We start from the raw sequence: 56,930 nt of genomic DNA on the forward strand, positions 1-56,930 counted from the left end.
AGACGCTCGGCTGGGAAACCCCAGCCGAGCGCCTGGCTAAACTCCTCGCGGCCTAGACAACCGACCACGTGTTGCAACGACCACTAGAAACCGCCCACTGCTCGGGAGGCCGGGCCCTTCACCGCTGCGCGGCTCAGGCGAGCGAGGCCATCCAGGCCTCGACGTCCTCGGAGCTGCGGGGCAGGCCGGCCGAGAGGTTCTCGTTGCCGTCGGCGGTGACCAGGATGTCGTCCTCGATCCGGACGCCGATGCCGCGGTACTCCTCCGGCACGGTCAGGTCGTCCTGCTGGAAGTACAGGCCCGGCTCGACGGTCAGCACCATGCCCGGGACCAGCAGCGCGTCGACGTGCTCCTCGCGGCGCGAGTGGGCGCAGTCGTGGACGTCCAGGCCGAGCATGTGGCCGGTGCCGTGCAGGGTCCAGCGGCGCTGGAGGCCGAGCTCCAGGACCTTCTCGACGTCGTACACCGAGGCGTCCAGCAGACCCCAGGCGAGCAGCCGCTCGGCGAGGACGCGCTGCGAGGCCTCGTGGAAGTCGCGGAAGCGGGCGCCGGGCTTCACCGCGGCGATGCCGGCCTCCTGGGCGTCGTACACGGCGTCGTAGATCCGGCGCTGCAGCTCGGTGAAGCGGCCGTTGATCGGCAGGCTGCGGGTGACGTCGGCGGTGTAGAGGGTGCTGGTCTCCACGCCCGCGTCCAGCAGCAGCAGCTCGCCGGGGCGCACGTCGCCGTCGTTGCGCACCCAGTGCAGGGTGGTGGCGTGCGGGCCGGCCGCGGCGATGGTGCCGTAGCCGACGTCGTTGCCCTCGACCCGGGCGCGGCGCCAGAAGGTGCCCTCGATCCAGCGCTCCGAGGTGGCGACGGCCTGGCCCAGCTCGCGGACCACGTCGGTGAAGCCCTTGACGGTGGCGTCGCAGGCGGCGCGCAGCTCGCCGATCTCCCACTCGTCCTTGACCAGCCGCAGGCCGCTCAGGAACTCCTTGAACTCGGCGTCCTTGTCGGCGTCCAGGGCGTCGGCCAGCGCGGCCTCCAGGCCGGCGTCGTAGCCGCGGACGATCCGGGTCGGCACGGCGGAGTCCGCGGCCTTCGCGGCCAGCTCCTCGGCGGCCTGGCGCACGTCCCGGGCGGGCAGGCCGAGCAGCTGCTCCTGCTCGCTCAGGCTGTGCCGGCGGCCGACCCACAGCTCGCCGTGGCCGTCCAGCCAGAACTCGCCGTTCTCGCGGTTCGAGCGGGGCAGCAGGTAGAGCGCGAACTCGTGGCCGGTCGCTCCGGTCGGCTCGCCGACCAGCACCGCGTCCTCGGTCTGGTCGCCGGTGAGGTGGACGTACTCGCTGGAGGCGCGGAACGCGTAGTCGGTGTCGTTGGAGCGCACCCGCAGGTTGCCCGCCGGGACGACCAGGCGCTCGCCGGGGTAGGCGGCGGACAGCGCGGCGCGGCGCTCGGCCGCGTACGGGGCCTGGGCGACCGGGACGAGGCCGTGCAGCTCGGTGTCGGCCCAGCCGGACTTCATCGAGGCGGCGAGCTCGTCTGAGATCTCGCCGTAGAGACCGTTCTTGCGGCCCTTGAACTGCTCGGGCTCCTCGCCGCCCTCGGCCTCGGGGTTCTCGGCCACCGCGGGGGTACGGTCCTCGGTCACGTGCAACGCCTCCTTGGGGGTGGTACCGCCGCCCGTCGGGGGAGGTGTCGGATCGCGACACGCGCGGGCGGCCGTGCGTCCATGGTACGGACGTCCGGCCGCCCGTCCTCGCCCAGCCTTCGGCCGGGGGGACCCCAGGGCCCGAGCTGTTCCTCTCCTACTCGAAGCGGGCCGCCAGCAGCATCAGGTCGTCGGTGGCCGTGCCCGGGGTCTCCCGGTCCGGGCAGACCGCCAGCAGGTGGGCGCAGAGCCGGTCCGGGTCGATCCGCACGTCGCGCGGGGCGTCGGCGGCGGCCCGGCGCAGGTTGGCCTGCCCGGCGTGCAGGGTCGGCCCGCAGCGGCGGGCCAGGCCCTCGGTGTAGAGCAGCAGGGTGTCGCCGCGCTCGGCGGTGAACTCCACCCCGGGCGCCTCCCAGCAGGTCAGCATGCCGAGCGGGGCGGAGAGCGAGGTCTCGACGAACTCGGCGCCGTGCCGGCCGACCAGGACCGGCGGGCAGTGCCCGGCGCCGGCCAGGGTGATCCGGCGCTCCTCGGGCTCGACCCAGGCGTAGACGGCGGTCGCGGTGCGGGTCGGCTCGGTGGTCTTGAGCAGCAGTTCCAGATCCCCCAGGACGGAGACCGGGTCCTCGCCCTCCAGCACCGCGTACGCCCGCAGCGCGGCCCGGACCCGGCCCATCGCGGCGGCCGCGCCGGGGGCGGAGCCGGGGCCGGCCCCGGGGCCGTCGCCGGAGACGGATCCGACGGTGAGGCCGATGGTGCCGTCGGGCAGCGGGATCGCGTCGTACCAGTCGCTGCCGCAGGAGAGCTCCAGCCCGGCGGGGACCAGCCGGGCGGCCAGCCGCAGCCCGGCGGCCCGGGGGAGCCGGTCCGGCAGCAGTCCGCGGCGCAGCGCCTCGGTGGTGCGCGAGATCCGGTCCGACTCCAGTTGCTTGGCGAGCAGCGGGGCGGCGATCTCGCAGTAGTGGCGGGCCAGTTCCCGCTGGCAGCCGGTCGGTTCGGCGGGCTCGTCGTAGAACCAGAGGGCGGCGGCGAGCGGGCCGTCCTCGCCGGTGGCGAGCGGCAGGCCGTAGGCGCCGCCGAGGCCGAGGTGGACGGCGAGTTCGCGCAGCCGGGCGCCGATGGCCGGGTCCTCGGCGAGGTCGCGGGAGTGCAGGTGGGCGGGCCGGTCGAGTTCGCGCAGCAGCCGGGCCAGCAGGCTCTGCTCGGTCGGGACGGTCTCCAGGGCGCCGAGGCTGGCGCGGTCGAGGTTGAAGCCGACCGGCTGTCCCGGCCCGCCGCCGGGCCGCCTGGTGACCAGCACGCCGCGCCGGGCGCCGAGCAGGGCGGCGCCGGAGGCGAGGACGGTGTCCAGGGTGGCGGTCAGGCCGCGGGCACGGGCCAGCCGCTCGGTGTGCTCGTGCAGGCTGGTGAAATCGGACAGGCGTCCGGCCAAACGGTCCTGCACCACGGCGGACGGGGCCGTGCGGTCGTCCGCCGTGCCGTCCGGGGCGTCGACGGGGCCGGGCAGGTCCGGCAGGTCGAGGACGGTGAGCCCGCCTGCGCAGCCGGGTTCGCCCGGCTCGGCGGTCGTCGTCGACGGGACGGCCGCCGACGGGTGGGACTCGTTCATGCCGCCACTCCTGACGCGGTGCTACGTGCCATGCGAAACCCCCAGCTAAGGCCAATGTGGAGCGAGCACGGCCAAAGGGCGTGTTTCGCCTCGATTCGCTACTACTCGTCATTGATCGACAGCAATGCCACCACTTCTACACAGGCCATTCGGGGCATGTCCAGATCCAGGACGACGCGGTGGCCCGTTCCACATCCAGCGCGACCCGGTCGGGGGGCGCGCGGGGTCCGTACGCGCGCCGTGGAGCCCGCAGGCATGGAGCGGGCCGCGAGCGGGCAGAACCGGGAGGACGGACCCGGGCGGCCGTCCGGATCGTATGTCCGTGCCGCCCGTGAGCCGGGCCGGCCGGAACTCTCTCACTCGTACGGTGGAACCAAGCGCGCCCGGGCGGCGTCCCTCCGGTCGCGTACGGGATTCTCGTTCCAAGGGCTGTGCCGGTGCGCGGCCCTTCATGTCGTGCTCCACACGCTCCACGTCGCAGCCGCGTCGTCCGCCCCGCCGCCCGCCCCGCCCCGCGCCGCCCGGGGCCCGCCCCGGCGGCCCGCACGGAGGAACCCGACGGACGCCGGTGGAGCGGAGCGAACCGAGCGGTCAGGGAAAGGAACGAGCGCCATGCGTGAGAACCCGAAGAGCCGGTCGGAGGAGCGTTCCGCCCGGTTGGCCGCGGCCCTGGCGGCCGCCGTCGACCACCGCTGGCCCGTGGTGCCGGGCACCGTGCTGTGCGACGGCCGCTGCTCCTGCGGCGACCCGGACTGCACCGTTCCCGGCGCCCACCCGCACGACCCCTCGCTGCTGGCCGCCACCACGGACGCCCGGATGGTGCGCTGGTGGTGGGAGCGGCGGTGCCCGGACGCGCCGGTGCTGGCCGCCACCGGCCGCACCGTCTCGGCGGTCAGCCTGCCCGCGGAGGCCGGAGCCCGGGCGCTGGTCTACCTGAGCGCGCTGCGCCTGCCGCTCGGACCGGTGCTGGCGATGCCGGGCCGCTACGCGCTGCTGGTGGCTCCGTACTCGCTGGACGCGCTTGGCGACATGCTCGCCCAACTCCCTTGGGTGCCGGGGTCGTTGCGCTACCACGGACCGGGCGGCTTCCTGCCGCTGCCGCCCGGCGGCGCGGCGGTGGGGGTCCCCGCGGCCGGAGGCTGGGGGCGGGTGCGCTGGGTGCTGGCGCCGCGGCCGGGCGCGGGCGGCGGGGTCCGGCTGCCGCAGGTCGGGCCGCTGCTGGGGGAGTTGGTGGAGGCGACGGTCCGACTGGACCGCGGACGCTCGGCCCACTGAGGGCGGGGCTCCGCGCGGGCGCTCCATCGGGGTGATCCGTGGGGGCGCTCCGATGGGGCGCTCCGGAAAAACAAAAGATCCGACCGCTGGCGACGGGGGATGCACCAGCGGCCGGACTCTTTAGACAGTAACAAGGATCCGCGCCCGCGCCAATTTCCAAGACGCCCTCCACGCCCGGAAATTGCGCGTTCACCACGACAATGTGACGCGTATCACGCGGATCCCGCGCGCTTTAGTTCAGGGTGACCTGACGGTTCACCAGGTTCGCGCGGGCGCGCCGCTCCTCGGCGGTCAGCGGGGTCCCGTCGGCGAGCACGGAGGCGAGCCGCGCGGCGAACTCGGCGGCCGGCTTCTCGCAGTCGGCGGCGGTCATCTCGAGCGGGAGGTCCCACACCGGGACGGTCAGGCCGTGCGCGCGGAAGGAGCCGACCAGGCGGGTGTCCGGGCCGAGCGAGGCCTCGTCGGCCGCGTTCAGCCGGGCCAGCGCGTCCAGCAGCTGCTCCTCGGGCACGGTCATCACCCAGCGCAGGTGGTTCTTGTCCGGGGTGCCGCACCAGTAGGCGGAGTCCACGCCGGCGAGCTTCTCGGTCGGGATGGCCGAGGCGTTGGCGCGCTCCAGGGAGGCGGCGACCTCGCCGGTGGCGGCCTCGGCGTCCTCCAGCCAGAACTCGAAGCCGGTGTGCACGGTGGGCGTGAACGCGGCGGTGGTGTCCAGCAGGTCCTGCAGGCGGCGCCCGCCCGGGACGGTCCGGCGGGCCGGCACCGGGCTGCCCGGCTCGGTGGCCAGGGCCAGCTCCAGGGCGTCCGCGAGATCGCGGCTGAGGTCGCCGGAGGCGGACTGGGTCTGCAGACCGAGCAGGATCGAGCCGTCCTGGCGGCGCAGGGCCGGCCAGGCCAGCGGCAGCACGGTGGCGAGGGTCACCGACGGGACGTCACCGGTCGCGCCCTCGGCCACCCCGGCGGCCAGCGTCAGCGGCACCGTGGCGGCGGGCACCAGCTCGCGCAGCGCCACCCAGTCGGCCTCGCCGGGCAGGCCCTCGAACGGGCGGTGCACCAGCTCCTGGACCGCGTGCGAGGCCTCGCGGCCGTGGCACGCCTTGTACCGGCGGCCCGAGCCGCAGGGGCAGTCCTCGCGGGCCCCGACCACGGGGATCTCGCCCGTGACGGCGGTGGTGGACTGGCGCTGCGGCGCCTTCTTGGCGGCCTTCTTGCCCATGCTGCGGCTCTCCCGGGAACGGTGGTCCTGTGTCCCGGGAAGCCTAACGACACATCCCCCGAGCCCGGCTCATGCGCTACGGGCATCGCCTCCGGTGCGCCGGGCGTGCCGGGCCCGGGCGGGCAGCGCCGCCCAGACCGTGACCTCGCCCGGGGCGTCGCGCACGCCCCAGTCGCTCGCCAGCTGGTCGACGATGCTCAGGCCGCGGCCGCCGCGCGAGGTCAGCGAGGGACTCGCGGGCAGCGGCCGGGTGGCCGCCCCGCCGTCCGTGACCTCCAGGGTGAGCACCCCGTCGGTGTGCATCTGCCAGCGGACCAGCACCCCGCCGTCCGGCTCGTCCGAGCCCTCGGCGGACTCCCGGCCGCCCGGCGCGGCGTGCGGCCCGGACGGGACACCGACCAGGACCTGCCCGAGCACCTCGGCCCGGGAGCCGCGCCCCAGCGCCGGCAGCGGGCCGAGCGGACGGGCGTACCGACAGGCGTTGCTCAACAGCTCGGAAAGGATCAGAACAGCATCATCGATGACCGGTTCCGGTATCTGCCGGTCACCCAGATCTCGACGCAGTCGGCGCCGTGCGACCCCGACACTCGCTGGGCCGTGCGGCACTGCCATGGTCGATGAAGTCGGCACTTCACGCGCCACCATCAACGCCACCCCCGGACCTCCTTCAGCGTATGCCGAGGGAGAGATGCCCCTTGGTAATGCGTCGGAAACGAGCACCGGACGATCCCGCCCGCCCATTTCGAGCGCGGCGACCGACGGTCGACATCAGGTCATTCCGTGCTCACCCTCTGTCGCCCGGATGCGAGAATTCCGGCAATTTCGCGCAAGGAAGGTTTGACTGCTGACCAGAAGTGATCGGATCTGACGGTATGGCCCCGGCCGGTCCTCGGTGCGTCGGCGGATCACCAGGCGGTCACCGGCGCGATCACCGGGGCGGTCACCGGCGCGATCACCGGGGGACCGCCCGGCGATCGGCCGGCGATGATCCGGCCGTCAGTGGCCGAGCTGCGCCAGCACCTCCGCGGGCCGGTTGGTGATGATCGCGGACACCCCGAGCTCCAGGCAGAGCTCGACGTCGGCCGGCTCGTCCACCGTCCACACGTGCACCTCGTGCCCCAGCTCCCGCAGCCGGGTCACCAGCTGCGGGCGGGCCCGCACCAGTTCGATGCCCGGGCCGGCGATCCGCGCCCCGCCCGGTAGCGGCGAGCCCGCGCGCAGCCGGCCGAGCAGCGGCAGGGTCCGCTCGAACAGGAAGACCCGCCGGTACTGCGGCGCGGCGGCGACCACCCGGTCCAGCGCGACCGAGGAGAAGCTCATGATCCGGGCGGACGGGCGGCCGCCGTCCCGGGTCGCGCCGATCTTGAACCGCTCCAGCGTCCGCAGCAGCTCGGCCTCCACCCGGCCGCGGAAGCGCACCGGGTGCTTGGTCTCGATCGCCAGGTCCACCGGGCGGCCGCACTCCACCACCAGCTCCAGCAGCCGCTCCAGCCGCAGCACGCCGCGCAGCTCGGGGTCGGTGCTGGGGCGGCCGGTCTTCCAGGCGCCGAAGTCGTACGCCTCCAGCTCGGCGAGGGTCATGGCCGAGACGGTGCCCCGGCCGTTCGAGACCCGGCCGATCCGGCGGTCGTGCACGCAGACCAGCGCGCCGTCGGCGGTGACCCGGACGTCGCACTCCAGCGCGTCCGCGCCCTCGTCGAGCGCGCGCCGGTAGGCCGCGAGGGTGTGCTCGGGCAGGGCGTGGGAGGAACCGCGGTGGGCGATCACCTGGACGGTCGGCACGGTGCGCGCCGCCGTCGAGGACAGGTCTGGGCTGGTCACAGGCCCAACGATAGGTGGCGGAAGTGAAGCGCGGACAAAGACGGCCCCAACCGGTGGGGCCGTCTTCGCCGTGCTCAGGCGTGCTCAGTCGCGCTCGGGCGTGTTCTGCCGTGTTCCGCCGCGCCGGTTCGGTCAGGTCAGGTCCGGTCAGGGCCGGGCGGCGCGGCGGCCGATCGGGGTGAGCGCCCAGGTGACCAGGGCCGGCACCAGGAAGGCGAACAGCGAGGCCGAGGTCCACTCCCGCGGGGTGAAGTGCAGCGCCTCCTGGGCGGAGGTCCAGAAGTCCGTCCACCAGTCGGCCACCTTGGTCGGCGCGATGAACTGGTAGACGGCGAAGCCCAGCGCCCACGGCAGCAGCATCAGCCAGCGGGACGGCGCGTCGGCGGAGAGGTTCCAGCCGCGCCGGCCGGCGCCGAGGAAGTAGTCCACGACGAGCACCGCCAGCAGCGGCACGAACACCGAGCCGATCAGGCCGAGGAAGCCGTAGTAGGTGTCGGTGAACTCGTCGATCTGCAGCGCCAGCACGGTGATCAGCACGCCGATCGCGCCGGAGAGCACCCGGCGGTCCACCTTCGGCAGCAGGTTCTGCACCGACATCGCGGTCGAGTACACGTTGGCGAAGGACTGGTCCGTCTCGCGCAGCACCAGCACCAGCAGGAACAGCCAGCCGGCCCAGACCCCGAGGAAGGAGTCGAAGATCCGGTTCGGGTCGCCGCCCGACTGCAGCAGCGCCATCAGGCCGAGCACGTAGCACCAGACCTGGGCGATCGTGTAGCCGGAGAAGCTGCCCCAGAACGCCGAGCGCGGGGTGCGCGAGTGCCGGGTGTAGTCGGCGGCCAGCGGCACGAAGGAGACCGACACCGCGATCATCGCGTCGGTGGCGCCCAGGAAGCCGTGCCAGTTCCCCGCGCCCGGGTCCGGTACGCCCTGGCGGCCCAGCTGGACGGTGAGGTACACCATCGCCACCGCGACCGCCCCGGCCACGAAGCGGCGCAGCACCGCGATCGAGCCCAGCGGCCAGATGGTCAGCACGGTGGTCAGCGCGCCGGCGAGCAGGACGAACAGCCAGCGGTAGCCGGTGGTGTGGGCGACGGTCTGGGCGCCCGCCGAGATGGTCAGCAGCTCGAACACGCCCCAGCCGATGCACTGCACGATGTTCAGCACCGTCGGCAGGTACGACAGCCGGGTGCCGAACAGCCCGCGCAGGTTCGCCATCGCGGGGGCGCCGGTGCGGGCGCCGATCAGCGAGGCCAGGCCGAGCATCGCCGTGCCGACGACCGTACCGACGGTGATCGCGGTCACCGCGGCGGCCAGCGACAGCTCGCTGCCGGGGGCGCCGAGCACGGTGGCGGCCGTGGAGAAGCCGATCAGGCTGACGCCCAGGTTCATCCAGAGCGCGAAGTGGTCCCGGAAGCGCAGCGTGCGCGGCGGCTCGGTGTCGAGCACCAGGGGCGCCTCGACGTGATCGGCCCGCTGGGGGCGGTCCAGGACGGCCGTGGGCGTGGACCCGGAGAAACCCTTGGACTCGGGCGCACCCGAAGAAGAGGATGGCGAAGCAGGCGGCATGGCCGATACTCCCTACGCCGGCATTACCCGGACAGGTTCCGGCGGTCAGCGCCCCCTCGAACGTCCGTCACTCGCGTGGCGTACGGTCGACATGCGCACTCTCAGCCTGGTGGGTCCAAGCTCCCGCGTGTCAGTTGTGAGCGACAGGCTAACCGGCGCGGGGGCCGACACCCAAGGCCGAGGGCGTACGGTCCGCATCGCGGGACGCCCGGCGGGGGGAGGGGAGCCTCGGCCGTCGGTGCCGGCGTCGGTGCCGGCTAAGGATTCTTATGAGTTCTTCAGAGGGGTCCTTACGGCAATCGAATCGGCAGTGCGAAAAACTATGGTCCTTGGTTCTGCCAGCTATGGAGGTCGTCCGTGAGCACCGAGCGCGAGGTTGGGCCCGCCGGGCCGCAGGGGGAGCAGCCCGCCGGCCAGGGGGCGGCCGAGACCGCTCCCGAAGGCCCCGCTCAGGGCGGGCACCAGCCGACCATGGCCTTCCGGCGGGTGCCGGGGCCGGAGGCGGGTGCCGCCGATACCGCTGCCGTCGAGGCGGCGCCGCCCGTGGACGCCGTTCCGGCCGAGGGCGTCCCGGCCGAGGGGGTCCCGGCCGAGGGTGGGCACAAGCCCACCGTCGCCTTCACCAAGGTGCCGGCGCCGGAGTCCCCCGCCGCGCCCGTCGCGGAGGAGCCGGCCGTCGACCCGGCCACCGGCTACATCGACGCGCCGCCGCCGGTCCTGCCGCCCGCCCCGCCGTCCCCGGTCGCCGCCGCGCCCGCCGCCCCGGCCCTGCCGCCGGCCGGCAACCCGTACGCCACCCCGACCCACGGCGTCCCCGCCGCCGGCGCGCACGAGGGCTTCGGCGCCGCTCCGGCCGCCGCCCCCGCCGCGCACGGCCACCACCCCTTCGGGGCCGGCCAGCCGCTCGGCGGCTGGGGCCCCACCCACGACTCCACCTCCGGCGGCGCCGGCTACCCCGGAGGCCCGGCCGGCCCGCTCGGCTACCCTGCGGACTACCCCGGTGGTCCCGGCGGCCACGGCGGCCCGCGCAAGAAGCGCGGCGGCCTGGTCGCCCTGATCGCGGCCGTCGCGGTGGTCGCCGGCCTGGCCGGCGGCGCGCTCGGCGTGTCCGTCGCCGACCACGTCGACAGCAGCAACGCCGCGAACGACCACCGCAGCACCACCGTCCAGGCCAGCGACACCCAGAAGAACGAGCCCGCCCCCGGCTCGATCGCCGCCATCGCGCAGAAGGCGCTGCCCAGCGTCGTCACCATCAAGGCGCAGGGCAACGGCGAGTCGGGCACCGGCACCGGCTTCGTCTTCGACACCGAGGGCCACATCCTCACCAACAACCACGTGGTCGCGCCGACCCTCAGCGGCGGCAAACTGACCGTCAAGTTCGCCGACGGCACCTCCTACAGCGCCTCGGTGCTGGGCCACGCCGAGGGCTACGACGTCGCCGTGGTCAAGATCGACAACCCGCCCAAGAGCAAGCTGGCCCCGCTACCGCTGGCCGACTCCGACAAGGTCAACGTCGGCGACGCCACCGTCGCGATCGGCGCGCCGTACGGCCTGGAGTCCACCGTCACCAGCGGCATCATCAGCGCCAAGGACCGCCCGGTGGCCTCCGGCGACGACACCGGCTCGCAGGCCTCGTACATGAACGCCCTCCAGACCGACGCCTCGATCAACCCCGGCAACTCCGGCGGCCCGCTGCTGGACTCCGGCGGCGCGGTGATCGGCATCAACTCGGCGATCCAGTCCAACGCCTCCGCCAACGGCCGGGCCGGCAGCATCGGCCTGGGCTTCGCCATCCCGATCAACCAGGCCAAGTGGGTCGCGGACACCCTGATCAAGACCGGCAAGCCGGTCTACGCCAAGCTCGACGTGCTGCGCAACGACGACTACAAGGGCGACGGCGCGCAGATCCAGACCAAGGACATCCAGGGGCAGCCCGCCGTCACCCCCGGCGGCGCGGCCGACAAGGCCGGCCTCAAGCCGGGCGACGTCATCACCAAGCTCGGCGGCGTCCCGATCGACAACGGCCCCGCCCTGGTCAGCCGGATCTGGACGCACAAGCCCGGCGAGACCGTCGACGTCGAGTACACCCGCAACGGCCAGACCCTCAACACCAAGGTCACCCTCGGCCAGCGCGAGGGCGACCAGTAACCCACGGCCCGCGCGGAAACGTGTGCACCGAACCCCTCCGGACCCGTTAGGCTGACCTCCGCCTGGAGAGCTGCCCGAGCGGCCTAAGGGAACAGTCTTGAAAACTGTCGTGCGGTGACCCCGTACCGTGGGTTCGAATCCCACGCTCTCCGCCAATAGGAGAACCACCTGCTCAGGGCGGGTGCCGACATCGTTCGGCACCCGCCCTTCGCGTTCCCCGGGGGGTGGTGGGCGAACGGGGTTGACCCTGACACGGTGGCAGGGGATGGAGTGGTCGCACCATGTTGAACATCGGAGACTTCGCCAGCCACGGCCGGGTGTCGGTACGGATGCTGCGCCACTACGACGCGATCGGACTGCTGCGGCCCGCCCGGGTGGACCCGGTCAGCGGGTACCGCTTCTACGAGGCGTCCCAACTCGCCCGGCTCAACCGGGTGATCGCGCTCAAGGGGCTCGGCTTCACGCTGCAGCAGGTACGGGCCGTCCTGGACGAGCGGGTGGACCCGGCCGAACTGCGCGGGATGCTGCGGTTGCGGCGGGCCCAGCTCGCCGAGGCGATCGCGGCCGACGAGCTGCGGCTGGCCCGGGTGGAGGCGAGGCTCCGGACGATCGAGAGCGAGGGGACCATGTCCGCACACGAGGTCGTGGTGAAGTCGGTGCCGTCCGTCCGGGTGGCCCAACTGAGCGGTGTGGCGGCGAGTTACGAGCCGGAGGACATCGGACCGGTGATCGGGCCGCTGTTCGGCGAGCTGTGCGGGCGGCTGGCCGAGGCCGGGATCGAGGCGACCGGTCCTTCCGTCGCCCGCTACCAGGACGCACCGGAGGGCAACGGCGCGGTGCTGGTCCTGGTGGGCATCCCGGTCGGTTCGTCGGTGCGGCCGGGCACGCACGACTTCGAGGTGCTCGACCTGCCGCCGATCGAGGAGGCGGCGACCATCGTGCACCGCGGCTCGATGGACGAGGTGCTGGGCAGCAGCCAGGAACTCGCCCGCTTCATCGAGCAGAACGGCTACCGCTCGGCCGGCTACGCCCGGGAGCTGTACCTGGAGTGCCCGGAGGACCAGGCGGGGTGGGTCACCGAGCTCCAGGAGCCGGTGGTCCGCCGGTAGTTCGTCGGTCGTGCGCTGGTGGCGGCGCCCCCGGCGTGCTTGCCCTCGACCTGGTCGAGGGGCCTAGCGTCGCCCGGCATGACCACCACCACCGGCGCACCGGCCCCGGTCGCGCTGCCCCGCCCGTACCTGTTCTGGCTGGCCGGGGTCCAGGCCGGACTGCTGGGCGACGCCGCGCTGTACTTCGCCCTCGGCTGGGCCGCCTCCGCGCACGGCGGCGGCGCGGCCGGGCTGGTCCTGACCGCGATCACGGTGCCGCGCACCGCGCTGGTCCTGCTGGGCGGCGCGGTCGCCGACCGGTTCGGCGCCCGCCGGGTGATGCTCGTCGGGGACACGGTGATGCTGGTCGCGACCGGCGCGCTGGCGCTGGTGGCGGCCGACCGGGGCACGCCGCTGTGGCTGCTGGTCGCGGCGGCGGCCGTGATCGGGACGGTCGACGCCTTCCACCTCCCGGCGAGCGGCTCGATGCCGCGCCGCCTGGTGCCCGCCGACCGGCTGCCCCGGGCGCTCGCCCTGCGGCAGGCCGGCGGGCAGAGCGCCGTCCTGCTCGGGGCACCGCTGGGCGGCCTGCTGGTCGCGGCCGGCGGGCTGTCCGGTGCGGCGCTGGTGGACGCGGCGAGCTTCGGGGTCGTGCTGCTGGTCCTGCTGCGGGTGCGCCCCGGGGAGGAGGGGCCGTCCGGCCCGCGGGAGGGACTGCTGCGCGAGGCGGCGTCCGGAGTCCGGCTCGCCCTGGCCGATCCGCTGCTGCGGGCCGCGCTGCTGCTCACCGGCGCGGCGGCCGGGGCGCTGCTGCCGGTGGTGTCGCTGCTCGGCCCGCTGCTCGCCCGTGCCCACGGCTGGGCGGCCGGGACGGCGGGACTGGTGAGCGCCGGGCAGGCGGCCGGGGTGCTCGCGGTGGCCGCCCTGGTCGCCCGGCGGGGCGGGCTGCCCCGGGCCGGTGTGGGGGCGGCGGCCGGGCTCTGTACGGCCTCGATGGGGACCGCGCTGCTGGCGCTGGCCGGGGAACCGGCGGTGGCGGTGGCCGGCAGTGCGGTGGCGGGCCTCGGCTCGGGGCTCTTCGCCTGCCACCTCGGACCGCTGGTGCTGACCGGCGCGCCGCACAGCCACCTCTCGCGGGTCCAGGCGCTGCTGACGCTCGTGCAGAGCCTGGCCCTGGTGCTCGCGAACGCCCTGCTGGGGCCGCTCGCGGACGCGGCGGGCGCCACCCTGCCCACCCTGCTCTGTGCCCTCGCCACCGCCACCGCGGGCCTCACCGCCCTGGCCACCCCGGCCCTCCGCCGGGCCTGAGCCACCCGACCGCCCGCCCGCAGTCCGGCGCCCTTCCACCTCCCCGCTCGTCTCCGGGCCCACTTGCCCGCCCCTTCCATCTCCCCGCCCGCTGTCCGGCTCCCTTCCGTCTCGCCGCTCGTCTCCCCGCCCGTCTCAGGGCCCACTTGCCCGGCCCCCGCCGTCCGGGCAGAGTGCGGAGGTGGAGGCGGCCGGACGGCGAGTGGAGGCGGCGATGAGTGATCTGACGGACCGACTGGCGCAGGCCCTCCCGGACGGGGCCGTCGTGGTGGACCCGGACGTGACCGCCGCCTACCGCCACGACATGGCGGGCTTCTGCGCGGCCGGGCAGCCCGCGGTGGTGGTGTTCCCGGAGACGGTCGAGCAGGTGCAGCACGTCATGCGCACCGCGACCGAGCTGCGCGTCCCCGTGGTGCCCCAGGGCGCCCGGACCGGGCTGTCGGGGGCGGCGAACGCGGTGGACGGCTGCGTCGTGCTGTCGCTGGTGAAGCTGAACCGGATCCTGGAGATCGACCCGGTGAACCGGATCGCGGTGGTCGAGCCCGGCGTGGTGAACGCCGAACTATCCGGAGCAGTAGAGGAGTTGGGCCTCTCGTATCCGCCGGACCCGTCCAGCTGGGAGTCCTGCACGATCGGCGGCAACATCGGTACCGGTGCGGGCGGGCTCTGCTGCGTGAAGTACGGCGTCACCAGCGAGTACGTGCTCGGGCTGGACGTGGTGCTGGCGGACGGGCGGCTGCTGTCCACCGGTCGCCGGACCGCGAAGGGCGTGGCCGGGTACGACCTGACCAGGCTGTTCGTCGGTTCGGAGGGGACGCTCGGGGTGGTGGTCCGGGCGGTGCTGGCGCTGCGGCCGGCGCCGGCTCCCCAGCTGGCGCTGGCGGCGGAGTTCCCGAGCGCGCAGACGGCCGGGGCGGCGGTCTGCGAGGTGATGGCGCGCGGTCTGACCCCGTCGCTGATGGAGCTGATGGACGCGGTCTCGGTGCGGGCCGTCAACGAGTTGGGGCGGATGGGCCTGCCGGAGTCCACCCAGGCGCTGCTGCTGGTGGCCTTCGACGGGCCGGACCGGGTGGCGGAGCTGGCCCGGGTCGCGCGGCTGTGCCGGGAGGCCGGGGCGACCGAGGTGGTGCCGGCCGAGGACCAGGCGGAGTCCGACCTGCTGCTGGCCGCCCGGCGGATGGCGCTGCCCGCGCTGGACCGGCTGGGCACCACGATGATCGACGACGTGGCCGTGCCGCGCTCCCGGCTGGCGGAGCTGCTGGACGGCGTCGCGGTGATCGCCGAGCGGCACGGACTGACCATCGGCGTGGTCAGTCACGCCGGGGACGGCAACACCCACCCGATCGTCATCTTCGACGCCTCGGACGAGGATCAGGCGGCCCGCGCCCAGCGCTCCTTCGACGAGATCATGGCGCTCGGGCTGGAGCTGGGCGGCACTATCACGGGGGAGCACGGGGTGGGGCTGCTGAAGCGGGACTGGCTGGCGCGTGAGCTGGGCCCGGTGGCGCTGGACCTGCAGCGGCAACTGAAGTCGGTCTTCGATCCGCTGGGAATCCTGAACCCCGGCAAGATGATCTGATTTCCATCGGTACATCTCATCTGGGCGAGCCCTCTGCGCCCACCTTCCCGCTGCCGAAGTGCGACTTTCCGACGGCCTGCGAATTGTCGGAAAAGTCGACACGGGAGGGTGACCGAACTTTTCAGGGGCGCGTTCATGGTTCGCATGCGCCGGGGTGGTGCGCTCGGCGGGCCGCGTGACGGCCTTGCGCCGCCCTCCCGGGCGTCTCGGTCGACGGCCGTCCGGGCGAAATTCCCAGCTCGGGCGGGGTGTGTCGCCGCCTGGACCGCTTTCCGGGCCGTTATGCGCGGTCGCACTGATATCACGCGAACGGGCGAAATCCGCCCCATGAGCTAGCGCTTTGTCGATTTGTTGCGGAAGTCTGTCTTCCGGCGCCGCAGTTCGCAGGTGTTCGTCTCGCTGACGAACCTTGCACACCTTGATCGACCACTGCCCGATGAACGGATTCCCGGAGGCACCCATGGCACGCGTCCACACCCGTCGAAAAACCGGGCTGCTCCTGGCCGGGCCACTCGCGGCCGGCCTGCTGCCGGCCGGTGCCGGTGCCTCGAACCAGGACGACACCGTCGCCGTGAAGGACAACGCGGGCACCGTGCAGGGCGGTCAGGGCAACCAGGACGTCACCGTCGTCGTCGCCCCGACCTTCAACTGACCGACCGCACGGCCGAGTGACGGCACCGGGCACCACGGAAGGCGGGGGCGCCTGACGTGGGCGTACGCGGGTGAGCTGAGCAGCCGCGAACGGGCCAGGACCGGATCGGAACGGCCGGAACGGACACCGAGAGCCAGCGCTTCACTGACACCGAGGAGCCGACGCTTCACACCAGAGGGAACAGCGCATTCGACCGGCCCGCGGAAAGGGTCACCGCGAAACCGGTCTCGTGGGCGGTGCCGCCATCGGCACCGCCCACGAGCGTGTCCGGCGCCGGTGCGTCCGCCCCCGGATCGCCCCGCCCGGGCACCCGTGAAGGGCCCCGGAACACCCCGCTGACCGGCCCAGATCCATTCATCGAGGGCCCGCGCCCGGAGCCGTCGGTCTACGGCGGTACGGTTGCGCTCCGACAGCGCACCCACGTGCCCGGCCCGGAAGGCCCGGCCCGGCCGGGGTGGCGACCGCGGCAATCGGAAGGAAGGGCGCGCGATGGCGGCGGAGGAGGAGGGCCTGACCGGCCCGGACGGGGCCAGGCCCGCGGCGGAGCCCGGGGCAGACCCCGCGGAGGCGCGCCCGGAGCCGTCGGCCGAGCCGGTCCACGAGCACCGGTCCGCCCCCAGGTCCGTCCCCGAACTGCTGCTCGGCCGCCCGCCGATGGCCCGCCCGCTGCCGTCCTTCGACCACGAGGCCGCCCCCGCCGAGCCGGGCCCGCTGTTCGTGGACTGGCTCGAAACCGCGCTGCACGCCGGTGTGCTGGACCCGCAGGCCTTCACCCTCTCGACCGTCGACGCCGACGGCATGCCGGACGCCCGGGTGCTGGTGCTGCGCGACGTCGACGCGGCCGGCACCGGCTGGAACTTCTCCGCGGACGCCGACAGCGTCAAGGGCCGCCAGCTCGCCGCCCACCCGGCCGCCGCGCTGACCGTCTACTGGCCGCAGCTGGGCCGCCAGGTCCGGGTGCGCGGCACCGTCGAGCGGGCCGCCGACCTGGTCGCCGCCGCCGAGTTCGCCACCCGCTCGCCCGCTGCCCGGGTCGTCTCGCTGGTCGGGCGGCAGAGCGAGCCGCTGGGCTCTCTCGACGAGTACGACGAGGCGGTGGCGGTCGCCCGTCGCCGACTGGAGGCGCACCCGGACGCGGTGGCACCCGGCCACGCGGTCTACACCCTGTGGGCGCACGAGGTGGAGTTCTGGCAGGGCGACAGCCAGCGCCGCCACGTCCGGCTGCGCTACACCCGCATCGGCCCGGTCAGCTCCGCGGAGTGGTCGCGCACCCTGCTCTGGCCGTAGTCCGCGCACGGCCCTGCGCGGACTACGGCCTCCGCAGGCACCCGCGGGGCTACCGCCGCCCGGTCAGCGTCGCGCCCACGCTGGCCGCGACCACGCAGCCGATCCCGGCCAGCTGCGGCGCGCCCAGCAGCTGGCCCAGCACCACCAGCCCGACCAGTGCGCTGACCGCCGGCTCCAGGCTGACCAGCACGCTGAACACCCGCTGCGGCATCCGTCGCAGCGCGGTCATCTCCAGCGCGTACGGGATCACCGGCAGCAGCAGCGACACCCCGGCCACGGCGGCGAGCAGCGCCGGAGCCGAGGCCCCGGGGGCCGTCAGCCCGTGCCAGGCCTGGCCGAGCCCGAACGGCGCCAGCGTGAGCGCGCCGACCGTCATCGACACCGCGAGGCCCTGGAACCCCTGGAAGGTCGCGCCGACCTTGTCGGTGAACAGGATGTACAGGGAGTAGCAGGCGGCCGCCCCGAAGGCGTACAGCAGGCCGACCGGGTCGAGCGACCCGCCGCCGTCACCCTCGCCGAGCAGGGTCAGCAGCACCACGCCCGCGGCCGCGAGCAGCGCCCAGAGCAGGTGGCTGGCGCGCCGGGCGAAGACCAGGGCGACCGCGAGCGGGCCGAGGAACTCGATGGTCGCGGCGGTGCCCATCGGCAGCCGGTCGATGGCCCCGGCGAACAGGAAGGTCATCCCGGCCGAGGCCATGCCGAGCAGCGCGGCCGCGGCGAGGTCGCGCGGGCGCTTGTCGCGCAGCTTCGGCCGGGTCACGGCGAGCAGGATGACGGCGGCGAAGCCGAGCCGCAGGAAGGTCGTGCCGCTGACCCCGAGCGGGCCGAACAGCGGCTTGGACAGCGCGATGCCGGTCTGCACCAGGAACATCGCGGCCAGACAGAGAAGCGGCGCCGGGATCCGCTCCGGGCGCCGCAGGACCTTGCCGAACCGGCCGGGGGATCGGCCGGTGTGGGTTCCGGGTGGCGCCGCGGGTCCGGACGCCCCACCTCGTCGCCAGCTTCCCCGCTCGCCGGCAGGCTCGCCCTTGGGGGCGGGCGGCATGGCAAGGGCCTCGGCGACGGCGGCGACCGACGACGAGGCGGTGGGGGTTTCGCTGGTATGGGAGGTGGGCATACTTGTGAGTTTGCCGTAAGGAGTGATGAACGGGCAAGCTCGTTACAAAAATCGGGACGGATCCGGACGGGTGCGTCCGAAAGGGTGGACTCCCGAGGGTGCCGCGGCGTGGTTGCCGCAGCCGTCCGACGGACCGTCAGTAACAAGGCGGGGTGCGCCATCTCCGCCCCGCCGCCCTCCTCGCCGCCGCCCTCGTGCTCCTGCTGGCCACCGACGGGACGGGCGTGAACGCCGAAGCCGCCGCCCGGACCGCCGCCGCTCCCCGCGGCCGGGCCGTCACACTGGCCGACCGGTCCGGCCCGCCCCGGATCCGCGACACCTGGAGCGGCCCCGCCTTCGACGCCTGCACCGCACCACCGCTCGACACCCTGAAGGCCTGGCGCGACGCCTCCCCCTACGGGGCGCTCGGCATCTACACCAGCGGCTCCCAGCGCGGCTGCACCCAGCCCCGGCTCACCGCCGAGTGGGTGCGCCAGGCGCGGACGATGGGCTGGCGGTTCCTGCCGGTGCACGTCGGGCTGCAGGCGCCGTGCGCAGACCCGGGCCACAAGCCCAAGCGGATCGACCCGGTGAACGCCGTCGAGCAGGGCCAGGAGGAGGCGGGCGAGGCCGTTCTGGCGCTGCGCGCGCTCGGGCTCGCCCCGGGCAGCCCGGTCTACCTGGACATCGAGGCCTACCCGCCGCGCGACCCGGTCTGCGGCCAGGCGGTGGTCGACTTCACCCTCGGCTGGACCGCCGGCCTGCACGCCGCCGGCTACGGATCCGGCTTCTACTCCAGCCTCGACTCCGGCATCGCGGACCTCGCCGCCGCCGCCCGGGCCGGCAGCTCCCCGCTGCCCGACGCGCTCTGGTACGCCCGGTGGGACGGCAAGGCCGACACCGACGGCTCCGGCGGCATCGCCCCCGACCTCTGGAGCTCCCACCAGCGCGTCCACCAGTACAACGGCAACGTCGAGGAGACCTTCGGCGGCGCCACCCTCACCGTCGACCGCAACCACGTGGACGGCCCGACCGCCCTCTGAGACCCGCGGATAGGGTGGCCCCCGATCGAGCACGGGGGAACGGCATGACGAACGGCCAGGGGTACGGCGGCACCGGCGGACACGGCGCGCCGCCGCCGCAGTACCCGTACGGGCAGGCGTCGTACCGGCAGAACCCGTACGTGCAGAGCCCGTCCCCGCAGAACCCGCCCCCGCAGAACCCGCCCCCGCAGAACCCGTACGCGCAGCCGGTGCCGCCGTCGCAGCCGTACCCGCCCCAGCAGCCGCACGGGTCCGCCCCGCCGAGGCCCGCGAGCGGGCTTCCCGGCGGCTTCCCCGGCCCCGCGCCGCGCCGCGGCCGCGCGGCGGTGCTGACCCAGTTCCTCCTCCAGTGGATCTACGCACCGCTCTGGATCCTCGGCCTGGTGCTCCTCTTCGTCCTCCTGATCTTCGCCGACAACGTCGGCGGCGGGTCCGGCCCCAGCTCCGACGGCTGGCTGAAGGTCAACCGCAGCTTCCTCCCGCCGCGCCGGCTGCGGGCCGAGCTCACCGGCCGCCCGGAGGACTGGGAGCGCTACGTCGCCCCGATCCTGGCGCGCCGGATCGCCGCCGCAGAGGCGGCGTACGCGGCCGGCGACGGCGAGGTGCAGGCGGACCTCGGCCGGGTCGTGCGGGTCGGGCTCGCGCTGCGGCTCTACCGCGGCCTCGGCGCGGCCGGCGTGGTGCGGCTCGCCGAGCGGCACGGCTGGCACGGCGTGGCGGCCGGGACCGACGCCGGGCACGTCCGGCTCGCCCGCCACTTCCCCGCCCCGGCCGTCCCGAACGCCCCCACCCCGCAGGACCCGCCCGCCGCCCCCGGCACCCCGTGGGGCCCGCAGCCGGTCCGCTTCGCGCCGCTGCTGCCGTTCGTCCTCCTGCTCCAGATCGTCTACGTCCCGGTGTACGGCCTGCTCACCTGCTGGGTGAGCCGCCCCGAGCCCGACTACTGGGACCGCTGGGGCGCCCGCTGGACCGTCGGCCCGCGCGCCTTCCGCGCCGAGTTCACCAACAGCCCTGCCGCCTGGGACCGCCACATCCGCCGCATCCTCGACCGCGACACCAAGCGCATCAGCACCGCCGCCCGCACCCCCGACGGCCCCCGAGTGGACCGCGTCCACCTCAAGCGCGCCACCTACCGCGGCGCCGGCGCCCACCGGGCCCTGTGCCTCGCCGCCGAACAGGGCTGGACCCTCGACCCCGCCTACGCCCCCGACCCCGCCAACTCCCTCCGCCTCACCCGCCCCACCCTCCCCTGACCCACCCGAGAGGGGCCGGGGCGGAACCGGGACGAATCCGTGATCCGTGCAACGGGGTCGGGATACTGACAGCGGGGGGTGGGGGCGGCACAATCGGGCACGTCCGCGCGCATTACCGCCCGGTAGGTGCCGCAGGCGCTGCCGCCAGTGCCGCCAGGTCAAGGAGGACCCGTGTTCAGCACGATGCAGGACGTTCCGCTCACCGTCGCCCGGATCCTGGAGCACGGGGCCACCATCCACGGCCGCTCGACCGTGACCACCTGGGACGGCACCGGGCCGGTCGTCCGCAGCTACGCCGAGGTGGGCGCCCGCGCCGCGCAGCTCGCCTGGGCGCTGCGCGACGAGCTGGGGGTGACCGCCGACGACCGGGTCGCCACCCTGATGTGGAACAACGCCGAGCACCTGGAGGCGTACCTCGCCGTCCCCGCGATGGGGTCCGTGCTGCACACGCTGAACCTGCGACTGCCCTCCCAGCAGCTGTCGTTCATCGTCAACCACGCCGCCGACCGCGTGATCGTCGTCAACGGCACCGTGCTGCCGCTGCTCGCCGCCGTCCTCCAGGACCTCGCACCGACCCTCAAGCACATCGTGGTGAGCGGCCCCGGCGACCGCTCGGTGCTGGCCGGCTTCGCGGGCGGCGTGCACGACTACGAGGAGCTGATCGCCGGCCGCCCCACCGAGTACCCGTGGCAGCACGACATCGACGAGCGGCAGGCCGCGGTGCTCTGCTACACCTCCGGCACCACCGGGGACCCGAAGGGCGTGCTCTACAGCCACCGCTCGGTCTACCTGCACTGCCTCCAGGTCAACACCGGTGACAACTTCGCCTTCACCCCGCGCGACACCGCGCTGCCGGTGGTGCCGATGTTCCACGTCCAGGCCTGGGGCATCCCGCACGCGGCCTTCATGTCCGGCGCCAACCTGCTCATGCCGGATCGTTTCCTCCAGCCCAAGCCGATGGCCGAGATGATCGCCGCCGTCCGCCCGACCGTCAGCGCCGCCGTCCCCACCATCTGGGCCGGCCTGCTGGACGAGCTCGACGCGGGCGACTACGACACCTCCAGCCTGCGCATGGTGGTCATCGGCGGCAGCGCCTGCCCGCCCTCCCTGATGAAGGCCTACGAGGAGCGGCACGGCATCCGGGTGCTGCACGCCTGGGGCATGACCGAGACCTCCCCGCTCGGCTGCTTCGCCCAGCCGCCGGGCGGCCTCACCCCCGAGGAGGAGTGGCCGTACCGGGTCACCCAGGGCATCTTCCCGGCCTCCGTCGAGGCCCGGCTGATCGGTCCGGGAGGCGAGCGGATGCCGCACGACGGCGTCTCGGCGGGAGAGTTGGAGGTGCGCGGCCCGTGGATCGCCGGGGCGTACTACGGCGGCGCCGGCCAGGACCCGGTCCGCCCGGAGGACAAGTTCTCCGAGGACGGCTGGCTGCGCACCGGCGACGTCGGCACCATCACCGCCGACGGCTACCTGACCCTCACCGACCGGGCCAAGGACGTCATCAAGTCCGGCGGCGAGTGGATCTCGTCCGTCGAGTTGGAGAACGCCCTGATGGCCCACCCCGACGTGGCCGAGGCCGCCGTGGTCGCCGTCCCGGACGAGAAGTGGGGCGAGCGCCCGCTGGCCACCGTGGTGCTGCGCCCGGGCGCGACCGTCGGGCTGAAGGAGCTGCGGGCCTTCCTGGGCGAGCGGATCGCCTCCTGGCAGCTGCCGGAGCGCTGGTCGATCGTGGAGTCGGTGCCGAAGACCTCGGTCGGCAAGTTCGACAAGAAGGTGATCCGGGCCGGCTACGCGGCCGAGGAGCTGGACGTCACGGTGCTCGGCAAGGAGTGACCGGCGAGGAGTGACCGCCCGGTGACGATCGGCGCGGAGCTCCCGGTGGAAGGGCCGGCCGCCCCCGTACCGAACGGGGGCGGCCGGCCCTTCCCCGTGCCGAGGAGTCGAGTCAGCCCGCGGCGGCGACGCCCGCCTCGCCCATCGCGCCGATCCGCCCGAGCAGGTCGACGATCCGGGACTGGACGTCCTCGCTGGTCGAGCGCTCGGCGAGGAACAGCACCGTCTCGCCGGTGCGCAGCCGGGGCAGTTCGCGCGGGTCGAGGTCCACCGAGGTGTAGACCACCAGCGGGGTGCGGTGCAGCCGGTCGTTGGCGCGCAGCCAGTCCAGCAGGCCGACCCGGCGGCGGCGGATCTGCAGCAGGTCCATCACCACCAGGTTGGGCTGCACGCTGCTGGCCCGGGCGACCGCGTCGTTCTCGTCCACCGCGTGTTCGACGTGCATGCCGCGCCGCTCCAGGCTGCCGATCATGGCGGCGGCGATGTCCGGGTCGCCCTCGACCAGCAGCACCCGCGGGGCGTGGTGCTCGCCGTCGCGCGGCGCGAGGGCGCGCAGCAGGACGGCCGGGTCGGCCCCGTACGCGGCGTCCCGGGTGGCCTGGCCGAGGCCGGCGGTGACCAGCACCGGGACCCTGCGGTTGAGCGCCGCGGTGCGCAGCGACTGGAGCGCGGTGCGGGTGATCGGGCCGGTCAGCGGGTCGACGAAGAGGGCGGCGGGGAAGCCGGCGACCTGGGCGTCCACCTCCTCGCGGGAGCTGACGATCACCGGCAGGTAGCCGCGGGCCTGGAGGGCCTGCTTGGTGGCCGGGTCGGGCTCGGGCCAGACCAGCAGCCGACGGGTGTTGGCCAGCTCGCCGGTCGGGGCCGACGGCTGTCCGGCGGCGGGCCGTTCGTCGGCGGCCGGGAGTTCGGCCATCGGGCGCGGCGCGGTCCGGGCGGCGTCGGCGGGGACGGGCGGCTGCGGCGCGTTGGCGGGCAGCGGCGCGGGGCCGAGCTGGCGCGGCGGGGCGAGCTCGCCCAGGCCGGTGCCGACCGGGCGCGGTCCGGACGGCTCCTCGGCGGCGGCGGGCAGCGCGGCGCGGGCCGGCGCCAGCGCGGTGCCGGGGGAGGACTGTGGCTGGGCGACCGGACCGGCCGGACCGGAGGCGTTCACCAGCGCGTCCGGTCCCGGCCCCGGCGGGACGGCCAGCCGGCGGCGGCGCCCGGTCGGGGCGGCGGCCGCCGGTTCGGGCAGCACGGGCGCGGGGCCGGTCGGCAGGGCGTGCTCCAGGCCGGGGTAGACCGGGGTCTCGGGTACTCCGGGCAGGGCGAAGCCGCCGGGGGCCTCGTCGGCCGAGGGCAGTGCGCGCCGGCGCCGGTGCTTGGTCTCGCCCTGGGAGAGCTCCTGGGCGGCCTCGTCGGTCGGGGTGCCGCCGGGCGGGGTGCCATCGGGGGCGGCGGGCGTGGGCGCCGGGCCGAGCGCGAGCGGCTCGCGTCCGCCGGGGCGGTTCGGCTGCGCCCGGTGGCCCTCGACGGGTACGGCGTAGGCGGGGCCGGAGCGGCCGTCGTCCTTGCCCCACGGGTCACTCTGGGCGCCGTCCGGGCCGGCCAGGCCCTGGCGGCCGTACGCGGGGTCGTTGCCGGTGCCGTTCCACTGCTCGGGCACGGCTCGCTCGACCCGGGCGGGGGCGTTCGGCCACTGGTCGGCCGGAACGTCGGGGGTGCCGGGGGCCGGGGCCTCGGCGGCCGGTCGGCCACGGCGGCCGCGCCGCTCGGCGGGGGCCTCCTCGGCAGGGGCCCGCTCCGCGTCGGGAGCCGCGGGTGCCGCGGGTGCCGCGGGGGCTCCCGCAGCCTCGGGGTCGGGCCGCTCGCCGGCCGGCGCGGCCTCGGCGGTGTCGGCGGCCTCGCCGCTGCTGGGCAGCTGCGGGATGCCCGGAAGCTCGGGCAGGACGGCGCTGTCGCTCTCCTTGGGCCGGTCGGAGCGGCCTTCGGCGGCGGCGCGCTCGGCGGCGGCCTTGGCGGCGGCCGGGTCCAGCGGCAGCTCGACGACGTACGTGGTGCCGGCCTTTCCGGGCAGCTCGTGCGGCTGGAGCACACCGCCGTGGCGCTCGACCACCGCCCGGGCTATCGGCAGGTGGACGGGGCTGCCGCCGACGCCGGGGCCGCGGATCTCGACCCGGGCGACCTCGCCGCGCTGGGCGGCGGCCAGGACGACGGTCGGCGGCTCGGGGGCGGGCGACAGCGCGGGCGCGGCGCCGTTCAGCCCGGGCACGGCCAGACCGGGGGAGGGGGCGTCGGGGGTGGCCAGCGCCAGCCCGACGCCGCTGACGTCGGCAACCAGGTGGGCCAGCGCCTGCGCCAGCCGCCGCTCGTCGGCGATCACCTCGACCGCGGCGGCGTGCACCGAGAACCGGACCCGGCCGGGGCCGACCAGCTCGCCGGCCTCCTCGACGGCCCGGCGGACCACCTTGTCCAGGCCCACCGGCACCCGGGGCGCGGCCTTCCGCCCGCCCTTGCCGTCCATGGCGTCCTTGCCCGCCTTGGACTCCTTGCCGTCCTTGGCCTCGGCGGCGCCGCTCTCGCTGGCCTCGCAGCGCTGGTGGTCGAGGACCCCGTCGATCAGCTTCCCGAACCGGCGGCACTCGGCGGCCAGCCGGCGCAGCGTCCAGTTGGCCTCCGGCCAGAGCTGGCCGGCCGGGTCGGCGGCGAGCGCGTCGAGCCGCTGGTTCAGCGCGTTCAGCGCGCCGCCCAGCTCGCTCTCCAGGACGGCGGTGAGGTGCTCGTTGCGGGCGACCAGGGCGAGTTCGCGGCTGCGGTCGGTGAAGGTCATCACCGCGCCGACCAGCTGGTCGCCGTCCCGGACCGGGGCGGTGGTGAGGTCGACGGTGACCGGCCGACCGTCCTTGCGCCACAGCACGGTGCCGCGCACCCGGTGCTTGCGCCCGGAGGTCAGGGTGTCCAGCAGCGCCGACTCCTCCAGCGCCAGCGGGGTGCCGTCGGCCCGGGAGTGCTGGATCAGCGGGTGCAGCTCGCGCCCGCCCAGCTCGCTCGCCCGGTACTCCAGGATGTGCGCCGCGGCCGGGTTGACCAGCACGCAGCGGCCTTCGAGGTCCACTCCGAGCACGCCCTCGGCGGCGGCGCGCAGGATCATCTCGGTCTGCTTGTGCTGGCGGCGCAGCTCGGCCTCGACGCCGAGCCGGCCGGAGAGGTCGCGGACCAGCAGCAGGAGCAGGTCGGAGGAGGAGGGCGAGTTCTCGCGGTACGAGTCGTACGGGGAGCGCGCGTAGCCGCGGCCTTCGCCGTCGTCGGCGAAGTCGTTGCCGGAGACCTCGACCGGGAAGGTGGTGCCGTCGGTGCGGTGGGCGGTCATCCGGACCGGGCGGTCGAGGGCCTCTCCGTCGCGGGTGGCCGGGCGCATCGAGCCGGGGATCCGGCTGGGGTCGAACTCGGGCAGCAGACCCAGCACGCCCATGCCGACCAGCGAGGTGCCCGGTGCCTGCAACGCCTGGACCGCCGCGCTGTTGGCATCCACGACGGTGCCGTTGCTGTTCACCAGCAGCAGCGCGTCGGGCAGGGCGTCGAGTATGGCGGCGAGGCGAGCAGCGCCTCGGATCGGCCTGCTGCTCACGTGGACAGGTCTCCTCGGCTCGGGGCAGCTCCTCCGGAGACGGCAGTATCTCATTCTTCTTTGCGGTGGGGACGACCCGCCTAGTAACGTTGGCAGCGGTTGGTGCCAAGGCCCACGGTTGTGGCATCATCACTGACACACGGAACGGTTCCGCTCGCGCGGGGACGCTCCTTGTGGGGAGGCTTCGCCTAGTCCGGTCTATGGCGCCGCACTGCTAATGCGGTTTCGGGGTTATTCCTGATCGAGGGTTCAAATCCCTCAGCCTCCGCCAGCCGGGAGCCCCCGTCGACGATCTCGTCGGCGGGGGCTCTTCGCGTTCCCGGGTACGGACCGGGGGTGGCCCGGAGCGGTTTCGGAACCCGTTCGGAACCCGTTCAGGGCGGTTCGGAGCAGCCCGGAGCGGTTCGGTAGCGCGGCGGTGGCGGGGCCCCGGACGAGCCCGGATCAACCGATTTCGTCCTACGCCGCAGGTCATGTAATGTTGTCCCCGCAACGCCCCGGAGGCAGAGTTCACCAGGGCGAGCGCTCATAGCTCAACGGATAGAGCACTTGACTACGGATCAAGAGGTTGCAGGTTCGAATCCTGCTGAGCGCACCAAACTCCGCAAGATCGGGTTCGCCCGTTCCTTGCGCTCATAGCTCAACGGATAGAGCACTTGACTACGGATCAAGAGGTTGCAGGTTCGAATCCTGCTGAGCGCACCATCGAGAAACCCCCGGCCATCGGCCGGGGGTTTCTCGCGTTCCCCGGGGTTCCCCGCGGGTGATTCGAACGGGGCCGTCGGGTGGATGGTCCCGTTCCGGGGGCCGGCACTCGCCGGATGGGTCCGGTGCTCCCGTTCCCGCGTCCGTTCGGGTGGCGTCGATTGCCGCCTAATGGATGAAATGCAGCTGTTTCGGGTACATCCCGTCCTGCCGCCCGGATGACCGCCGAACGGGTGGGACACGGTCAAAAGCCCAGGTGTCTCGATATGACCGGCTCAGGATCGTGATTCCTTTTTGTCGGATCTTGTGCAGACTGCCCGCCGCCCAGGCAGCCGACCGCGAAGGAGAGCCGGATGAGCCGACAGTTTCCCCGTACGGCTGTCGCCCTGGCCGTCCTCGCGAGCGGGCCGCTGACCGCGTGGAACGCCCCGCTCGCGGCGGCCCTGCGGCACCCCGACGCCTGGCCCTCCGCCGAGGCCCCGGACGTTCCCGCGCTCACCGTCCCCACGATCACCGTCCCCGCGGACACCGACGACCCGGGCCTGCGGCTCACCGGCACCGGCGAGGCCGGCGGCATCGTCTCGGTCGTCGACCAGGACTCGGGCGACGACCTCTGCATCACCGGGGTGCCGGCGGACGGCCGGTGGTCCTGTCTGCCGGTCGAGGACCTGGCGGACGGGCCGCACCTGCTCACCCCGTTCGCGGTCGATGTGGCGGGGGGCCGGACGCCCGGGCCGCCGGGCGAGCTGGTCGTCGCCACCGGCCTGCCGGAGCGGCCGGTGCTCACCTCGCCGGCTCCGGGGGAGTTCGTGCGGGTGCGGGGTGCCACCGGGGGAGCGACGCCAACGTCGAGTCCTTCCGTCGCGGTGGCGTCGAGCCCTGCGGCGTCGCGCCCGGCCGAGCCGAGCCCGGGCGCCACGGGTTCGGCGGTGGCCACGTCGAGTCCGTCCGTCGCGGCGGTGCCGGCGGTGGCGCCGTCCAGGGCCACCTCGCCGACCGTGTCCACCCGGCCCGCCGTCCCCGCCCCTTCGGCCACCGCGACCGTCTCCCCGACCCCGACCCCGGCCCGGGCTCCGGCCATCGGCCTCGGCGCCTCGCCGGTACCGGCCGCCGTGGTGGAGCCCGGCGAGCCCGCCGCCCGGCCGTCGGCGGCGCCGGTGGTGGCCGCGCAGGGCTGGTCCGGGCGGCCCGGGGCGGACGGCTGGCGCGGTGGACTCGCCGGAGTCCTGCTGGTGCTCACCGGCCTCGGGCTGATCACCCGTCGGGTGTTCGCCCATAGGAACGGTGCTCCTCGGCGCTGACCCGCGCCGAACTGTCCCGACCATCCACTCATGTGCCTGCGCGTCAGGTCGGCTTTGGATGATTCGTCAGTAAATGTCGACACACCTCGGTTCAAATGTCGCATTTGATGACGTATGAACTTAGCCTGACCCTGGCACTGCCCGTCAGATCCGGGCCGCCCGTTGCGCGACACACAGACCCAGAGGATCCGTGCATGGACGTCACCCGCGATTCTTCGCAGCGACCCGACAACCTGCCCAAGGCGCTCCCGCCGGCACTGCCGGAACGTTCCGGCTCCGGCTCCAGTCCGCTGGCCAGCGCCACGACCGTCCGGACCGTCAAGCCGGGCGGCCCGGTCGACAGCGGTCCGGCGACCACCCCGCTGGCCGTCGTCCCGCACCCGTCGCCGGCCGGCGGCGCGACGGCGGTGCGCGACCCGCTGGAGTCGGCCGCCCCGGAGACCGTCGAACTCCCGGACCCCACGGCGGCCGGGGCCCCGGCCGCCACCACCTCCCGGCGCCCGCCGCGCGCCGACCAGGCGCTGCGGGAGCAGCCCGCCACCGCGCTGCCCGGTTGGGTCGCCCTGCTGGCGGTGCTGATCGGCGTGGTCGGCGTGCTGCTCGTACTGCTGCGCACCGGTGTCATCCCGTACTGGGACGCGCTGCCCGACCTGCGGGGCAGTGCCGTGCGGGAGAGCGGCCTGGTGGAGGTGGACGCGAAGTGGATCGCCGCGGCGGCCGCGGCCGGCCTGCTGGCGGTGGCCGCGCTCTCCGGGCTGCTGGTCAACGCGGGCGGCGAGACCCGGGTGCTCACCCGTTGGGGCCGCTACCGGGGCACCGTCCGCCGGACCGGCCTGGTCTGGGTCAACCCGCTGCTGCGCCGTCGGCGGGCGGACGTGCGGCTGCGGCACTGGCGCAGCGAGCCGGTCAGGGTCGTCGACCGCACCGGCACGCCGATCGTGGTCCGGCTGCTGATCGTCTGGCGGGTCAAGGACACCGCACGGGCGCTGCTGGCGATCGAGGACCACGAGAGCTACCTGCGCGAGCAGGTCCAGGCGGTACTCACCCGTACCGCGTCCACCCTGCCCTGCGACAGCAACGCCGCGCCCGGACCGGCGCTGCGCGACGGGCAGTGGTTCGCCGACGAGATGACCAGGGCGCTGGCCGCCGAAGTCGCCCCGGCCGGCCTGGAGGTCTACTCGGTGCAGCCGCTGGCCCTGGACTACGCGCCGGAGGTGGCCGAGTCGATGCGCCGCCGCCGGCTGGCCGACCTGGACGCCGGTCTGCGCACCGTGCTGGTGGACGACGCGGTGGAGGCGGCGGCGCTCGCCGTCCGCCGTCTGGAGCGGGCGACGGCGCACGAACTGGACGAGGCCGCCCGCAGCGCGCTGATGGAACAGCTGCTGGTCGCCTTCGTCGCCCCGGCCGGAGTGGCCGCCTCGGTACCGCCCCCGGCCGCCCGCGCCGGGCGGAAGGAAGGACGACCCGCATGAGGATAGCCACCGGCGCGTACGCCGAACCCGCCGAGGCCGTGGGCCCGCTCGGCCCCGACGGTGATCCCGGTCTGATCGGCTTCGAGGAGCGCCTCGGCCGCATCCCAGCGATCGAGGGCTGCGGCTGCGCGAACTGCGTCGTCCGGCCGCGCACCGCCCGCTCCGCGGCGGCGGCCGGCGGCAGCCGAATACACCGGGCCGTGCGGAGCACCTGTCTGGCCACCACCGTGCTGGCGGGCGCCGGCGTCGTCGGCCTGACGGCCGGCGCCGGATCCGCGCACGCCGCGGCCGGGAAGCAGGGCTGGGACGGGTCGAAGTACTGGTTCAAGAACGGCCGTGGCGAGTGGCGCTGGACCAGCCACTACGACGTCTACGCGAGCCGCACCGGTCAGTCCGGCGGCTCGGCCGGCGCCACCGCCCAGGCCGTCTCCAACGGCTCGGCCTCCTCCGCCGGGATGCGCCAGGGCTGGGACGGGTCGAAGTACTGGTTCAAGAACGGCCGTGGCGAGTGGCGCTGGACCAGCCACTACGACGTCTACGCGAGCCACGCCGGTCAGTCCGGCGGCTCGGCCGGCGCCACCGCCCAGCCCGCGCCCCCCGCGAGCCGTCCGTCGACGAACCCCGCGCCGGCCTCCGGGAGCATGGAGGCGGCCATCGACTACGCGCTCGCCCAGCTGGGCAAGCCGTACGTCTGGGGCGGCAACGGCCCGTCCGGCTACGACTGTTCGGGACTGGTCCAGCAGGCCTACCGGCGCGCCGGGATCAGCCTGCCGCGGGTGGCCGACGACCAGTACGCGGCGACCACGCCGATCAGCGCCGGGCAGCTGCGCCGCGGCGACCTGGTGTTCTGGTCCGACAGCGGCCGGGCCTCGGGGATCCACCACGTGGGCATCTACCTGGGCGGCGGCAAGTTCGTGGAGGCCCCGCGGCCGGGTACGACCGTCCGGGTCTCGACACTCAACTCGGGCTACTACCCGACCCACTTCGGGCGGCCGTAGCCGCGAGAACGGTGACGGGCCCCCGGCAGCGCGATGCCGCCGGGGGCCCGTCCCGTGTGCTCAGGGCAGCTGGGGCGCCGAGCAGCCGTGGCGCTGGGCGGACCGGGCGGCGAAGATCCGCAGGGCGTCCTTCTCCAGGGCCGGGTCGGGCGCGGCGATGTGGTTCCCGTCGAACACGGTGGCCACCGTGAAGAGGGCGGTGGCGCCGCCGGGGCAGGTGGCGGTGGCCCAGGCCACGTCGTCCTTGGCACCCGCCGGGCCGGTGACCGGGTAGTCCGCGACCGCGGGGAGGACGTCCGCGAACGGCGGGTAGTACGCCCCCAGGCGGAAGCGCGGGGCGTCCTGGCCGGCGTACAGGAAGCAGTCCTCGATCGGGGCGTCCGGGTCCGCCGCGGACTCGTTGGTGGTGCCGGACAGGCCGGCGCAGGTGCCGGTGGCCGCGCCGTCCGCGACCTTGACGTACCGGGTGTCCGCCGGGACCTCGGTGATCTCCGGTCCGGAGGGCGCGGTGCAGCCCCAGACCCGGGCGGCGCCGTCCGCGGCGCGGGCGGCGAAGCGGGCGAACCGGGCCCGCCGGGCCGGGTCGTCGAGGACGTGCTTGCCGTCGGCCGGGACGGCCCCGACGGTGACCAGCAGGCCAGGGGAGTTCGGGGCGGGGCAGTCCAGGGCGACCACGGCGGTCGCGCCGATCCGGCCCTGGAGGTCCAGGACGCCCCTGCGGCCGTGGCCGAGCGGCATCACCATGGTGGTGGAGAGGTTCGGACGGTCCCGGCCGAGCCTGTGCAGCGCCCCGTCGGCCCGCTGCTGGCTCCGGTCGATCCGGACGTCCAGGAAGCCGTTGCCGGGATTCCCGGCGTTGTCCACGGAGCAGGCGGCCAGGCCCTCGGGCACCTTGGCGTCCTTGCCGCGCGCCCGGTCCACCCCGAGCAGGTCCTCGACCTCGGTGGTGTCCACGCTGCCGTGGCAGAGCCCGGCCAGCGAGCGGCCGTCCTGCCAGCGGTCGTACCCGCCGCCCAGGTAGAACACGGCGCCGGTGACGAGGACCAGCCCGACGGCGGCGGCGACCGGAAGCCGCCACCGCCGACGGGCCCCGCGCGGTTCCGCGGGCTCGGCCGTCACTTGTTCTCGCCCCCGCGGCCGAGGGCGGCGGCGGCGTCGCTGCGGCCGGTGTTGTAGATCGTCCGCATCTGCTGCTCGTCCCAGTCGACGGCCGGGGCGTCCGGGTTGAGTCCGGCCCGCTGCTGCTGCCACTTCTCGACCATGGCGCTGATCCCCTCGTGTCCGCTGCGGCCGTCGGCGCCGGTGAGGGTGTTCGCCTCGATCCGGCCGGCCGCGGCCGCGTTGATCTCGGCGGTGGCGTTCATCTGCCACCCCATGATCCCGTCACCGAGCAGGCTCTGGGCCATCGCCCCGACCCCGGGGACCGGGACGAGCTTCAGCGGGGTGCCGATGCCCTGGTACAGGCCCTTGGCCTGCCAGGCCTTGACCTTGGTGTCGTCGTCGCGCTCGTCGAGGATGGCGTCGGCCTGGACGGCGTCGTACACGCCGAGGGCGACCGAGGAGTTGGCCATCACGCCCTTCCACTCCTTCTCGCCCACGTTGGGCGGGAGTTCGGCGAGCTGCTGGGCGACGTGCACCATCTCGGCCTGCTGGACGACGTGGTGGGACTCGGGGTCGTCGGCGATGCCGCGCAGGACCCGGACCAGGGAGCCCTTGTCGGTCGCCATCCTGGTCTCCCCGGTGACAGGGTCGACCCAGACGCCGCTGGCGTCCTCGCCGGAGTGGTCCTTGGCGGCGCGGTTGGTGCCGGAGAGGATGTCGTGGGTGTCGGCGGTGTAGTCGGCCAGCGCGTTGGCGATCGGGCGCTGCATGCCGGCCGGGAGCTTCTCGTGGCCGATGCCGCCGTCCAGCATGTTGACGGTGTCGCGCATGACCCGGGCCTGGGCCTCGCTGTGATGCCTGACGGTGTCCTCCTGGCCCGCCCGGTCGCCGGTGGCGGCGGCCTCGATGGCCAGGCCGAGCGAGTGCTGGCCCTGGACGTACTTGCCGTCGCGGATCTCGTCCGGCCAACCGCGCTCGTCCAGCAGGTACTTGAGGTGGTCGTTGGTCCGGGGGTCGCCCGGGTCCAGGAAGCGGGTGGAGGCCTGGGGGTTGTGACTGAGCGACTCCATGAAGCCGGCCACGGCGTCGCCGCCACGGCCCTCGCCGAGGTGGTCCCACTTCGGCTGGGTGGAGTCGGGCGCCCAGACCACCTGCGGATCCACCTTGGCGTCGCGCTCGTACTTGAGCAGGCTCTCGCCGTAGGAGTTGAGGAAGTCGGAGTCGTACTCGCCGGAGCGCATCAGGCTGCTCATCAGCTGGTAGCCCAGTGGCATCGGGCCACCGCCCTCGCGCTTCACGAGCTGGGGACCGAGCTTGATCATCTCGTTCTCCCAGTCCTGCATGGGCTTGGAGTGGCTCTGGGTGGCGGTGCCCAGGGTCGCGCCCAGCGAGGCCTGGAGCCGCTTCACGGCCTCGTTGCGCTCCTTGCTGTACCTGCCGAACTTCGCCGGGTCGTTGACGTCGCGCCAGAAGTCCAGGGTGCCGCGAGGGCCGAGCGTGGTGGCGAACTGCTCGGCGAACGCCGGGTCGCTCTTGCGCTTCTCCAGCAGGGAGTTGAGCCTGGTCAGCTCCTCGACCGAGAGGTCGCCGCCCTTTCCGGCCAGGGCGAGCGCGTCGGCGAGGTCCTTGCGGGCCTCGGTGGCCTCCTGGAGGCTGTGGTAGCCGTTGGCGTTGAACGAGTGGTCGTTCGCGCCGTTCGGGTCCGCGCGCAGCGCCCAGGCGGCGGCCTGGTCCGCGTCGGCGGCCTGCTGGAGCGCCGCTTCGAGGCTGTGGACCAGGTTCTCCACCGCGCGCTTGCGCTGGGGAAGGAACACCGTCTGGTAGTCCGGGTCCTCCTGGGCGCTCTTGTCGTTGAGCAGCGGGTGGACGTCGGTGACCTTTCCGGTGCCGTCCACCTTCAGGTGGTCGGCGGGGCCGTCCTCGTCGGCGATCTTCTTGAGCAGGTTCTGGGCGGCGGTGAACTGCTGGGCGGCGTCGGCGAGCAGCCCGCTGATGTCGGCGGACTCCTTTCCGGCGGCGTCGAGCTGTTCGGCGGCCTTCTTGATCTGCGCGCGGGCCTGGGTGGCGGCCTCGCCCTCCCAGCCGGCGGCCAGCTTGTCGGCGACCTCGCTGGTCAGCCGGTCCTTCAGGCCGACGTAGCGGGCCTGGAGGGTCTTCCACTCCTCGGCGGCCGCGTGCAGCGGCTCGATCCTGGCGTTGCGGACGATCTCGTAGCTCAGCACGGTGGTGGCCCCCTCAGTTCCCGCCGGACAGGTTCTGCTTGTTGGCGTTCTCGGTCGCCGTGTACTGGTCGGCGGTCTTCCGCAGCCGCTCGGCGATGTCGTAGAGGAGGTTGCCGAGGGTGGAGACCTGGCTGTCCCAGCGGATGGAGCGGTTGCGCAGCTCCGGGCCGGTCTGCCAACTGGTCAGCGCGGCATAGGCGGTGGTGGTCTTCTCCGCGGCGGTGTCGTCGACGGTGTGGAAGTTGCCCCTGATCTCGTCGACGGTGCCGGCCCGCGCCTTCAGGTCTGCGGGGCTGACGGTCACCTTGCCGCCGCCCCCGCCGCCACCGGCGGAGTTGAGCCGCAGACCCGCGTACTTCTTCCGGTCCTCGTCGTCGAACAGGCCGTCCCAGGCAGGATTGTCAGCCAAAGCGTTCCCCCGTGCTGGCGTCTCGGTCATGAAGTCTTGGTCCGTGCATGGTCGTTCATTGACCATGACTTTTCGGCCCCGTCGATGGTTCCCGAGCCGACGGACGTGATCCGGAACGTCGCGGGCCGCGAACCGCGCCCGGAGCGGGGCGAGTTCGCGGCCTACGAGGGGGGAGCTTCCGGACCGGCGCGGCTCAGGCGGAGGCGGCGTCCAGCAGGGCGGTCTGCTCCGGGGTGAGCTTCAGGGTGGCGCCGGCCAGCAGCGCCGGGAGCTGCTCGACGGTGCGGGCGCTGGCGATCGGGGCGGCGACCGTCGGTCGGGCGGCGAGCCAGGCCAGGGCGACGGAGGCGGGCTCCACCTCCTGCTCGGCGGCGACGGTGTCCAGCGCCTCCAGCACCTTGGGGCCGCGCGGCTCGGCCAGGTAGCGGGCGGCGCCCTCGGCGCGGGCGCTGTCCACGCCACCGACGCCCGGGCGGTACTTGCCGGTCAGGAAGCCGGAGGCCAGCGCGTAGTACGGGACGGTGGCCAGGCCGTGCTCGGCGACGACGTCGGCCAGCGGGCCCTCGAAGGTGTCGCGCGAGACCAGGTTGTAGTGCGGCTGGACGGCGACGTACTTCGCCAGGCCCTCGCGGTCGGCGAAGGCCAGCGCCTCGGCGAGCCGCTCGGCGGAGACGTTGGAGGCGGCGACCGCCCGGACCTTGCCCTCGCGGACCAGCTCGTCCAGCGCGGTGACGAACTCCTCGACCGGGGTGTCGTCGTCCCGGTGGGTGTAGTAGAGGTCGATCCGCTCGACGCCCAGGCGGCGCAGCGAGTCCTCGGCCGCGGCCTTGACGTTGGCGGCGCCCAGGCCGTAGCGCTCGGCGAGCATGCCGACCTTGGTGGCGATCACGACGTCCTCGCGGTTGCCGCGGCTGCGCAGCCAGTTGCCGAGGACGGTCTCGGACTCGCCGCCGGTGTTGCCCGGCGCCCAGGAGGAGTAGACGTCGGCGGTGTCGACGAAGTTGCCGCCGGCCGCCGCGTAGGCGTCCAGGACGGCGAAGGACTGCTGTTCGTCGGCCGTCCAGCCGAAGACGTTGCCGCCGAGGGAGAGCGGGAAGACGGACAGGTCGGAGGTGCCGAGGCTCACCCGGCTGTGGTTTCCGGTCATGATCCCAGTCAACCGGATCGCGGCGGGGTGTGTTCCGTGAACCGTACGGTTTCACGGGCCCGTCGTACCGCTGTCGCACGTGGGGGTGGTGTGTCCCGCGCGACGGGGGTCCGGGGTGTGCCTGAGGTGGGCCGATTCGTTAGAGTCCCTGCCATGGCTGACAACGACTACGACCCCGCCGGCAGCACCCAGATGTTCCGGGCGTTCGTCGACGAGAGCCCGGCCCCGCAGGCTCCGGGCAACGTTTCCACCTACGGCAGCAGCAAGAGCGGCAGCCGCACCGGCGTGATCGCGCTGATCGCCGTCGTCGCGCTGGTCGTCCTGGGCGGCGTCATCTGGCTGGCGGTCAAGTGACCCTCGCGCGGGTGGCCCTCGTCCGGGTCACCCGCGCGACGGGAGCGGGAATCCTCAGCAGGGCTTGCGCCAGGCGTTCAGCTCGAGCTTCTTGCGCATCGAACTGAAGCCCAGCGACTTGGCCTTGGCGCAGAACTGGTCCGTGTCGAGCTTGTACTCGACGTGGAAGACCGCCTTGCCCGCCTTGACGAACGGGGCGACCCGGTCGCACTCGTCGAACTGCGCGCACTCCTCGTTGACCGCGAAGTCGAAGTCCCCGAGCAGCGCCGGGATCTGGTCGAGGTCGTTCTTGAGCCCGATGGCCAGGCCGCGTTCGTGGGCGAGCTGCGCCAGCATCCGGTTGTACCTGAGCTGGTCGTCGGAGGTCAGCGGGAAGCCGCTGTTCTGGTTGTAGGCCTCGATGGTGTCCGGTTCGACGGCATCGAAGCCCTTGCTCCGGCACATGTCGAAGCGGGCGGCCATCAGCGGCTTCAGCTGGTCGAGCTTGCGGATGTCGAACCACTTCTCGCCCTTCCAGCCGGTGTCCGAGCCCTGCAGGGACTTGGCGAAGGCGGCGGAGTCGGGGCGGAAGTCCTCCCAGGAGCCGGCGTTGATGTAGCAGATCACCTTGCGGCCCTTGGCGTGCAGGGCGGCCACCACCGAGGCGTCGTTCTCGAAGCCGTCGATGTCGTAGACCGGTACGTCCACGGACTGGTCCACGCCGCCGCCGAGTTGCCACTGCCAGGCCAGGCCGGGGGTGGGCTGCCAGCGGGCGCCGGCCGGCGGCGGTGCCGGGCTGCCGGGCGGGGTGGCGGGCGGCGGGGTTCCGCCGGGCGTGCCCGGGGCCGGGACGGTGGTGCCGGGAGCGGTGGGTACGGGGGCGGGGTTTTCCGGCGCGGCGGTGGTCGCGTCGGGGGTGCCGGGGGTGTTCGGCGCGGTGGCCGCGGGGGAGTTGCTCGGGGTGCCGTCGGCCGAGTCCTGGTCGTCCTCCGATCCCGAGCTGCTGCACGAGCTGACCAGCAGGGCGGTGGCGGTGGCGAGGGCCAGGGCGGCCGGAAGCAGCCGGTTGCGACGGTTCACGGTAGTCGGACTCCGGATCGGGTCAGGTCAGTTCAGCGGCGTTCAGGCCGTACGGCAGGGTGCGCCAGGGGTTGTCCCCGGCTCCCGGTACGGCGCAGCCGACGCCGGCTCGCCGGGCGGCGATCAGGGCGGCGGCGTCCCGGGCGTGTTCGGCGGGGACGTCGTAGACCAGGTGGCAGAAGCGGGAGGCCGCGTGCCGGCCGGTCCACAGCGGCAGCGTCATGCCGCGGTAGGCGTCCCAGTCGCCCTCGAAGGTGACCAGCAGGTCGGCGAGGCCGACCTCGGCGTAGCCCGGGTCCGGGTGCTCGCCGTGGCCGAACACCACGGTGCCGCAGCCGGCCGCGCGGGCGGCCGTGGCCAGCCGCCGGTAGTGCGCCAGCGCGCCCGGGTGGGTGCTGACCTGGTCGAGGTAGACGCCGGTGATGCCGTGGCGCTGGCGGTGCGTCAGGATGTCGGCCACCACGGCGGCGTGCGGTCGGCGTCCGTAGTCGGTGTCGGTGTATCCCACCAACGGCAGGCCTGCGGCGCGGAGTTCGTCGGCCGCCTCGGCGAAGACGTGATCCGGGACCGCGCCCGGGCCGTCGGCGAGGTTGAGCACGACGGCGGCGACCCGGGCGGGGTCGGCGGCGGCGACCGCCCGCCAGGCCGCCGGGTCCACCGCGGGGTGGACGTACAGCGGCACCAGCAGGCGGCCGTCGGGGGTCTGCCCGGCGGTCATGCGACCACCGGGTCGGGCGTGGGCCCGGCGGTGCCGAGCCACAGGTCCCGCAGGGTGTCGGGGAGCTCCGTCTCCGGCTGCCAGCCGAGTTCCCGGGCGGCGGCCGACACGTCGGCCTGCTGCCAGGAGACCCCGGCCGAGCGTTCCGAGCCGGCCCCGCTCTCGTCGATCCGGCCGGTGAAGCCGGCTGCGGCGACCAGCCCGTCGGCGATCGCCCGGACCTGCCGGGCGTGCCCGGAGGCCAGGTTGAGCACCCGGGGGAGCGGGCGGTCGGCGGTGACGGCCAGGCCGACCGCCTTCGCCACGTCCCGGGCGTCGACGAAGTCCCGGTACGCGGAGAGGTCGCCGACCGTGATCACGCCGTCGGCGCCCTCGGGCGCCACCCGGCGCAGCTCGGCGGCCAGCCGGCCGGGCAGCGAGCCCGCCGGGGCCCCGGGGCCGACCGGGTTGAACACCCGCAGCACCACGGCGTCCAGCGCCGAGCCGGCCACCGCGAGGGAGCCGGCCAGCTTGGTCGCGCCGTACACGCCGACCGGGCGGGCGTCGGCGTCCTCGGCGAGGGACTCGCCCCGCGCGCAGACGCCGTACTCGCCGGCCGAACCGATGTGCACCAGGCGGGCCTTCGGGGCGCCGAGGGACAGCGCCTCGCAGAGCACCGCCGGGCCGCGGGCGTTCACCTCGGCGAGCTTGACCGCGCTGCCCGCCACCGCGCCGGCGAAGTTGACCACCGCGTCGGGGGCCAGCGCGGACAGTTCCTCGCCGAACGGGCCGGCCTGGGCGGTGGCCAGGTCCAGCCGGAGGTCGTGGGTGGGCCGCCGGCCCGCGGTCAGCACGGTGGCACCGGGCAGTGACCGCAGGACGGCGGTGGCGTGACGGCCGAGGAAGCCGTCGCCGCCGAGGAGCAGGATTCTCACGCGGCCCGTCCGTCGCTCTCCACGCCCGCGGCGGCGGGCTCGGCGGTCGCGTCGTCCGGAGCGGTGCGGGCGGCCGGGATCGGCAGTTCCGCGACGCCGCCCGGGGTGGGGCCGGTCGACTCGAAGGGCATCAGGACCGGGCGGATGGTGGAGAACTCGGCGTTGGCCCGGTCGTAGTCGTCGGGTCGGCCGATGTCCAGCCAGTAGCCGCCGAACTCGTAGGCCGCGGGCGGGGTTCCGGCGGCCAGCAGGTCCAGCACCAGCTCGTCGAAGCCCAGCGGCAGGCCGGGGGTGTAGTCGGCGAGTGCCGAGCGGGAGACGCCGTACACGCCCATCGAGACCCGGTAGTCGATGCTGGGCTTCTCCTGGAAGCCGGTGATGGTGCCCTCGGAGGTGGTCAGCACCCCGAAGTCGATCTTGACCTGACGGGCGTAGGTGGCGATGGTCAGCGGGGCGCCGGACGCCTCGTGGTGCTTGAGCACCCCGGCGAAGTCCAGGTCGGTCAGAATGTCGCCGTTCATCACCAGGAAGTGCTCGGGCAGGCGCTCCAGCATGGTGAGCAGCGGGCCCATGGTGCCGAGCGGGCTGTCCTCGACGGCGTAGCCGACCCGCAGGCCCCACTGGGAGCCGTTGCCGACGTAGGCGCGGATGATGTGGCCGAGGTGGCCGATGGCCAGGGTGACGCTCTGGAAGCCCGCGGCGGCGAGCTGTCGCATCACGATCTCCAGGATCGCGTGCTGGTCGCCGATCGGAACGAGCGGCTTGGGAAGCGCGGTGGTGTACGGGCGGAGACGGACGCCCTTACCGCCGGCCAGGATCACTGCGTGCATGGTGTTTCCCCCACGGAAAGGATGTGCAGGACACGAACCTTGGTTGCCAGGACGAGCAAGATCGGTTGCGGCGGGTCAGACGTTGTAGATGTCGGTCTTGTAGCGGGCCAGGTTGGCCGGGTCGCGGAAGAACTCGATGGTCTGCTCCAGGCCCTGCTCCAGGCTGAACTCCGGGGCCCAGCCGGTGGCCCCGCGCAGCCGGGTCGCGTCCGCGACCAGGCGCATGACCTCGGAGTTGGTCGGACGGATGCGCTGCTCGTCCTCCTTCACCACCAGGTCCACGCCCATCAGCTTGCCGATCAGGGTGACCAGGTCGCCGACCGAGATCTCGCCGCCGGTGCCGGCGTTGAAGGTCCGGCCGACCACCGTCTCGGCGGGGGCGGTGCCCACCGTGCGGAAGGCGTTGGCGGTGTCCTTGACGAACAGGAAGTCGCGGGTCGGGCGCAGGTCGCCGAGGGTGATCTCGGTCTGGCCGGCCGCGACCTGGGCGATCACGGTCGGGATGACGGCGCGCATCGACTGGCGCGGGCCGAAGGTGTTGAACGGGCGCAGGGTGACGACCGGGGTCTCGAAGCTGGCGTGGTAGCTGTCCGCCAGCCGGTCCCCGCCCGCCTTGGAGGCGGCGTACGGGGACTGGGTGTTGATCGGGTGGTCCTCGGTGATCGGCACGGTCTGCGCGGTGCCGTAGGTCTCGCTGGTGGAGGTGTGCACCAGGCGGGGGATCTCCAGGTGGCGCACCGCCTCCAGCACGTTCAGGGTGCCGGTGACGTTGGTGTCCACGTACGAGTGGGGGGCTCGGTAGGAGTACGGGATCGCGATCAGGGCGGCCAGGTGGTAGACCGCCTCGGTGCCCTTGACCAGGCCGTTGACCGAGCCCGGGTCCCGGACGTCGCCGAGGATGATCTCGACCGACTCCAGCACCTCCGCGGACAGGGTCTCCAGCCAGCCGAAGGACGAGAACGAGTTGTACTGGACCATCGCGCGGACGTGGTGCCCGTCGGCGACCAGGGTCTCGACGAGGTGGGAGCCGATGAAGCCCTCGGCTCCGGTTACCGCGACGCTGCTCATGCGGATTTCGCTTTCTCGATCTGCCGGGGCGGCCGGGTGACGGCCCGCCGCCGTCGACGGGTGGGTGTCTCGGGTGGAACGGGTACGGCGGTGCACGCGAAGGAAGGCGTGCGGGATATTCGATGTGTTCAGCGGTGCTGGGTGGTGCGGCCGAGCGCGGGCCCGGCGAGTGCGGTGAGGACGACGGCGGCCGCCCCGCAGCCGATCAGCTGCAGGACGATCGGGTCCACACCTGCCAGCAGCCCGGCGCTCTCGGCGACCGCGGCGGCCAGACAGACGAGGGCGGTGCTCCAGCTGAACCCGAAGGCGTTCAGCAGCAGCGCCAGCCAGAGCGAGCCGCCGAGGAGCAGCATCGCGCCGAGCTGCGGTACGCCGAGCGCGGGGGCGCCGGGCCACAGCACGGTCGCGGCTGCGTCCAGCGCGGCCACGGTGGTGAGGTAGATGAACAGACAGCCGAGCAGGATCGCACCGGTGCGGCGGGAGAACTGGCCGCTGGTGTGGCTGGTGCGCAGCGCGGCCACCGCCAGCGCCCGGTAGCGGAAGAGCAGCCACTCGGCGAGGCCCAGGCTGAGCGTCAGCGCGATCATGGCCGGGCCGGTCGGGGTGGTCGACGTCCCCTGCGTGGCGTGGCCGCCGGTCTGTACGGCCTGGTGGATGGTCCCGCCGAGGCCGGCGATCAGCGTGAGCGCGCCGCAGGCCAGGCCGAACAGCAGGTGCGGGAGCTCCTGGCGGACCGACAGCTTCAGCTCGACGGACTCGCGTTCGCCGCCGCGGATGCAGACCATCAGCTCCCGGACGGCCAGCCCGACCGCCAGTGCCACCGAGGCGAGCAGCACCACCGTACGGACCAGCTGCGGGACGTCCACCGCCAGCACCACGCCCGCGCCGACCGAGGCCGGGGCCAGTGCCAGCAGCAGGAACTTCTCCCGCCCGAGCACCAGCAGCACGGTGGCCGCGGCCAGGTAGCAGGACTGCCCGGCGGCGAAGCACAGCGCGCCGAGCGGCCCGCCGACCACGTACGCGGCGGCCGAGGCGACCAGCGCGCCGGCCGGGGCGCCGAAGGCCAGGCAGACCGCGGCGTCGCGGCGGCGCAGCCGGCTCAGCCAGCGGTAGGAGCGGTGCGCCAGTGCCTGGTTGAAGCCCCAGCTGACCAGCGTGGCGACGGACAGCGCGAGCATGCCCGAGGGCAGGCCGAAGCGCATCCGGGCGGTCGCGAACAGGTTGGCGCCGAGCAGGTAGCCGAGTCCCGGCAGCGCGAACACCAGGCCGCGCACCACGCAGCGCCAGGGGTCGGCCCGCCAGGGGTTGGCGAACTCGGAGCTCGGGCCGGGGTAGCGGCGCTCGACCTTCTCGAACAGCTCCTCGGCGACGGTGAAGGCGTCGGGGCGGCCGTACAGCAGGGCGGCCTGCTCGTCCGAGAGACCGTCGGACTCCAGGAAGGCCGCGATCTCGTAGGGGTGGACGGCGTCGGCGCAGACCTCGCGCAGGCGCTCGGCGAGTTCGTCCAGCGGGTCCGCGGGCAGGTAGAGCGAGTCTTCCGGCTCCGGCTCCGGCGGGACGGGGCGGCGGCGCTTGAGCGGCAGCGCGCGCAGCTGCATGGTGTGCTCGGGACCGCCCTCGCCGGGGATCAGACGCAGTGGACCACTCATGCGCCCACCTCACTGTGCTCGGCGGCCGCTTCGCGGGACACGCGCCGCTCGATGGTTCCCTCTCCCGCGGCCTTCGGCCGGGGGTACCTCCAACGCTCGTTCACGCCCCGACCTCGCTCGGCTCGGGGCGGGCGGCGGCCAGCTGCCGGTCCCAGTCGGGGCTGGGGGCCTGGTCGGTGACGGCGACCATGCCGCCCGGCATCCAGCGGGCGGTGCCCAGGAGTTCGGTGTAGATGCCGCGGAAGCCGTCGATGTTCTGGCGGAGGGTGAACTGCTCGATCACCCGGAGCCGGGCGCCCTCGCCGAGCCGGGCGCGCCGTTCGGGGTCGCGCAGCAGCTCGATCGCGGCGGCCGCCATCGGCTCGGGTTCGCGCGGGGGGACGACCAGTCCGGTGTCGCCGACGGCCTCGCGCACACCGCCGACGTCGGTCGAGACGGTCGCGCGGCCGCAGGACATAGCCTCGATCAGGGTGAACGGGAAGCCCTCGCTGATGCTGGAGAGCATGACCACGTTGCCCGCCGCGTACGCGTCGGTGATGTCGGCGACGCGGCCCTCGAAGGCCACCGAGTCGGCTATGCCGAGCTCGGCGGCCAGGGCTATGCAGCCGTCCCGGTACGCCTCGCCGCCCTTGGGAGTGCCGCCGAAGAGCCGCAGCCGCGCCTCGGGGATCTCGCGCCGGACGATGGCGAAGGCCCGGATCAGCGTCTCCAGGTCCTTGATCGGGTCCACCCGGCCGGCCCAGCTGAGGGTCGGCGTCTCGGGTTCGGGGCCGGCCGGCGGGAAGGCCGCAGGGTCCACCCCGTTGTAGACGGTGCGGATGTGCGAGGACGGCGTGCCGCCGCGCTCCTCCCAGCGCCGGTTGTACCGGTTGCCGGGGGTGACCAGCGCGGCCTGCCGGTAGCTCTCCTCGGCGAGCATCCGGTAGAAGCCGAGCAGCAGTGCCTTGACCGGCCAGCGGTACGGGCCGGTGCGGTAGCCGAGGTAGCGCTCGCGCAGGTAGATGCCGTGCTCGGTGAGCAGAAACGGTACGCCGTACTGCTGAGCGGCGATCAGCCCGGGCAGGGTGGCGAGCCCGCCGCTGGCCGCGTGCGCGACGCCGTCCTTGGGCGGCTCGACCGAGAGCGGCCGCAGGGCGTGCTCCAGCAGGTCGGTGGCGTTCAGGGCGTCGTGCAGGGTGGGCCGGGAGACGGCGGTCGGCAGGTAGTCGCGGGTCCAGACGTGCTGGAGGGTGCGCAGGGCGCGCTCGCTGCGCAGCGCCGGGCTGAGCAGCCCGTGCCTGGCGAGGTCGGCGAAGCCGTACAGCTCGGTGCCGAAGTGGGTGGTGTAGACCGGATCGAGGATGGAGTGCAGGAAGCGCTCGTACGCGTTGAGGAAGCGCCGCATCTCCTTGCCGCGCGGCGGTCGGCCTTCCGAGGCCGGCCCCCACAGCGGTGCGGTGGTGACCGACCGCACGTTGGCGGGCAGTTCCCAGGCCAGCGGCTCGTGACCGGTTCCGGTGACGGCGATGACGTCGAACTCGACGTCCGGCATGCCCTGAACGAGCTGGTCGCACCAGACGCTCACGCCGCCGTGCTGGTGCGGATACGTCCCCTCGGTGAGCAGGGTGACGCGCATTCCTGTCCCCCCTCCTGTTCTTGCGTCGGTTCCGGCCTGGATGACCGGAACGGGAGCCGTGGCGGGGCCGGGCCGGGCGACCGGCCCGACCCCGCCGACGGCGGGTGGTACCGGTTACCGGTTGTCGGAGCGTCCGGTGGTGCTGCTCGGCGTGGCCGTCCCCCCAGACGCCTTGCCGTTCTTCGTCGCAGCGGTGTCGCCGTGGTGGCCGTTGCCGCCCTGACCGATGGTGCCGGCGACGACGTCCTTGCCGGGCACCGGGGTTCCGCTACCCGGGACCAGGGACGCGGCGGGCTTGCGCGTGGTGTCGCTCGGGCCCACCGGGACCGGGGTGGCGACGCCCTGCGGCACGACCTTCTTGTCCGCCGGCACCGGGGCCGGGACGGACTTGGCCGCGACGCTCGGGGCGACGGCCGCCGGGGCGGCCGGGGCGGACGGCAGCTGCAGGGTGACGCTGCTCTGCAGCGCGCCCGGGGACACCCAACCCGAGAGGGTACCGGCGTAGGACGAACCGAACCCGCCCGTTCCGATGGCCAGCTTCTGAGCGGTTCCGGTCGGCATGGTGGCCTGGACCTGAACGCCGGACGGCGCGTTCACGGTGACGGTGTTGCCGACCCGGTAGGCGGTGACCTGGCCGGCGGCGAGCGCGTTGTTCCAGGCCGCGCGGCGCTGGAACTCCTGGCCGATCTCGCGCTGGCTCAGGTTCACGATCGGGGCGTTGTCCGCGTGCAGCGAGCGGTAGGTGCCGAGGACCTTCTCCAGCACCGGGTACAGGATGCGGTCCTCGGACAGGTTCGACTGGTGCACGAAGTGCGGCCGCGGGTCGTTGTTCAGCACGTGGCCGAGGTCGATCCGGGCCTCCAGCGGCACGATGTACGACTGGTAGCCGGTGTTGACGTCCAGCGGCTGCGACAGGCAGGTCGAGTTGGCGTTGTTCTCGCAGACGCCGCTGCCGCCGTTGGCCTTGCTGGTGTAGATCCAGTTGTACTCGTCGGCCTCCTCCTTCGCCGTGCCGGCGTTGTAGAAGACGTTCATCGGGTACCGCGGCACGGTCAGCGTGGAGGTGCCGACGGCGCGCTGGCCGCTCTCGCGGGAGGCGTCGCTGGCGGTGAACTTGATGCCGTTGGAGGCCAGCGCCGGCGCCAGGTTCGGGTTGTCGCTGGTCTCCTGCGGGGCGGTCAGCAGACCGGAGTGCTCACCGGTGACCAGGGTCTGCGGGTCGACCTGGAGGCTGCGCGCGGCGGCCCAGTCGAAGTTGTTCCGGATCTGGGTGGAGATGGTGTTCTGGTCGACCCAGACCGTCCCGCCCGCGGCGTTCTTGCTGCAGACCCACGGCACCACGGTGACGTTCTGGACGCAGCCCAGGTACGGGTGGGTGTAGGTGTGGTTGACCCACCGGTAGCTGCTCTGGTCGGCGATCATCTGGTCCGCCGTGGGGTCCACGGTGGTCTCGTGGTCGGCCTTCCAGTCCTCGCTGCCGCCACCGTTGAACACCATGTCCAGGGTGAAGTTGTTGGCGGCCTGCCACTGCTTCAGGTGGTTGGCGTCGTCGACGGTCATCCGGATCGGGTTGGCGGTGTCCGGGGTGCCGGGCGGGCAGGTGACGTCGCCGGGGGTGCACTTGAGCGCGGTGTCCCAGCGGTCGTCGGCCAGGAAGACGTCGTCCACGTGGGTGGCGAAGTAGTTGCGGTCGTAGCCGAGGTGGACGCCCTGGGTCAGCCAGTCGACCATGCCGCGGGCCAGCAGGCGGTACTGCTGCTGGTACTGGTTGTAGACGAACGTCACGACCAGTTCCTTGCGGCCGTCGTGGGTGTACTCGCCGACCAGAGAACCGCGGGCGGTCGTGCTGGGTATCGGCGCGTCGACCAGCGGGACGAACGAGGAGCCGGCCGGCAGGCCGGCGAGCGGGGTGGCCAGGTACCCGTAGCTCTCGCTGACGTTCGGGTCGTTGTCCTCGAACGGGACGCTGCCCTTGAGGTACCCGAACGGGCCCGAAGTTCCGGCGGCGGTGGTGGCGCCCTGGAATCCGTCCAGAGTACCCACGAATCCCGGATTCTGAGCGTAGTTCAGACCCACGGCCGGGTTGGCCCACGTGTACGCGTCGATCTGGCGGACGTTGAATGCGGCTTCGTAGCTCGCGATCGCCGTCATCTCGGCGGCACTGTTGGGGAAGGGGTTTTCGTTGGGCAGCACGATGCCCTGGAACTTCCCCCGGGGCAGGCCGTTCACCGTGTCACTCAGGAAAGCGGAGGTGATGACGGGTCGGTTGGGGTCGTTGAGGCTGACGACCTTGTAGGGCGTCCCCTGGCTCTTCAGCTCGGCGGCGATGGCCGCGACGGACGGGCCGCCGTCGTCGACGACCAGGACGGTGAGGTCGATCCTGGGCGGCGTGGTCTCGCCGTGGGCCAGGGTGCTCTGCAGGCCGCTGGCCAGCAGGACTGCCGCCGCGCACGCGGCGACTCTTCGGGTCGCTCGACCCATGGTGATCCTCCCCTTGGGGCAGGCGCGGCGCTGCTCGCCGCTCGCCTGCCCGTGTAGCTGTTCGCGGGCAGCAGGCTGCCCGGGGCCCATCCTGGTCGAGGGACAGCGGTGCGAGGGGCCAATTGGGCGAGAGTGCAGCGAACCTGTTACCAACGTTCATGGCGAAGCCATGAAGGCGCTGATTGTGACCGGAACCGTACCGGCGGCGCAAATAATGAATTGAGAATGAAAAATCGGAAGCTGAGTGCTACAGGTGGTTACCGACGGTGTGGCCCGGTGGGGCGGACGGGACACCTGCACTGTTGCCCTTGCCCATCACACTCTTGCACATCCCGCTGCCCCGTTGGGCAGGTTCATGCAATATCGGGCACCGCTGTGCCATGTGACAGTCCGAATATGCAATGGAAGTGCTCGCGCGGTTGATCAGCATACCGAGCCGCGGGGATTCCGGACCGTACGGAATGCGTCACCGGAGCCGGGCGGAACGCCGCTGGTCGGACGCGGACCCCGGTGCCGCGCGGTGCGCCGGACACCCGGGATCCGGGCCGCTGATGGGCGGCTGACGGGCGGATTTCCCGTCGCGGGACGGCGCTGCGCGGCGATGGCCTGAACCGTGCCACCGCGCAGGATCGGCCCGGCACACGGCTCGGGGCCGGGCCGAAGAACGGCCCGGCCCCGGTGCGGCGGGCTCAGCCCTCGTTGATCAGACCCTCGCGCAGCTGGGTGAGCGTCCGGGTGAGCAGCCGGGAGACGTGCATCTGGGAGATCCCGATCTCCTCGCCGATCTGCGACTGGGTCAGGTTGCCGAAGAACCGCAGCATGATGATCCGGCGCTCACGCGGCGGCAGCTTGGCCAGCAGCGGCTTGAGCGACTCCCGGTACTCGACGCCCTCCAGCGCGAGGTCCTCGTAGCCCAGCCGGTCGGCCAGCGGCCCGTCGCTGTCCTCCTCGCCGGTGCTGGAGTCGAGCGAGCTGGCGGTGTACGCGTTGCCGACCGCGAGGCCCTCGACCACGTCCTCCTCGCTGACCCCCAGGCAGGTGGCCAGCTCGGCGACGGTGGGGGAGCGGTCCAGCCGCTGGGAGAGCTCGTCGCCGGCCTTGGTGAGCGCCAGCCGCAGCTCCTGGAGCCGCCGCGGAACGCGGACCGACCAACTGGTGTCCCGGAAGAAGCGCTTGATCTCGCCGACCACGGTGGGCATCGCGAAGGTGGGGAACTCCACCCCGCGCTCCGGGTCGAACCGGTCGATCGCCTTGATCAGGCCGATCGTGCCGACCTGGACGATGTCCTCCATCGGCTCGTTGCGGCTGCGGAAGCGCGCCGAGGCGTACCGGACCAGCGGCAGGTTGAGCTCGATCAGGGTGTCGCGGACGTAGGCGTGTTCCGTGCTGCCGGGGTCCAGCGAGGCCAGCCGCAGGAACAGCGAGCGGGAGAGCGTCCGGGTGTCCAGCCCGGAGCCGGGCGGCGTCTCCGATCCCGCTTCGGGGCCGGGCGGCCGGACCGGTTCGACCCGCTGCCGCGGGACCAGGTCCTCGACGACGGCCGTGCCGTTGGCCTGGCCAGCGTGGATCTCCGCAGTGCCCAGCTCTCCGGACATGCACCCACCCCCTTGTGACTGTCAGTTGAACGGGGGCCGTCGCGCGGTGGTTCCCGGGCGAGGGCCTTCCCCCTCCATACCGGAACACGGTCCACGGCAAACCCGAACGTCGCAAGATGTCACGCCGGGGTGACGCGCTGCAATCTCACTCTTCCCAGGAGTTGCCGGTCCGAAGCCTGGTCAGGATCCGTGAGAGCAGCCGGGACACGTGCATCTGGGACATCCCCAGCTCGGTGCTGATCTGGGACTGGGTCAGGTTGGCGAAGAAGCGCAGCATCACGATCCGCCGCTCCCGCTCGGGGAGCTGGACCAGCAGGTGGCGGACCATGTCCCGGTGTTCGACCTCGGCCAGCGCGGAGTCCTCGTACCCGAGCCGGTCGAGCAGGGCGAGCCCGCCCTCGTGCTCCTGCGCGGCCTCCAGGGACGCCGCGTTGTAGGCCCGCCCGGCGTCCAGGCAGGCCCGGACGTCCTCCTCGGGGATCCGCAGGCTGGCGGCGATCTCGGGCACCTTGGGCACCCGCCCGTGCTGCACCGTCAGCTCCTCCATCGCGCCGCTGACCTGGACCCACAGCTCCTGGAGCCGGCGCGGGACGTGCATGGTGCGGACGTTGTCCCGGAAGTAGCGCTTGATCTCGCCCAGGATGGTCGGCAGCGCGTAGGTGGGGAACTGGACGCCGCGGCCGGGGTCGAAGCGGTCGATCGCGTTGATCAGGCCGATCGTGCCGACCTGGACGACGTCCTCCATGGGCTCGCTGCGACTGCGGAAGCGGGTGGCCGCGTAGCGGACCAGCGGGATGTTCACCTCGATCAGGGCGGCCCTGACCCGTTCCCGCTCGGGGGCGTCGGGGGGCAGTTCGGCGAGCCGCTCGAACAGCACCCGGGTCAGCGTCCGGACGTCCACGACGGGCCGGCCGCCGGGACCGCGCAGCCGGTCCGGGCGGAGCTCGCCGGCCGGGCTGGTGATCGCAGCCAGCACTTCGTCCACGGACACCTCACCCCTCCCAAAGTCGTCGACGGCGGGCCCCGCGGATCGGGTGTCGCGGCCGGTTCTCCACCTAGCCAGGTCCGGCAAAACCGGTCATAGCATCACAAGGTGGGCACAGGTCGGGCAAGCACCCGACGGAGGTGTGTTGGTGGGGCTTTCAACGTTTCCCGGGCCGGCCGGCGAAGCGCCGCACGGGTCGCTCCGGGGACGGAGCAGAGCACCCCGCCCGCGGGTGCGGACGGGGCGCGGCGGCCGTCCGGGGGAAGGGCCCGGGACGGGCGCGGGACCGGCTCGGGGCGGGCCGGTCGGACGGCTCTGGGCCGGACGGGTGCTCAGACCTCGACGTCGGCGATGACCCAGGTGGCGAACTCGCGCCAGAGGCCGGCCGCCGCCTGGTGGTCAGGGTGGGTCAGGTAGGCCTGGAGGGCGTCGCGGTCCTCGACCAGGCTGTTGATCGCGTAGTCGTACGCGATGTCGCGCTCGGTGGTGTTCCAGCCGCACTCCCACTCGCGCAGCTCGGGGATCACCGCGCCGAGCGCCTCGAAGGCCTTGGCGCCGGCGAGCACGCGCGCTTCGTCCTTGCCGACGCCTTCGTTGAGCTTGAACAGGACCAGGTGGCGGATCACGATTGCCGCTCCTCGCGGACGGGGACAGAGGGTCCCGCACACCGTAGCCGGTGCACGGGGGCCGGCGGCCATTCGAAGGGGCGGCCGTCCGTCACTTGATCAGACCGGTCATGAAGGCGCCGACCGCCTTGGCCGCGTTCGAGATCCCCTCGAACCCGAGCTGCACCAGCTCGGCGGACCGCGAGGGGGAGGTGATGATCGAGTAGAGCACGAAGACGAGCAGGAGGACCATGCCGATCTTCTTCGCCTGCGCCATCGGGTGACCTTCCTCCGAGCCGTGGGCCGCCGTCATCCGGTCCCCGAGCGGCCTGCAGGGGCAGCTTATCCACCCGGACGGGCTATCAAGTGTGCGACGCGTTCGGCCGGCGGGACGAAGGTCCCCGCGAGTGAGGCCTTTCTCCGGGTGCCCCGTCGTGGGCCGGGCGGCAGGATGGAAGACGTACCGAGGATCTGGCAGGAATCCCCGGTGCATGGATCCGGAGCTCCCCGCTGTGGGACCGGTGGCCGCGGCTTCCCCCCGACGCGGCGCCGGTTGTGGGACTCCGCCGGGGGAGCGGTCAGTCCCCCCGAGCCGCTCCCCCCTCCAGGCTCCGTACGGACCGGGCACCGGTGGTCATCGGCCCGGGGTACGGAGCCGTTTTCGTTCCCGCTCCCGTGCCCGCGCCGACCCGTGCACGGCGCCGGTGGGCGGCGCACCGACCCGACAAACGCCGAGGGCCCGTCCGGATCGGACGGGCCCTCGGGCTTCGAGCGGTAGCGGTGGGATTCGAACCCACGGTGGAGTTGCCCCCACACACGCTTTCGAGGCGTGCTCCTTTGGCCGCTCGGACACGCTACCGAGAGGAACTCTACCGGAGGGGTGGCGCAGTCACGAAATCCGTACCGCCACGGCGTCCGGCGGGCCGTCGGCGGCGGGTGTTCAGCGGGTGTTCAGCGGTGGGTGCCGAAGAAGGCACGCAACTGCTCGCCGCACTCCTCGGCGAGGACGCCCCAGACCACCTCGGGGCGGTGGTTGAGCCGGCGGTCGCGCATCACGTCGAAGAGCGAGCCGGCCGCGCCGGCCTTCTCGTCGAGGGCGCCGTAGACCACCCGGTCGATCCGGGACAGCACGATGGCCCCGGCGCACATCGTGCACGGCTCCAGCGTGACGACCAGTGTGCAGCCGCTCAGCCGCCACTCTCCGATCTGCTCGGCCGCCTGCCGGATCGCGACCACCTCGGCGTGCGCGGTCGGGTCGCCGACCGCCTCGCGCTCGTTGTGGCCGCGCCCGATCACCCGGCCGTCCGGGCCCAGGACGAGCGCCCCGACCGGTACGTCCCCGGTGGCCGGCGCCAGCGCGGCCTCGGCGATGGCGAGGCGCATCGGCGCCGCCCAGCGGTCGCGGACCGGGTCGGGGCGGACGGGGGCGGGCAGCGGGGGGACGTGCGGGACGGTCAGCGAGGTGGCGGGCTGCATGGCATCCAGTGTCGGGTATCCGGTGGCGGACACCGGCACGGCCGACCCCGCTACCGGACGGCCTCCAGGACCTCGCCGCAGCCGAGGGCCTCGGCGATCTCCTCCAGGGCGTCGCCCGGCACCGCGCCCTCGCCGCTGAGCGCGAGCAGTTCCTCGGAGGCGAGGCCGAACTCGGTGAGCAGGTGGGCGTCGCCGAGCGGGCCGACCGGGACGCCGCCGCGGACGTCGGCCTCCTCCTCGTCCTGCTCCTCGGCCTCCTCGGACTCGTCCAGCAGGTGGTCCAGGTCGCCGAACTCGCTCTCTCCGGCCTGGTCGACCAACTCGTCGGTGAGGACGGAGCCGTAGGAGCTGCGGGCGGCCGCGGCGCCGTCCGACACGAAGATCCGCGGGTCCTCCTCGCCGTCCACGCGGACGATGGCGAACCAGACGTCCTCCTGTTCGATGAAGATCAGGACGCTGTCGTCGTCCTGGGCGGAGTCGCGGGCCAGGTCGGCCAGATCGGCCAGGGTTTCGACGTCGTCGAGCTCCGTCTCGCTCACATCCCACCCGTCCTCGGTGCGAGCAAGCACTGCAGCGAAGTACGCCACCAGGGACACTCCCAAGATCATCGGTCTCGGCTGCCGGCGCGCACGGGCAACGCGGAAAACTGGCCGCCCCCGCGCCAGAGGCGGTCCGCTTGTTCGGACCGTCCCATCGGAATCGTGACAGAAAGCCCGCCCTCGCGGGGGGTGTTCGGCAGCGCGTCTTTGCAGGTCGTGTCGGAAGGACCGGGTGGCGGAGGGCGTTTTCCGGCCGGGGCGGTCCGAAGCCGGTCGAAATTTGCTCCGAACGCCGGAAGGGGGCCGCCGCCTCCGATCGCGGGCGGTCCGGGGCCCGCGCCGGGTGCGCGTCAGGATCGCGTCAGGACGGGCCGGGGGCGCCTCCGGGCCGCGTCAGATCCGGAAGGTTCGCATCCGCATCGCCTCGCGCATCCGCCGCTCCTTGGTCCGCCGGGGCTGGACCCGCTCCCGCAGTTCGCGCGCCTCGGTGAGTTCGCGCAGGAAGACGGCCCGCCGCTTGCGGCGCTCCGCCTCGGTCTCCGGGTGGTCGTACGGCGGGCCCTGGCTGCGGCCCGCCCCGTCGAAGGGCTCGTCCATCGAGCCGTCCCCGGCGTTCGGGTTGCTCGTCATAAGACGTGACATTCCCAGAACGGTCCGGTTGATACCACAGAAGGCACTTCCGTCCGAACAGCCGCGGCGGGTCACGGCGTGTCACCGGCGCGTCACCCGCACTGGCGCACGGGTGGGGCACGGCGGGTCGTACACCCGTCCAGGGGCGGGCTAACCTCGATACATGCGTCTCCACGTCGTCGACCACCCCCTGGTCGCCCACAAGCTCTCCACCCTGCGCGACGAGCGCACCGACTCGCCGACCTTCCGTCGCCTGACCGACGAGCTGGTGACCCTCCTCGCGTACGAGGCCACCCGGGACGTCCGCACCGACGAGGTGGAGATCACCACGCCCGTGGCGGTCACGCTGGGTACCCGGCTCAGCTACCCGCGCCCGCTGGTGGTCCCGATCCTGCGGGCCGGCCTCGGCATGCTGGACGGGATGACCCGCCTGCTGCCGACCGCCGAGGTCGGCTTTCTCGGCATGGTCCGCAACGAGGAGACCCTCGAGGCCTCCACCTACGCCACCCGGATGCCGGACGACCTCTCCGGCCGCCAGGTCTACGTGCTCGACCCGATGCTGGCCACCGGCGGCACCCTGGTCGCCGCGATCAGGATGCTGATCGAGCGCGGCGCGACCGACGTCACCGCCGTGGTGCTGCTGGCCTCCCCCGAGGGCGTCGAGGTGATGCGACGGGAGCTGGCGGATCTGCCGGTCACCGTGGTCACCGCCGCCCTGGACGAGCGGCTCAACGAGAACGGCTACATCGTCCCCGGCCTGGGCGACGCGGGCGACCGGCTCTACGGCACGGCCGGCTGAGCCCGCCCACCCGAACCACCGAACACCGAGAGCCCCCGGCACTGCGTCTGCCGGGGGCTCTCCTGTCCGTCCGACCGGTGGCTCAGCAGCTGCCGGTGGCGGTCGGGGTGGGAGAGGGCTTGGTGGCCAGCGCGAGGGCGGCGGCCGCCTGGGTCTCGTCCAGCAGGGCGTTGTAGCTGTCGCCGATCACGAAGTCCACGCTGGCGTCGGTGCGGGCGTCGGCGGTGACGGCGGCCCCGGCGATCTGCGAGCTGACCAGGGTGCCCGCGCCGGCGCCGGTCGGACCGGCGATCACCTGGGCGGTGCCCGGCACCTTCTTGTCCAGCTCGGCCGGGGCGTTGCCGACCTTGCCGATGACGAAGCCGCGCTTCTTGAACTCCTCGGCCGTCCGGCCGGCCAGACCGGCCTTGGTGGTGGCGTTGTAGATGTTCACGGTGACCGCGGTGGGCTGCGGGACGGCGTTCGGGTCGCCCTGCCCGGCGGCCGGCGCACCGGCGGCGGGGGCGCCCGGGGTGGCCCCCGGGGTCGGGGCGGCCAGGGCCTTGCCGGACGGGCTCGCGCAGGCCTGCGCCGAGGCGTTCTTGTTCCTGCCGGTGAAGATGTCGTACAGCTGTACGCCGCCGAGCGCGACCAGGGCCAGGGCGAGCAGGGCGGCGAGCGTGGCGACCACCTTGCGGCTCTTCTTCGGGGGCCGGCCCAACCGTGGGTAGGTGTTGCCGGTGACGCGGTACTGCTTCCCCTTGAGGCCTCGGGGAGTCAACATGCTCACGGTTTGTCTCCCCCTCGTGCCAGGGCGGGGTCGGGATGACGGATCGGCCGGGTGGGGACTTCCCCCGGTGCGGGCGGAATCCCCTGGTCGCGGCCGTAGTCAGCAGCGTAGTGCCGTACGGCTTCGAAGGTACTAAACGATCATCATCTGGCGTACCCCGGTACCCGAAAGGGGGTACCGGGGTACGGACGGACCGCCCTCCGCCTGGTGGCGGGGGCGGTCCGGAAGGTCCGTGCGGGAGGGACGGCCCCGGGGTGGGGCCCGTCACTCCATTTCGAGGACACGGGCGTGCAGCACCTGGCGCTGCTGCAGCGCCGCGCGGACGGCCCGGTGCAGACCGTCCTCCAGGTAGAGGTCGCCGTGCCACTTCACCACGTGGGCGAAGAGGTCCCCGTAGAACGTCGAGTCCTCGGCCAGAAGGGTTTCGAGGTCGAGTTGACCCTTGGTGGTCACCAGCTGGTCGAGTCGCACCGGGCGCGGGGCGACGTCAGCCCACTGGCGGGTGCTCGTCCGGCCGTGATCCGGGTACGGCCGCCCATTGCCGATGCGCTTGAAGATCACACGGAAAGCCTACCGTTTGGGCGGCGGATGGCGCAGCAGCCGCGGCGCCGCCACGCGCGCCGGTGTGAACTGCGCATGGACGAATGCGGCTGTTTGGTGGGAAATGTCGCGAACATCGCCCGGTGCCGATCGGGTTCCGCGTCGACGCCGAAGCGTTCCGAAGCGTTCCGATCCGCTCAGGAGTGTGCACCGATGGCCTCCGGCCTCACCCCTCCGGCCGCCCGGAGAGCGCCGACGGGTGAGCCTTCACCGGGCCCGCGCTCGACCTCGGTGGGGTGCTGTTGGACGGCGCCGCGTACCCGGACGCCCGGGTGCGCATCCCGCTGGGCGGGCGCGCTCGGCGGGCAGGCGGTTCGGGCAGGAGATCTCGCTCAGCCTGTTCGGGAGGCCCGAGCGGCGCCGCCGCGCGGCGGCTGAGCGGCCAGGTGGGCGACGGTGCCGGCTGACCGGCCGCCAGGGGGCGCCGGGCGGTCAGCCGGCGAGCGCGGCGCCGATCCGGTCCAGGGAGGACAGCCGCATCAGGCCGTAGTGGTAGAACTCCACTTCGGGGACGCCGAGTTCGCGCAGGGTGGTGATCTTGGCGGCGAGGTTCTCCGGGCCGTCGCAGTCGGAGGACATCGGGCGCAGGATCACCGCCATGGACCGTGGACGGACGCCGTGCAGGGCGAAGGCGGCGATCTTCTCCCGGACGGCCTCAGGGGTCCGCTCGTAGCCGAGGGTCTCGACCTGGTCGGTGACCTGCGCGAGGGCGGGCAGGTCGATGCCGGCGAGCCAGCCCCTGCCCGGGCCGCCGCCGTCCATGAAGCTCAGCCGCATGCCGTGCCGGCGGGCCTGCTCGGTGAGGTCGGTGGCCAGCGAGGTGACGGTGGCGGCGGAGGCGTCCACGTAGGCGGCGAAGGCGCCGTCGGCGAGGGCGCTCAGGTCGGCCGGCTCGGCGGCCGCGGACTCGTCGGCCAGCCGGCGGCGCAGCTCGGCGCGGACCGCCTCGGCCACCTCCTCGGCCGGGACCCCGGCGGCGGTGGCGGCGGCGCGGCAGTGCGGGCAGAAGCAGACCCCGAGCAGGGCTTCCGCGGTCGGGCCCAGTTCCTCGAAGTAGCGCTCGTGGTGGTAGCCGTGGCGCAGGCCGTGGAAGTGCAGGGACTCGGCGCGGATCGCGTCCACGCCGTACCGGGCCAGTTCGGCGACCAGGGTCAGCGCGTACTCCCTGACCTCCGGGTTCGCCGGGCAGAGCTCGGTGAGGTGGCGGTCGCCGAAGGCGTTGGCCGGGGCGCAGTCGGGGTGGGCGAAGCCGAGCCGGTCGTTGTGGCAGAAGACCGTCCAGGCGTGCAGCTTCAGGCCGCGGCGGCGGGCCTCCTCGGCGGCCTCGGCGAAGGGGTCGCGCTCGCCGATCGCGGTGGACGGCACGGGCGCGAGGCGGCGGCCCAGCCAGCGGACCGGGTCGGGACGGAAGTACGCCGCGCCCGGCTCCAGGTGGCGGAGCACCCGGCGGGGGTTGTGCGGGAAGACGTCGCGGGCCTCGTGGTAGACCGAGGCGAGGGTGACGCCGCCGACCCCGGCGCGGTCGGTGAGGTTGCCGAAGAAGGTGTCGGCGCCCTCGTCGAGCAGGTCGGTGGCGAAGGCGAGGACGGACGACTCCACGGTGCGGCTCCGGAGCTGGGGGAGGGTGAGCCGTCCACGCTATCCGCAGGGGTCGGGATTGGTCTATACCTGATGGCCCAGGTGGGTTGCGGGGGCCGCGGCCGACTGTGACGCCGGCCGCGGGGCGGCCGAGGCGCCGGCTACAGGCCGAGCTCGTCCAGCTGCTTGAGCAGGGCGGTTCCCGGGCTGTCCGGGGTGCTCGCCTGCTTCGCGGCCGACTGCGGGGCCCGCTTCGCGGCCGGCTGGTTGCGGAGCAGGACGGCGGCGGCCAGTCCGCCGATCAGCCCGCCGAGGTGGCCCAGCCAGCTGACGCCGGGGGTGACCGGCAGCACCCCGATCAGGATGGTCGAGTAGACCACCGCGACGACGGTGCCGACCACCGCGTCCAGCACGTTGCGGTCCAGGACGCCGCGCAGCACCACGTAGCCCAGGTAGCCGTAGACCATGCCGCTCGCGCCGGCCGTCACGGTGTTCGGGCTCTCCAGCAGCCAGACCAGCAGGCCGCCGGACACCGCGATCACCAGGCTGGCCAGCAGGAACTTCCGCATGCCCCGGTAGGCGGACAGGAAGCCGAGCACGAACAGCGGCCAGGAGTTGGCCTCGATGTGGCTCCAACTGAAGTGCAGGAACGGCGAGGTGAACATCTCCGGCAGGTCGCCGACCTGCTCCGAGCGGAGGCCGAACTCCCGCGACAGCCCGTAGTCGTCCAGCCAGTTGGCCACCTGCACCGACCAGATGACGGCCTGGACGCCGAGCATCGTGAACAGCGCGCGGCGGGAGTCTGCGAACAACTGGGCGAATTTGGCGGCCATGCCACCGACTCTAGGGGCGCCGGGAGCGCGCGTGCACCCCATTACAGTGACCTCTGTCATTCCGACCGTGAGAGGTGGCACACCCCATGAGCAATCGCCCGCCGCTGCCGTACGAGTTCCTGCCGAAGGTGCCGTCGTTCCGGCTGAGCAGCCAGGACATCACCGAAGGGGGCACGTTGGGGCAGGAGTTCATCCACGCCGGCGGCAACCTCTCGCCGCAGCTGTCCTGGTCGGGCCTGCCGGAGGGCACCCGGAGTATCGCGGTCACCTGCTACGACCCGGACGCGCCGACCGGCTCCGGCTGGTGGCACTGGCTCGCCCTCGGCCTGCCCGCCGACACCACCGAGCTGCCGCGCGGCGCCGGGTCCTCGGACGCCGACCTGCCCGGCGGGGCCTCCTTCCACGGCCGCAACGACTTCCCGTCCAACCGGTACGACGGCGCCGCCCCGCCGCCCGGCGCCCCG

At 73.6% G+C, this 56,930-nt stretch carries 46 protein-coding genes, 5 tRNA genes, 1 pseudogene and 1 riboswitch (1 of these 53 running past the window's edge); of the genes and pseudogenes, 20 read left to right on the forward strand and 32 right to left on the reverse strand.

The window, feature by feature from the left end; genetic code table 11:
* Positions 1–133: 133 nt before the first annotated feature.
* Positions 134–1,633 (reverse strand): aminopeptidase P family protein, encoded by a 1,500-nt coding sequence (locus ACWDBE_RS19170; RefSeq protein WP_449788529.1) that lies wholly within the window; start codon positions 1,631–1,633, stop codon positions 134–136.
* 157 nt (positions 1,634–1,790) lie between these two features.
* Positions 1,791–3,242, reverse strand: coding sequence for a PP2C family protein-serine/threonine phosphatase (locus ACWDBE_RS19175; RefSeq protein ID WP_449788528.1), 1,452 nt, complete (start codon positions 3,240–3,242; stop codon positions 1,791–1,793).
* A 612-nt stretch (positions 3,243–3,854) separates the two neighbouring features.
* Between ACWDBE_RS19175 and ACWDBE_RS19180 the strand changes: the two genes are divergently transcribed.
* On the forward strand, positions 3,855–4,517 hold the full coding sequence (locus tag ACWDBE_RS19180) for a bifunctional DNA primase/polymerase (protein WP_449788527.1): 663 nt from the start codon (positions 3,855–3,857) through the stop codon (positions 4,515–4,517).
* A 232-nt stretch (positions 4,518–4,749) separates the two neighbouring features.
* Here the strand turns inward: ACWDBE_RS19180 and ACWDBE_RS19185 are convergent, their stop codons facing one another.
* The 4 genes from ACWDBE_RS19185 to ACWDBE_RS19200 form a co-directional block, all read right to left on the reverse strand.
* On the reverse strand, positions 4,750–5,733 hold the full coding sequence (locus ACWDBE_RS19185) for a DUF5926 family protein (protein ID WP_449788526.1): 984 nt from the start codon (positions 5,731–5,733) through the stop codon (positions 4,750–4,752).
* Positions 5,734–5,802: 69 nt separating this feature from the next.
* The gene (locus tag ACWDBE_RS19190) at positions 5,803–6,378 is read right to left on the reverse strand and encodes an ATP-binding protein (RefSeq protein ID WP_449808678.1); all 576 of its coding nucleotides are present in this window, start codon (positions 6,376–6,378) and stop codon (positions 5,803–5,805) included.
* A gap of 351 nt (positions 6,379–6,729) precedes the next feature.
* Positions 6,730–7,554 (reverse strand): glycerophosphodiester phosphodiesterase, encoded by an 825-nt coding sequence (locus ACWDBE_RS19195; protein WP_449788525.1) that lies wholly within the window; start codon positions 7,552–7,554, stop codon positions 6,730–6,732.
* 147 nt (positions 7,555–7,701) lie between these two features.
* Positions 7,702–9,120: a purine-cytosine permease family protein gene (locus ACWDBE_RS19200; RefSeq protein WP_449808604.1), complete on the reverse strand. Its 1,419-nt coding sequence runs from the start codon at positions 9,118–9,120 to the stop codon at positions 7,702–7,704.
* A riboswitch (TPP riboswitch) is annotated at positions 9,113–9,257 on the reverse strand. (Overlaps the previous gene by 8 nt.)
* A 220-nt stretch (positions 9,258–9,477) precedes the next feature.
* Between ACWDBE_RS19200 and ACWDBE_RS19205 the strand changes: the two genes are divergently transcribed.
* The 7 genes from ACWDBE_RS19205 (at position 9,478) to ACWDBE_RS19235 (ending at position 17,182) form a co-directional block, all read left to right on the forward strand.
* On the forward strand, positions 9,478–11,268 hold the full coding sequence (locus ACWDBE_RS19205) for a trypsin-like peptidase domain-containing protein (protein ID WP_449788523.1): 1,791 nt from the start codon (positions 9,478–9,480) through the stop codon (positions 11,266–11,268).
* Positions 11,269–11,332: 64 nt separating this feature from the next.
* Positions 11,333–11,423 (forward strand) — tRNA-Ser (locus ACWDBE_RS19210).
* 126 nt (positions 11,424–11,549) lie between these two features.
* On the forward strand, positions 11,550–12,377 hold the full coding sequence (locus ACWDBE_RS19215) for a MerR family transcriptional regulator (RefSeq protein WP_449808605.1): 828 nt from the start codon (positions 11,550–11,552) through the stop codon (positions 12,375–12,377).
* 78 nt (positions 12,378–12,455) lie between these two features.
* Positions 12,456–13,664, forward strand: coding sequence for an MFS transporter (locus ACWDBE_RS19220; protein WP_449808606.1), 1,209 nt, complete (start codon positions 12,456–12,458; stop codon positions 13,662–13,664).
* A gap of 214 nt (positions 13,665–13,878) precedes the next feature.
* Positions 13,879–15,243 (forward strand): FAD-binding oxidoreductase, encoded by a 1,365-nt coding sequence (locus ACWDBE_RS19225; RefSeq protein ID WP_449808607.1) that lies wholly within the window; start codon positions 13,879–13,881, stop codon positions 15,241–15,243.
* Positions 15,244–15,703: 460 nt separating this feature from the next.
* A complete protein-coding gene (locus ACWDBE_RS19230) occupies positions 15,704–15,895 on the forward strand; it encodes a hypothetical protein (protein WP_449788519.1) in 192 nt (63 codons plus the stop codon).
* Positions 15,896–16,384: 489 nt separating this feature from the next.
* Positions 16,385–17,182, forward strand: a complete 798-nt coding sequence (locus tag ACWDBE_RS19235) for a pyridoxine/pyridoxamine 5'-phosphate oxidase (protein ID WP_449808608.1) — start codon at positions 16,385–16,387, stop codon at positions 17,180–17,182.
* Positions 17,183–17,231: 49 nt separating this feature from the next.
* On the opposite strand, the gene ACWDBE_RS19240 is transcribed toward ACWDBE_RS19235, so the two are convergent.
* Positions 17,232–18,299 (reverse strand): EamA family transporter, encoded by a 1,068-nt coding sequence (locus tag ACWDBE_RS19240; protein WP_449808609.1) that lies wholly within the window; start codon positions 18,297–18,299, stop codon positions 17,232–17,234.
* A 152-nt stretch (positions 18,300–18,451) separates the two neighbouring features.
* Here ACWDBE_RS19240 and ACWDBE_RS19245 point away from each other — a divergent pair, with 152 nt between their 5' ends.
* From ACWDBE_RS19245 to ACWDBE_RS19255, 3 genes are all read left to right on the forward strand, one after another.
* Positions 18,452–19,321 carry a DUF1906 domain-containing protein gene (locus ACWDBE_RS19245; RefSeq protein WP_449788516.1) on the forward strand — a complete coding sequence of 290 codons (870 nt, stop codon included), beginning with the start codon at positions 18,452–18,454 and terminating at the stop codon, positions 19,319–19,321.
* Between the two features lie 44 nt (positions 19,322–19,365).
* Positions 19,366–20,574 carry a hypothetical protein gene (locus ACWDBE_RS19250; protein WP_449808610.1) on the forward strand — a complete coding sequence of 403 codons (1,209 nt, stop codon included), beginning with the start codon at positions 19,366–19,368 and terminating at the stop codon, positions 20,572–20,574.
* A 171-nt stretch (positions 20,575–20,745) separates the two neighbouring features.
* Positions 20,746–22,407: a long-chain fatty acid--CoA ligase gene (locus tag ACWDBE_RS19255; RefSeq protein ID WP_449788514.1), complete on the forward strand. Its 1,662-nt coding sequence runs from the start codon at positions 20,746–20,748 to the stop codon at positions 22,405–22,407.
* A gap of 112 nt (positions 22,408–22,519) precedes the next feature.
* Here ACWDBE_RS19255 and ACWDBE_RS19260 read toward each other — a convergent pair whose 3' ends face one another.
* Positions 22,520–26,014, reverse strand: coding sequence for a PAS domain-containing protein (locus ACWDBE_RS19260; RefSeq protein ID WP_449808611.1), 3,495 nt, complete (start codon positions 26,012–26,014; stop codon positions 22,520–22,522).
* A 177-nt stretch (positions 26,015–26,191) separates the two neighbouring features.
* Here ACWDBE_RS19260 and ACWDBE_RS19265 point away from each other — a divergent pair.
* The 6 genes from ACWDBE_RS19265 (at position 26,192) to ACWDBE_RS19290 (ending at position 30,490) form a co-directional block, all read left to right on the forward strand.
* Positions 26,192–26,285, forward strand: a tRNA-Ser gene (locus ACWDBE_RS19265).
* A 251-nt stretch (positions 26,286–26,536) separates the two neighbouring features.
* A tRNA-Arg gene (locus ACWDBE_RS19270) sits at positions 26,537–26,612 on the forward strand.
* A 31-nt stretch (positions 26,613–26,643) separates the two neighbouring features.
* Positions 26,644–26,719 (forward strand) — tRNA-Arg (locus ACWDBE_RS19275).
* Positions 26,720–27,072: 353 nt separating this feature from the next.
* The gene (locus tag ACWDBE_RS19280; RefSeq protein WP_449808612.1) at positions 27,073–28,020 is read left to right on the forward strand and encodes a hypothetical protein; all 948 of its coding nucleotides are present in this window, start codon (positions 27,073–27,075) and stop codon (positions 28,018–28,020) included.
* 194 nt (positions 28,021–28,214) lie between these two features.
* Positions 28,215–29,492, forward strand: coding sequence for an SPFH domain-containing protein (locus tag ACWDBE_RS19285; protein ID WP_449788511.1), 1,278 nt, complete (start codon positions 28,215–28,217; stop codon positions 29,490–29,492).
* Positions 29,489–30,490, forward strand: a complete 1,002-nt coding sequence (locus tag ACWDBE_RS19290; protein ID WP_449808613.1) for a C40 family peptidase — start codon at positions 29,489–29,491, stop codon at positions 30,488–30,490. Before ACWDBE_RS19285 ends, ACWDBE_RS19290 begins: the two co-directional genes overlap by 4 nt.
* Positions 30,491–30,550: 60 nt before the next feature.
* Here ACWDBE_RS19290 and ACWDBE_RS19295 read toward each other — a convergent pair whose 3' ends face one another.
* The 4 genes from ACWDBE_RS19295 to ACWDBE_RS19310 form a co-directional block, all read right to left on the reverse strand.
* Positions 30,551–31,609, reverse strand: coding sequence for a hypothetical protein (locus ACWDBE_RS19295; RefSeq protein WP_449808614.1), 1,059 nt, complete (start codon positions 31,607–31,609; stop codon positions 30,551–30,553).
* Positions 31,606–33,813, reverse strand: coding sequence for a hypothetical protein (locus ACWDBE_RS19300; RefSeq protein ID WP_449808615.1), 2,208 nt, complete (start codon positions 33,811–33,813; stop codon positions 31,606–31,608). The genes ACWDBE_RS19295 and ACWDBE_RS19300 overlap by 4 nt, the downstream gene beginning before the upstream one ends.
* Before the next feature lie 13 nt (positions 33,814–33,826).
* On the reverse strand, positions 33,827–34,222 hold the full coding sequence (locus ACWDBE_RS19305) for a WXG100 family type VII secretion target (protein WP_449808616.1): 396 nt from the start codon (positions 34,220–34,222) through the stop codon (positions 33,827–33,829).
* A 193-nt stretch (positions 34,223–34,415) separates the two neighbouring features.
* Complete coding sequence (locus ACWDBE_RS19310; RefSeq protein WP_449808617.1) at positions 34,416–35,369, reverse strand: aldo/keto reductase; 954 nt, start codon at positions 35,367–35,369, stop codon at positions 34,416–34,418.
* A gap of 153 nt (positions 35,370–35,522) precedes the next feature.
* Between ACWDBE_RS19310 and ACWDBE_RS19315 the strand changes: the two genes are divergently transcribed.
* Complete coding sequence (locus ACWDBE_RS19315) at positions 35,523–35,723, forward strand: hypothetical protein (protein ID WP_449788505.1); 201 nt, start codon at positions 35,523–35,525, stop codon at positions 35,721–35,723.
* A gap of 54 nt (positions 35,724–35,777) precedes the next feature.
* Here ACWDBE_RS19315 and ACWDBE_RS19320 read toward each other — a convergent pair whose 3' ends face one another.
* The 16 genes and pseudogenes from ACWDBE_RS19320 to ACWDBE_RS19395 all read right to left on the reverse strand — a co-directional run bounded on the left by ACWDBE_RS19320 (position 35,778) and on the right by ACWDBE_RS19395 (position 51,854).
* Positions 35,778–36,782: an endo alpha-1,4 polygalactosaminidase gene (locus ACWDBE_RS19320; RefSeq protein ID WP_449788504.1), complete on the reverse strand. Its 1,005-nt coding sequence runs from the start codon at positions 36,780–36,782 to the stop codon at positions 35,778–35,780.
* Positions 36,783–36,804: 22 nt separating this feature from the next.
* The gene (locus ACWDBE_RS19325) at positions 36,805–37,500 is read right to left on the reverse strand and encodes a spherulation-specific family 4 protein (RefSeq protein WP_449788503.1); all 696 of its coding nucleotides are present in this window, start codon (positions 37,498–37,500) and stop codon (positions 36,805–36,807) included.
* Positions 37,497–38,414, reverse strand: coding sequence for an NAD-dependent epimerase/dehydratase family protein (locus tag ACWDBE_RS19330; protein WP_449788502.1), 918 nt, complete (start codon positions 38,412–38,414; stop codon positions 37,497–37,499). Before ACWDBE_RS19330 ends, ACWDBE_RS19325 begins: the two co-directional genes overlap by 4 nt.
* A 128-nt stretch (positions 38,415–38,542) precedes the next feature.
* A pseudogene (locus ACWDBE_RS19335) lies at positions 38,543–39,244 on the reverse strand (nucleotidyltransferase family protein); the annotation flags it as partial.
* 75 nt (positions 39,245–39,319) lie between these two features.
* Positions 39,320–40,312, reverse strand: a complete 993-nt coding sequence (locus ACWDBE_RS19340; protein ID WP_449788501.1) for an SDR family NAD(P)-dependent oxidoreductase — start codon at positions 40,310–40,312, stop codon at positions 39,320–39,322.
* Between the two features lie 128 nt (positions 40,313–40,440).
* A complete protein-coding gene (locus tag ACWDBE_RS19345; RefSeq protein WP_449788500.1) occupies positions 40,441–41,961 on the reverse strand; it encodes a hypothetical protein in 1,521 nt (506 codons plus the stop codon).
* A 100-nt stretch (positions 41,962–42,061) separates the two neighbouring features.
* Positions 42,062–43,576 carry a GT4 family glycosyltransferase PelF gene (gene pelF / locus ACWDBE_RS19350; protein ID WP_449808618.1) on the reverse strand — a complete coding sequence of 505 codons (1,515 nt, stop codon included), beginning with the start codon at positions 43,574–43,576 and terminating at the stop codon, positions 42,062–42,064.
* 114 nt (positions 43,577–43,690) lie between these two features.
* Positions 43,691–46,057, reverse strand: a complete 2,367-nt coding sequence (locus tag ACWDBE_RS19355; RefSeq protein WP_449788498.1) for a hypothetical protein — start codon at positions 46,055–46,057, stop codon at positions 43,691–43,693.
* A 689-nt stretch (positions 46,058–46,746) separates the two neighbouring features.
* Complete coding sequence (locus ACWDBE_RS19360; RefSeq protein ID WP_449808619.1) at positions 46,747–47,652, reverse strand: RNA polymerase sigma factor SigF; 906 nt, start codon at positions 47,650–47,652, stop codon at positions 46,747–46,749.
* 145 nt (positions 47,653–47,797) lie between these two features.
* Entirely contained in the window at positions 47,798–48,643 is an 846-nt protein-coding gene (locus ACWDBE_RS19365; RefSeq protein ID WP_449788496.1) for an RNA polymerase sigma factor SigF, read from the reverse strand.
* A 326-nt stretch (positions 48,644–48,969) separates the two neighbouring features.
* Positions 48,970–49,263 (reverse strand): Dabb family protein, encoded by a 294-nt coding sequence (locus ACWDBE_RS19370; protein WP_449808620.1) that lies wholly within the window; start codon positions 49,261–49,263, stop codon positions 48,970–48,972.
* A gap of 91 nt (positions 49,264–49,354) precedes the next feature.
* Entirely contained in the window at positions 49,355–49,519 is a 165-nt protein-coding gene (locus ACWDBE_RS19375; RefSeq protein WP_392868417.1) for a hypothetical protein, read from the reverse strand.
* A gap of 495 nt (positions 49,520–50,014) precedes the next feature.
* Positions 50,015–50,101: transfer RNA gene (locus tag ACWDBE_RS19380), tRNA-Ser, on the reverse strand.
* Positions 50,102–50,193: 92 nt separating this feature from the next.
* Complete coding sequence (tadA, locus tag ACWDBE_RS19385) at positions 50,194–50,718, reverse strand: tRNA adenosine(34) deaminase TadA (RefSeq protein WP_449808621.1); 525 nt, start codon at positions 50,716–50,718, stop codon at positions 50,194–50,196.
* A 50-nt stretch (positions 50,719–50,768) separates the two neighbouring features.
* A complete protein-coding gene (locus tag ACWDBE_RS19390) occupies positions 50,769–51,326 on the reverse strand; it encodes a tRNA adenosine deaminase-associated protein (protein WP_449788495.1) in 558 nt (185 codons plus the stop codon).
* Positions 51,327–51,650: 324 nt separating this feature from the next.
* A complete protein-coding gene (locus tag ACWDBE_RS19395) occupies positions 51,651–51,854 on the reverse strand; it encodes a hypothetical protein (RefSeq protein WP_392868779.1) in 204 nt (67 codons plus the stop codon).
* A 196-nt stretch (positions 51,855–52,050) separates the two neighbouring features.
* Between ACWDBE_RS19395 and upp the strand changes: the two genes are divergently transcribed.
* Positions 52,051–52,686: a uracil phosphoribosyltransferase gene (gene upp / locus ACWDBE_RS19400; RefSeq protein ID WP_392868411.1), complete on the forward strand. Its 636-nt coding sequence runs from the start codon at positions 52,051–52,053 to the stop codon at positions 52,684–52,686.
* An 82-nt stretch (positions 52,687–52,768) separates the two neighbouring features.
* On the opposite strand, the gene ACWDBE_RS19405 is transcribed toward upp, so the two are convergent.
* The 4 genes from ACWDBE_RS19405 to ACWDBE_RS19420 all read right to left on the reverse strand — a co-directional run bounded on the left by ACWDBE_RS19405 (position 52,769) and on the right by ACWDBE_RS19420 (position 56,466).
* Entirely contained in the window at positions 52,769–53,449 is a 681-nt protein-coding gene (locus tag ACWDBE_RS19405; RefSeq protein WP_449788534.1) for a LytR C-terminal domain-containing protein, read from the reverse strand.
* Positions 53,450–53,719: 270 nt separating this feature from the next.
* Positions 53,720–54,016, reverse strand: a complete 297-nt coding sequence (locus ACWDBE_RS19410) for a type II toxin-antitoxin system VapB family antitoxin (RefSeq protein ID WP_030061387.1) — start codon at positions 54,014–54,016, stop codon at positions 53,720–53,722.
* A 471-nt stretch (positions 54,017–54,487) separates the two neighbouring features.
* Positions 54,488–55,654 carry a hypothetical protein gene (locus ACWDBE_RS19415; protein ID WP_449808622.1) on the reverse strand — a complete coding sequence of 389 codons (1,167 nt, stop codon included), beginning with the start codon at positions 55,652–55,654 and terminating at the stop codon, positions 54,488–54,490.
* A 140-nt stretch (positions 55,655–55,794) separates the two neighbouring features.
* A complete protein-coding gene (locus ACWDBE_RS19420; RefSeq protein ID WP_449788493.1) occupies positions 55,795–56,466 on the reverse strand; it encodes a rhomboid family intramembrane serine protease in 672 nt (223 codons plus the stop codon).
* A gap of 86 nt (positions 56,467–56,552) precedes the next feature.
* Here ACWDBE_RS19420 and ACWDBE_RS19425 point away from each other — a divergent pair, with 86 nt between their 5' ends.
* Positions 56,553–56,930, forward strand: the 5' portion of a protein-coding gene (locus ACWDBE_RS19425; RefSeq protein ID WP_449788492.1) for a YbhB/YbcL family Raf kinase inhibitor-like protein. Its footprint extends 141 nt past the window's final position; only the first 378 of its 519 coding nucleotides appear in the window; the start codon lies at positions 56,553–56,555; its stop codon lies beyond the right edge, outside the window.

It is taken from the genome of Kitasatospora sp. NPDC001132 (genome assembly GCF_053598415.1).

Bases quoted from the DNA above. Each gene is read 5' to 3' on its own strand.
- ACWDBE_RS19175 (WP_449788528.1), bottom strand. From the start codon at position 3,242: ATGAACGAGTCCCACCCGTCGGCGGCCGTCCCGTCGACGACGACCGCC.
- ACWDBE_RS19180 (WP_449788527.1), top strand. From the start codon at position 3,855: ATGCGTGAGAACCCGAAGAGCCGGTCGGAGGAGCGTTCCGCCCGGTTG.
- ACWDBE_RS19185 (WP_449788526.1), bottom strand. From the start codon at position 5,733: ATGGGCAAGAAGGCCGCCAAGAAGGCGCCGCAGCGCCAGTCCACCACC.
- ACWDBE_RS19190 (WP_449808678.1), bottom strand. From the start codon at position 6,378: ATGGTGGCGCGTGAAGTGCCGACTTCATCGACCATGGCAGTGCCGCAC.
- ACWDBE_RS19200 (WP_449808604.1), bottom strand. From the start codon at position 9,120: ATGCCGCCTGCTTCGCCATCCTCTTCTTCGGGTGCGCCCGAGTCCAAG.
- ACWDBE_RS19215 (WP_449808605.1), top strand. From the start codon at position 11,550: ATGTTGAACATCGGAGACTTCGCCAGCCACGGCCGGGTGTCGGTACGG.
- ACWDBE_RS19220 (WP_449808606.1), top strand. From the start codon at position 12,456: ATGACCACCACCACCGGCGCACCGGCCCCGGTCGCGCTGCCCCGCCCG.
- ACWDBE_RS19225 (WP_449808607.1), top strand. From the start codon at position 13,879: ATGAGTGATCTGACGGACCGACTGGCGCAGGCCCTCCCGGACGGGGCC.
- ACWDBE_RS19230 (WP_449788519.1), top strand. From the start codon at position 15,704: ATGGCACGCGTCCACACCCGTCGAAAAACCGGGCTGCTCCTGGCCGGG.
- ACWDBE_RS19235 (WP_449808608.1), top strand. From the start codon at position 16,385: ATGGCGGCGGAGGAGGAGGGCCTGACCGGCCCGGACGGGGCCAGGCCC.
- ACWDBE_RS19240 (WP_449808609.1), bottom strand. From the start codon at position 18,299: ATGCCCACCTCCCATACCAGCGAAACCCCCACCGCCTCGTCGTCGGTC.
- ACWDBE_RS19250 (WP_449808610.1), top strand. From the start codon at position 19,366: ATGACGAACGGCCAGGGGTACGGCGGCACCGGCGGACACGGCGCGCCG.
- ACWDBE_RS19280 (WP_449808612.1), top strand. From the start codon at position 27,073: ATGAGCCGACAGTTTCCCCGTACGGCTGTCGCCCTGGCCGTCCTCGCG.
- ACWDBE_RS19285 (WP_449788511.1), top strand. From the start codon at position 28,215: ATGGACGTCACCCGCGATTCTTCGCAGCGACCCGACAACCTGCCCAAG.
- ACWDBE_RS19290 (WP_449808613.1), top strand. From the start codon at position 29,489: ATGAGGATAGCCACCGGCGCGTACGCCGAACCCGCCGAGGCCGTGGGC.
- ACWDBE_RS19310 (WP_449808617.1), bottom strand. From the start codon at position 35,369: ATGACCGGAAACCACAGCCGGGTGAGCCTCGGCACCTCCGACCTGTCC.
- ACWDBE_RS19315 (WP_449788505.1), top strand. From the start codon at position 35,523: ATGGCTGACAACGACTACGACCCCGCCGGCAGCACCCAGATGTTCCGG.
- ACWDBE_RS19325 (WP_449788503.1), bottom strand. From the start codon at position 37,500: ATGACCGCCGGGCAGACCCCCGACGGCCGCCTGCTGGTGCCGCTGTAC.
- ACWDBE_RS19340 (WP_449788501.1), bottom strand. From the start codon at position 40,312: ATGAGCAGCGTCGCGGTAACCGGAGCCGAGGGCTTCATCGGCTCCCAC.
- ACWDBE_RS19345 (WP_449788500.1), bottom strand. From the start codon at position 41,961: ATGAGTGGTCCACTGCGTCTGATCCCCGGCGAGGGCGGTCCCGAGCAC.
- pelF (WP_449808618.1), bottom strand. From the start codon at position 43,576: ATGCGCGTCACCCTGCTCACCGAGGGGACGTATCCGCACCAGCACGGC.
- ACWDBE_RS19355 (WP_449788498.1), bottom strand. From the start codon at position 46,057: ATGGGTCGAGCGACCCGAAGAGTCGCCGCGTGCGCGGCGGCAGTCCTG.
- ACWDBE_RS19360 (WP_449808619.1), bottom strand. From the start codon at position 47,652: ATGTCCGGAGAGCTGGGCACTGCGGAGATCCACGCTGGCCAGGCCAAC.
- ACWDBE_RS19375 (WP_392868417.1), bottom strand. From the start codon at position 49,519: ATGGCGCAGGCGAAGAAGATCGGCATGGTCCTCCTGCTCGTCTTCGTG.
- tadA (WP_449808621.1), bottom strand. From the start codon at position 50,718: ATGCAGCCCGCCACCTCGCTGACCGTCCCGCACGTCCCCCCGCTGCCC.
- ACWDBE_RS19390 (WP_449788495.1), bottom strand. From the start codon at position 51,326: ATGATCTTGGGAGTGTCCCTGGTGGCGTACTTCGCTGCAGTGCTTGCT.
- ACWDBE_RS19395 (WP_392868779.1), bottom strand. From the start codon at position 51,854: ATGGACGAGCCCTTCGACGGGGCGGGCCGCAGCCAGGGCCCGCCGTAC.
- upp (WP_392868411.1), top strand. From the start codon at position 52,051: ATGCGTCTCCACGTCGTCGACCACCCCCTGGTCGCCCACAAGCTCTCC.
- ACWDBE_RS19405 (WP_449788534.1), bottom strand. From the start codon at position 53,449: ATGTTGACTCCCCGAGGCCTCAAGGGGAAGCAGTACCGCGTCACCGGC.
- ACWDBE_RS19420 (WP_449788493.1), bottom strand. From the start codon at position 56,466: ATGGCCGCCAAATTCGCCCAGTTGTTCGCAGACTCCCGCCGCGCGCTG.